The organism is Rhodococcus sp. 1R11, from assembly GCF_004563845.1.
In the GTDB taxonomy this organism is placed as follows: domain Bacteria; phylum Actinomycetota; class Actinomycetes; order Mycobacteriales; family Mycobacteriaceae; genus Rhodococcoides.
The window spans coordinates 1-57,290 of sequence record NZ_SPNG01000003.1 but is presented as its reverse complement, the minus strand read 5'-3'; the positions used below and the strand labels follow the sequence as shown (position 1 = coordinate 57,290).

Annotated in this window: 55 protein-coding genes (1 of these 55 running past the window's edge); 35 read left to right on the top strand and 20 right to left on the bottom strand. The window is 64.9% G+C overall.

Translation table 11 applies throughout. The annotated features are described in order from the left end of the window. Together E4P29_RS06210 and E4P29_RS06205 are read right to left on the bottom strand one after the other, a co-directional pair. Positions 1–582, bottom strand: partial view of an FAD-dependent monooxygenase gene (locus E4P29_RS06210; RefSeq protein WP_135042863.1) — the 5' portion only. 612 nt of this gene lie to the left of the window's left edge; only the first 582 of its 1,194 coding nucleotides appear in the window; the start codon lies at positions 580–582; its stop codon lies off the left edge, out of view. Positions 583–648: 66 nt separating this feature from the next. Further along, entirely contained in the window at positions 649–2,067 is a 1,419-nt protein-coding gene (locus tag E4P29_RS06205) for an MDR family MFS transporter (protein WP_135042861.1), read from the bottom strand. A 63-nt stretch (positions 2,068–2,130) separates the two neighbouring features. On the opposite strand from E4P29_RS06205, the gene E4P29_RS06200 reads away from it, so the two are divergent. Both E4P29_RS06200 and E4P29_RS06195 read left to right on the top strand, forming a co-directional pair. After that, positions 2,131–3,015 (top strand): phosphoribosylaminoimidazolesuccinocarboxamide synthase, encoded by an 885-nt coding sequence (locus tag E4P29_RS06200; protein ID WP_135042859.1) that lies wholly within the window; start codon positions 2,131–2,133, stop codon positions 3,013–3,015. Further along, positions 3,012–5,150 carry a S9 family peptidase gene (locus E4P29_RS06195; RefSeq protein WP_135042857.1) on the top strand — a complete coding sequence of 713 codons (2,139 nt, stop codon included), beginning with the start codon at positions 3,012–3,014 and terminating at the stop codon, positions 5,148–5,150. The genes E4P29_RS06200 and E4P29_RS06195 overlap by 4 nt, the downstream gene beginning before the upstream one ends. A gap of 38 nt (positions 5,151–5,188) precedes the next feature. Here E4P29_RS06195 and E4P29_RS06190 read toward each other — a convergent pair whose 3' ends face one another. Together E4P29_RS06190 and E4P29_RS06185 are read right to left on the bottom strand one after the other, a co-directional pair. Further along, complete coding sequence (locus E4P29_RS06190; RefSeq protein WP_135042855.1) at positions 5,189–5,863, bottom strand: response regulator; 675 nt, start codon at positions 5,861–5,863, stop codon at positions 5,189–5,191. After that, positions 5,860–7,353, bottom strand: a complete 1,494-nt coding sequence (locus E4P29_RS06185) for a sensor histidine kinase (RefSeq protein WP_245154211.1) — start codon at positions 7,351–7,353, stop codon at positions 5,860–5,862. The genes E4P29_RS06190 and E4P29_RS06185 overlap by 4 nt, the downstream gene beginning before the upstream one ends. 233 nt (positions 7,354–7,586) lie before the next feature. Here E4P29_RS06185 and E4P29_RS06180 point away from each other — a divergent pair, with 233 nt between their 5' ends. The 5 genes from E4P29_RS06180 (at position 7,587) to E4P29_RS06160 (ending at position 12,177) form a co-directional block, all read left to right on the top strand. After that, positions 7,587–8,987, top strand: a complete 1,401-nt coding sequence (locus E4P29_RS06180) for a cation:dicarboxylase symporter family transporter (protein ID WP_135042853.1) — start codon at positions 7,587–7,589, stop codon at positions 8,985–8,987. A 134-nt stretch (positions 8,988–9,121) separates the two neighbouring features. Then, a complete protein-coding gene (locus E4P29_RS06175) occupies positions 9,122–9,628 on the top strand; it encodes a glutathione peroxidase (protein ID WP_032367552.1) in 507 nt (168 codons plus the stop codon). 55 nt (positions 9,629–9,683) lie between these two features. Beyond that, entirely contained in the window at positions 9,684–10,385 is a 702-nt protein-coding gene (locus E4P29_RS06170; protein ID WP_135042851.1) for a DUF2334 domain-containing protein, read from the top strand. 166 nt (positions 10,386–10,551) lie between these two features. Further along, on the top strand, positions 10,552–11,355 hold the full coding sequence (thiM, locus tag E4P29_RS06165; protein WP_135042849.1) for a hydroxyethylthiazole kinase: 804 nt from the start codon (positions 10,552–10,554) through the stop codon (positions 11,353–11,355). A gap of 183 nt (positions 11,356–11,538) precedes the next feature. Further along, complete coding sequence (locus E4P29_RS06160) at positions 11,539–12,177, top strand: LppP/LprE family lipoprotein (RefSeq protein WP_135042847.1); 639 nt, start codon at positions 11,539–11,541, stop codon at positions 12,175–12,177. On the opposite strand, the gene E4P29_RS06155 is transcribed toward E4P29_RS06160, so the two are convergent. Further along, positions 12,174–12,812: an MBL fold metallo-hydrolase gene (locus tag E4P29_RS06155; RefSeq protein WP_135042845.1), complete on the bottom strand. Its 639-nt coding sequence runs from the start codon at positions 12,810–12,812 to the stop codon at positions 12,174–12,176. The two genes, E4P29_RS06160 and E4P29_RS06155, sit on opposite strands and share 4 nt — an antisense overlap. Before the next feature lie 100 nt (positions 12,813–12,912). Here E4P29_RS06155 and purS point away from each other — a divergent pair, with 100 nt between their 5' ends. From purS to E4P29_RS25880, 5 genes are read left to right on the top strand one after another with little or no spacing between them, the layout of a single operon-like run. After that, positions 12,913–13,149: a phosphoribosylformylglycinamidine synthase subunit PurS gene (gene purS, locus E4P29_RS06150; RefSeq protein WP_032371340.1), complete on the top strand. Its 237-nt coding sequence runs from the start codon at positions 12,913–12,915 to the stop codon at positions 13,147–13,149. Continuing rightward, complete coding sequence (purQ, locus tag E4P29_RS06145; protein WP_135042843.1) at positions 13,146–13,823, top strand: phosphoribosylformylglycinamidine synthase subunit PurQ; 678 nt, start codon at positions 13,146–13,148, stop codon at positions 13,821–13,823. Before purS ends, purQ begins: the two co-directional genes overlap by 4 nt. Before the next feature lie 34 nt (positions 13,824–13,857). Further along, positions 13,858–14,208 (top strand): VOC family protein, encoded by a 351-nt coding sequence (locus E4P29_RS06140; RefSeq protein WP_135042841.1) that lies wholly within the window; start codon positions 13,858–13,860, stop codon positions 14,206–14,208. A 7-nt stretch (positions 14,209–14,215) separates the two neighbouring features. After that, positions 14,216–14,545: a hypothetical protein gene (locus E4P29_RS06135; protein ID WP_135042839.1), complete on the top strand. Its 330-nt coding sequence runs from the start codon at positions 14,216–14,218 to the stop codon at positions 14,543–14,545. After that, positions 14,542–14,703 (top strand): hypothetical protein, encoded by a 162-nt coding sequence (locus E4P29_RS25880; protein ID WP_167735396.1) that lies wholly within the window; start codon positions 14,542–14,544, stop codon positions 14,701–14,703. Before E4P29_RS06135 ends, E4P29_RS25880 begins: the two co-directional genes overlap by 4 nt. A gap of 25 nt (positions 14,704–14,728) precedes the next feature. Here E4P29_RS25880 and E4P29_RS06130 read toward each other — a convergent pair whose 3' ends face one another. Continuing rightward, on the bottom strand, positions 14,729–15,619 hold the full coding sequence (locus E4P29_RS06130; RefSeq protein WP_209205319.1) for a hypothetical protein: 891 nt from the start codon (positions 15,617–15,619) through the stop codon (positions 14,729–14,731). 55 nt (positions 15,620–15,674) lie between these two features. Between E4P29_RS06130 and E4P29_RS06125 the strand changes: the two genes are divergently transcribed. Then, entirely contained in the window at positions 15,675–16,979 is a 1,305-nt protein-coding gene (locus E4P29_RS06125) for a M18 family aminopeptidase (protein WP_135042837.1), read from the top strand. A gap of 165 nt (positions 16,980–17,144) precedes the next feature. Here E4P29_RS06125 and E4P29_RS06120 read toward each other — a convergent pair whose 3' ends face one another. Beyond that, positions 17,145–17,963: a nucleoside phosphorylase gene (locus E4P29_RS06120; protein WP_245154185.1), complete on the bottom strand. Its 819-nt coding sequence runs from the start codon at positions 17,961–17,963 to the stop codon at positions 17,145–17,147. Positions 17,964–18,012: 49 nt separating this feature from the next. Between E4P29_RS06120 and purL the strand changes: the two genes are divergently transcribed. From purL to purM, 10 genes are all read left to right on the top strand, one after another. Continuing rightward, entirely contained in the window at positions 18,013–20,304 is a 2,292-nt protein-coding gene (gene purL / locus E4P29_RS06115; protein ID WP_032367486.1) for a phosphoribosylformylglycinamidine synthase subunit PurL, read from the top strand. 131 nt (positions 20,305–20,435) lie between these two features. Further along, positions 20,436–22,112: an alpha/beta hydrolase gene (locus tag E4P29_RS06110; RefSeq protein WP_245154210.1), complete on the top strand. Its 1,677-nt coding sequence runs from the start codon at positions 20,436–20,438 to the stop codon at positions 22,110–22,112. Then, complete coding sequence (locus tag E4P29_RS06105; RefSeq protein WP_245154184.1) at positions 22,109–22,735, top strand: CPBP family intramembrane glutamic endopeptidase; 627 nt, start codon at positions 22,109–22,111, stop codon at positions 22,733–22,735. The genes E4P29_RS06110 and E4P29_RS06105 overlap by 4 nt, the downstream gene beginning before the upstream one ends. Positions 22,736–22,741: 6 nt before the next feature. Then, complete coding sequence (locus tag E4P29_RS06100) at positions 22,742–23,128, top strand: sterol carrier family protein (RefSeq protein ID WP_135042833.1); 387 nt, start codon at positions 22,742–22,744, stop codon at positions 23,126–23,128. Positions 23,129–23,252: 124 nt separating this feature from the next. Next, positions 23,253–24,815 carry an amidophosphoribosyltransferase gene (gene purF / locus E4P29_RS06095; protein ID WP_135042831.1) on the top strand — a complete coding sequence of 521 codons (1,563 nt, stop codon included), beginning with the start codon at positions 23,253–23,255 and terminating at the stop codon, positions 24,813–24,815. A 139-nt stretch (positions 24,816–24,954) separates the two neighbouring features. Continuing rightward, complete coding sequence (locus tag E4P29_RS06090) at positions 24,955–26,598, top strand: ABC transporter substrate-binding protein (RefSeq protein ID WP_167735419.1); 1,644 nt, start codon at positions 24,955–24,957, stop codon at positions 26,596–26,598. Between the two features lie 96 nt (positions 26,599–26,694). Further along, a complete protein-coding gene (locus E4P29_RS06085) occupies positions 26,695–27,690 on the top strand; it encodes an ABC transporter permease (protein WP_167735418.1) in 996 nt (331 codons plus the stop codon). Then, positions 27,690–28,658, top strand: a complete 969-nt coding sequence (locus E4P29_RS06080) for an ABC transporter permease (RefSeq protein WP_135042825.1) — start codon at positions 27,690–27,692, stop codon at positions 28,656–28,658. Before E4P29_RS06085 ends, E4P29_RS06080 begins: the two co-directional genes overlap by 1 nt. Further along, positions 28,655–30,325, top strand: a complete 1,671-nt coding sequence (locus E4P29_RS06075; protein WP_135042823.1) for an ABC transporter ATP-binding protein — start codon at positions 28,655–28,657, stop codon at positions 30,323–30,325. The genes E4P29_RS06080 and E4P29_RS06075 overlap by 4 nt, the downstream gene beginning before the upstream one ends. A 92-nt stretch (positions 30,326–30,417) precedes the next feature. After that, a complete protein-coding gene (purM, locus tag E4P29_RS06070; RefSeq protein ID WP_027495851.1) occupies positions 30,418–31,518 on the top strand; it encodes a phosphoribosylformylglycinamidine cyclo-ligase in 1,101 nt (366 codons plus the stop codon). A 74-nt stretch (positions 31,519–31,592) separates the two neighbouring features. On the opposite strand, the gene E4P29_RS06065 is transcribed toward purM, so the two are convergent. The 3 genes from E4P29_RS06065 to E4P29_RS06055 all read right to left on the bottom strand — a co-directional run bounded on the left by E4P29_RS06065 (position 31,593) and on the right by E4P29_RS06055 (position 33,795). Continuing rightward, positions 31,593–31,790: a DUF3073 domain-containing protein gene (locus E4P29_RS06065; RefSeq protein WP_072692062.1), complete on the bottom strand. Its 198-nt coding sequence runs from the start codon at positions 31,788–31,790 to the stop codon at positions 31,593–31,595. Between the two features lie 248 nt (positions 31,791–32,038). Next, positions 32,039–32,677, bottom strand: a complete 639-nt coding sequence (locus tag E4P29_RS06060; RefSeq protein WP_135042821.1) for an MOSC domain-containing protein — start codon at positions 32,675–32,677, stop codon at positions 32,039–32,041. Further along, positions 32,674–33,795: a folate-binding protein YgfZ gene (locus tag E4P29_RS06055; protein ID WP_135042819.1), complete on the bottom strand. Its 1,122-nt coding sequence runs from the start codon at positions 33,793–33,795 to the stop codon at positions 32,674–32,676. Before E4P29_RS06055 ends, E4P29_RS06060 begins: the two co-directional genes overlap by 4 nt. Before the next feature lie 45 nt (positions 33,796–33,840). Here E4P29_RS06055 and E4P29_RS06050 point away from each other — a divergent pair, with 45 nt between their 5' ends. The 5 genes from E4P29_RS06050 (at position 33,841) to cydC (ending at position 40,745) form a co-directional block, all read left to right on the top strand. Beyond that, positions 33,841–34,707: an aminodeoxychorismate lyase gene (locus E4P29_RS06050; RefSeq protein WP_135042817.1), complete on the top strand. Its 867-nt coding sequence runs from the start codon at positions 33,841–33,843 to the stop codon at positions 34,705–34,707. A 131-nt stretch (positions 34,708–34,838) separates the two neighbouring features. Further along, positions 34,839–36,308 carry a cytochrome ubiquinol oxidase subunit I gene (locus E4P29_RS06045; RefSeq protein WP_135042815.1) on the top strand — a complete coding sequence of 490 codons (1,470 nt, stop codon included), beginning with the start codon at positions 34,839–34,841 and terminating at the stop codon, positions 36,306–36,308. 9 nt (positions 36,309–36,317) lie between these two features. Continuing rightward, entirely contained in the window at positions 36,318–37,355 is a 1,038-nt protein-coding gene (cydB, locus tag E4P29_RS06040) for a cytochrome d ubiquinol oxidase subunit II (protein WP_135042813.1), read from the top strand. Further along, positions 37,352–39,052: a thiol reductant ABC exporter subunit CydD gene (gene cydD, locus E4P29_RS06035; protein ID WP_135042811.1), complete on the top strand. Its 1,701-nt coding sequence runs from the start codon at positions 37,352–37,354 to the stop codon at positions 39,050–39,052. Before cydB ends, cydD begins: the two co-directional genes overlap by 4 nt. Then, positions 39,045–40,745 carry a thiol reductant ABC exporter subunit CydC gene (cydC, locus tag E4P29_RS06030; RefSeq protein ID WP_135042809.1) on the top strand — a complete coding sequence of 567 codons (1,701 nt, stop codon included), beginning with the start codon at positions 39,045–39,047 and terminating at the stop codon, positions 40,743–40,745. Before cydD ends, cydC begins: the two co-directional genes overlap by 8 nt. 193 nt (positions 40,746–40,938) lie before the next feature. Here cydC and E4P29_RS06025 read toward each other — a convergent pair whose 3' ends face one another. Further along, complete coding sequence (locus E4P29_RS06025) at positions 40,939–41,604, bottom strand: FABP family protein (RefSeq protein ID WP_135043488.1); 666 nt, start codon at positions 41,602–41,604, stop codon at positions 40,939–40,941. Between the two features lie 376 nt (positions 41,605–41,980). On the opposite strand from E4P29_RS06025, the gene E4P29_RS06020 reads away from it, so the two are divergent. Beyond that, positions 41,981–43,513: a cutinase family protein gene (locus E4P29_RS06020; RefSeq protein WP_135042807.1), complete on the top strand. Its 1,533-nt coding sequence runs from the start codon at positions 41,981–41,983 to the stop codon at positions 43,511–43,513. Between the two features lie 67 nt (positions 43,514–43,580). Here the strand turns inward: E4P29_RS06020 and E4P29_RS06015 are convergent, their stop codons facing one another. The 5 genes from E4P29_RS06015 to E4P29_RS05995 all read right to left on the bottom strand — a co-directional run bounded on the left by E4P29_RS06015 (position 43,581) and on the right by E4P29_RS05995 (position 46,688). Further along, positions 43,581–43,886: a DUF1416 domain-containing protein gene (locus tag E4P29_RS06015; RefSeq protein ID WP_008719402.1), complete on the bottom strand. Its 306-nt coding sequence runs from the start codon at positions 43,884–43,886 to the stop codon at positions 43,581–43,583. Between the two features lies 1 nt (position 43,887). Next, positions 43,888–44,724 carry a sulfurtransferase gene (locus E4P29_RS06010; protein ID WP_027495862.1) on the bottom strand — a complete coding sequence of 279 codons (837 nt, stop codon included), beginning with the start codon at positions 44,722–44,724 and terminating at the stop codon, positions 43,888–43,890. 43 nt (positions 44,725–44,767) lie between these two features. Continuing rightward, entirely contained in the window at positions 44,768–45,244 is a 477-nt protein-coding gene (locus tag E4P29_RS06005) for a DUF4395 domain-containing protein (protein ID WP_135042805.1), read from the bottom strand. 254 nt (positions 45,245–45,498) lie between these two features. Further along, a complete protein-coding gene (locus tag E4P29_RS06000; protein ID WP_135042803.1) occupies positions 45,499–45,912 on the bottom strand; it encodes a thioredoxin family protein in 414 nt (137 codons plus the stop codon). Continuing rightward, positions 45,909–46,688: an LmeA family phospholipid-binding protein gene (locus E4P29_RS05995; RefSeq protein ID WP_135042801.1), complete on the bottom strand. Its 780-nt coding sequence runs from the start codon at positions 46,686–46,688 to the stop codon at positions 45,909–45,911. Before E4P29_RS05995 ends, E4P29_RS06000 begins: the two co-directional genes overlap by 4 nt. A 130-nt stretch (positions 46,689–46,818) precedes the next feature. On the opposite strand from E4P29_RS05995, the gene E4P29_RS05990 reads away from it, so the two are divergent. The 6 genes from E4P29_RS05990 (at position 46,819) to pstB (ending at position 52,633) form a co-directional block, all read left to right on the top strand. Beyond that, positions 46,819–47,577 carry a response regulator transcription factor gene (locus E4P29_RS05990; protein WP_135042799.1) on the top strand — a complete coding sequence of 253 codons (759 nt, stop codon included), beginning with the start codon at positions 46,819–46,821 and terminating at the stop codon, positions 47,575–47,577. After that, positions 47,578–48,483, top strand: coding sequence for a mycothiol synthase (gene mshD / locus E4P29_RS05985; RefSeq protein WP_135042797.1), 906 nt, complete (start codon positions 47,578–47,580; stop codon positions 48,481–48,483). Between the two features lie 199 nt (positions 48,484–48,682). After that, positions 48,683–49,783 (top strand): phosphate ABC transporter substrate-binding protein PstS, encoded by a 1,101-nt coding sequence (gene pstS, locus E4P29_RS05980; protein ID WP_135042795.1) that lies wholly within the window; start codon positions 48,683–48,685, stop codon positions 49,781–49,783. Between the two features lie 87 nt (positions 49,784–49,870). Then, positions 49,871–50,908: a phosphate ABC transporter permease subunit PstC gene (gene pstC, locus E4P29_RS05975; protein WP_032381646.1), complete on the top strand. Its 1,038-nt coding sequence runs from the start codon at positions 49,871–49,873 to the stop codon at positions 50,906–50,908. Positions 50,909–50,911: 3 nt separating this feature from the next. Next, positions 50,912–51,820 (top strand): phosphate ABC transporter permease PstA, encoded by a 909-nt coding sequence (gene pstA, locus E4P29_RS05970; RefSeq protein ID WP_027495870.1) that lies wholly within the window; start codon positions 50,912–50,914, stop codon positions 51,818–51,820. 36 nt (positions 51,821–51,856) lie between these two features. Beyond that, the gene (gene pstB / locus E4P29_RS05965; protein WP_094679883.1) at positions 51,857–52,633 is read left to right on the top strand and encodes a phosphate ABC transporter ATP-binding protein PstB; all 777 of its coding nucleotides are present in this window, start codon (positions 51,857–51,859) and stop codon (positions 52,631–52,633) included. Positions 52,634–52,762: 129 nt separating this feature from the next. Here the strand turns inward: pstB and phoU are convergent, their stop codons facing one another. The 4 genes from phoU to E4P29_RS05945 all read right to left on the bottom strand — a co-directional run. Then, positions 52,763–53,437 (bottom strand): phosphate signaling complex protein PhoU, encoded by a 675-nt coding sequence (phoU, locus tag E4P29_RS05960; protein ID WP_135042793.1) that lies wholly within the window; start codon positions 53,435–53,437, stop codon positions 52,763–52,765. A gap of 66 nt (positions 53,438–53,503) precedes the next feature. After that, positions 53,504–55,480, bottom strand: a complete 1,977-nt coding sequence (locus E4P29_RS05955) for an LCP family protein (protein WP_135042791.1) — start codon at positions 55,478–55,480, stop codon at positions 53,504–53,506. 119 nt (positions 55,481–55,599) lie between these two features. After that, positions 55,600–56,739, bottom strand: a complete 1,140-nt coding sequence (gene dusB / locus E4P29_RS05950; protein WP_135042789.1) for a tRNA dihydrouridine synthase DusB — start codon at positions 56,737–56,739, stop codon at positions 55,600–55,602. A 94-nt stretch (positions 56,740–56,833) separates the two neighbouring features. Next, a partial coding sequence (locus E4P29_RS05945) for an acyl-ACP desaturase (protein ID WP_167735395.1) occupies positions 56,834–57,290 on the bottom strand: 457 nt, incomplete at its 5' end.

The following is a 57,290-nucleotide window of genomic DNA, read 5'->3' as shown; positions in this document are numbered from 1 at the left end:
CCAGCCGTCGTCACTCGGTTCCTTCGGCAAGACCCCGTAGGCGGTGTACAGGCCGACCGGAGTCGTCTCCGTCTCGCCGGGAAACGCCAATTCGCGGCTGCTGGAACGAATTCCGTCAGCGAACAGGACGAGGTCGAACCTCTCCGGTGCGTTCGACGCGAACGTGACATCGACGCCGTCGGCATCCTGAGCCACGTCGACGACACGATCGCCGTACCGGTAGTGCGTTCGCGGACCGGCAGATTCGACGAGAATTCGCGCGAACTCGCCGCGCAGAATCTCCATCTCCGCCGTCGGTCCGTCGTGTGATCCGTCTCCGGCCGGAAAGGCCGCGATGGTGGCGTCGGAGTCGTCGACGAATCTGGTGCCCTTCTCGGTGGTGCCGTTGGCCAGCAGGGTCTGCTCCAGGCCCATGCGTCGCAGCACCTCGCGTCCACTACCGCGGACGTCGATATTCTGGCCGCCCAGTCGCAGCTGCGGACTGCGCTCGACGACGACGACGTCGTATCCGGCTTTGTCGAGCCAGTAGGCGACGGTGGGGCCGGCGATGCTGGCACCGGTGACGAGCACGCGTTCGGTCATGGGTTCCGGAGTGCCCCCGCCCTCGGTTGTTCAACCCATCGGTCGTGCACGGAAACTCGACCTCTGCTACGAAGTTTCGCTCACCTGGGCCGCGCGCTTGGGCATGAACACCGCAGCGACGGTCATCAGGACGGCGGCGACCAGCACTCCGATGAAGACCAGATGGATGGCGTCGGACAGTTGTTCGGGCTCTGGATCCCCGGACACACGGGCGTTGACGATGGCACCGAACACCGCGACGCCGACGGCGCTACCGAGCGAGCGGGCGAACATGTTGGTGGAGGTGACGACACCGCGTTCGGCCCAATCGACGCTCGACTGCGCGGCGATCAATGTGGGGCTCGCGATCAACCCCATGCCGAGGCCGATGACGAAGCACATCGCCGCGACGTGCCAGATCTGCGAATCGGCGTCGAGCAGAGTCGTCAGTGCCGTACCCACGATCCCGATCGAACCGCCGACCACTGCCGTCGTGCGGAAGCCGAAGCGCAGGTACACCCGTCCGGACTGGGATGCCGCTATCGGCCAGCCGAGGGTCAGCGTGGACAGCGAGAAACCCGCGATGATGGCTCCGGTGCCGAACACGCCCTGTACGAAGGTCGGGACGTAGGACGTCAGTCCCAGGATCAATGCGCCGACGAGCAACGAGATGAAGCTGCTGACCACCAGCACCCGCCGGGTGAACACCCACAGCGGCAGGATCGGCTCCTCGGCGCGGGACTCGACCCATGCGAACACCGCCAGCAGCAGGAAGCCCACGACGAAGATCGCGATGCTGATCGGCGAACCCCAGGCCCAGGATCGGCCGCCTTCGAGCAGGCCGAGAAGCACCATCGTCGCGCCGACAGTGAGCAGAGCGGCACCGAGGTAGTCGATCTTCGGCTTGGCGCGTTCGACTGCGCCTTCCTCGAACTTGCGCAGCAACATGAACGCCGCCACCGCGCACAGCGGAATGTTGATGAAGAAGATCCACCGCCACGACAGATACTCGGAGAAGACGCCACCGAGGGCGGGGCCGAGCACCGACGAGATCGCCCACACGCTGGCCAGGTAGCCCTGCACCTTGGCGCGCTCGGGCAGCGTGTAGATGTCGCCTGCGATGGTGATGGACATCGGCTGTACGGCACCCGCGCCGAGTCCCTGAATCGCGCGGAATGCAATCAGAGCAGGCATGCTCCACGCCAGGCCGCACAGAATCGAGCCCAAGCAGAACACCGCGATGCCGAACACCATGATCTTCTTGCGCCCGAACAGATCGGACAATTTGCCGTAGAGCGGCACCGAGACAGCCTGTGCCAGCAGGTAGATCGAGAACAACCACGGGAACTGCGCAAACCCGCCGAGGTCGCCGACGATGGTGAGCACCGCAGTGGCGATGATCGTCGCGTCCAGCGCAACCAGCGACGAGCTGAGCATCAGCGCGATCAGGATGGGACCGCGTTCGGAGCGGAATCCGATGTCCGGGGTCGATTCGGTCGTTGCCATTGCTACTCATTGTGATCCCTGCCCGCCGACGTGGCGGCACCGGCCCAGATAGTGTTGAGCCTCGTGCGACCATCACTGAGTAGCTACGAGCATCTGGCCGGCGGCAAGGTCCGCGATCTGTACACGATCGACGACGCGCATCTGCTGCTCGTCGCGAGCGATCGAATCTCGGCCTACGACCACATCCTCGACACCCCGATCCCGGACAAGGGACGTGTGTTGACGGCGATGAGCGTGTTCTTCTTCACCGAGCTCGGCGGCGTCAACCACCTGGCCGGTGATCCGCTCGACGAACGCATCCCCGCCGAACTGCTCGGCCGCGCCCTGGTGGTGAAGAAGCTGAACATGGTGCCGATCGAGTGCGTGGCTCGCGGCTATCTCACCGGATCCGGGTTGGCCGACTACAACGCGACCGGAGCGGTGTGCGGCGTCGAACTGCCGCCCGGCCTGATCGAATCGAGCAAACTCGACGAGGTGATCTTCACTCCTGCCGCCAAGGCCGAACTGGGCGAGCACGACGAGAACATCACCTTCGACCAGGCCGTCGAACTGGTCGGTGCCGAGCTCGCCTTCAAACTTCGCGAAGACACCATCGAGATCTATTCGCGTGCAGCCAACTTCGCTCTGGAACGCGGAATCATTCTCGCGGACACCAAGTTCGAGTTCGGGACCGACGCCGACGGCAATCTCGTTCTCGCCGACGAGGTGCTCACTCCCGACTCGTCCCGTTACTGGCCTGCCGATTCGTACGAGGAAGGTCGCATCCAGCCGAGCTTCGACAAGCAGTTCGTCCGCGACTGGTTGACCGGTGAATCCGGGTGGGACCGCACATCCGACACCCCGCCACCACCGTTGCCGGACGACATCGTCGCCGCGACCCGCAGCCGCTACATCGAGGCCTACGAGCGCATCTCGGGCCTGAACTTCGACGATTGGGTCACGCCATGACGATCACCCCGCCCGTTGCCAGGAAGGTGCCGCTCGAGCGCACCCATCACGGCGATACGTTCATCGACAACTACGAGTGGTTGCGCGCCAAGGAAGACCCCGAGGTGATCGCCTACCTCGAGGCCGAGAACGCCTACACCGAGCAGCAGACGGCCGGACTGGAATCACTCCGCGGCAAGATCTTCGACGAGATCAAATCGCGAACCCAGGAGACCGACCTGTCCGTGCCGACGCGCATGGGCCAGTGGTGGTACTACTCGCGCACCGTCGAGGGAAAGTCGTACGGCCTCCAATGCCGTTGCCCCGTCGACTCTCCCGACGACTGGACACCGCCGACGCTGTCTTCCGACGTGGACGTTCCCGGTGAGCAGGTTCTGCTCGACGCCAACGTCGAGGCGGAGGGGCACGACTTCTTTTCCCTCGGTGCGTTCTCGATCAGCCTCGACGGCACGCTGCTGGCGTACTCGACCGACACCGAGGGCGACGAGCGGTACACACTGCGCTTCAAGAACCTCGAAACCGGAGAATTGCTGGCCGACACCATCGAGAACGTCGCGCCGGGTGCCACCTGGACCGCCGACGCCACGCATGTCTTCTACCTGACGGTCGACGAGTCCTGGCGTCCCGACACCGTCTGGCGGCACACGCTCGGTAAGGCCGAGGACGTCAAGGTCTTCCACGAGCCCGACGAGAGCTACTGGGTCGGATTCGGTTCCACCCGTAGCGAGAAGTACCTGATGATCTGGGTCGGCTCCAAGATCACCTCCGAATGCCTCGTCCTGGAATCCACCGATCCCGAGGGCGAATTCCGTGTCGTACTGCCGCGCACGGACGGCATCGAGTACAGCATCGAACACGCTGTCGTGGCCGGTGAGGATCGCTTCCTGATCACCCACAACGGCTCGGTCAACGGCTGGGGCACCGAGGGGGAGAAGGCCGAGAACTTCCTGCTCGCCGAGGCCCCGGTCAGCGATCCACTCGATCAGCGCATTCTGGTTCCACACCGCGACGACGTCCGAGTCGAGGACATCGATGCCTTCGCGAGCCACCTTATCTTCACCTATCGCCGAGAAGCGTTGACTCGCATGGCAATCTGGCCGTTGACCGACGAGGGATACGGCGAGTACCGCGAGCTCGAATTCGACGAGGAGCTCTACTCCGTCGGTGCGGGCTCGAACCCGGAATGGGACCAGCCGCTGCTGCGGATGGTCTACACCTCGTTCATCACCCCCGGTCAGGTGTACGACCTGGACATCGCCAGTGGTGAGCTCCTGCTCCGCAAATCGCAGCCGGTTCTCGGTGAGTTCAACGCCGGCGACTACGTGCAGCACCGGGAGTGGGCGACCGCGCCGGACGGAACACAGATTCCGCTGTCGGTCATCGCTCGCAAGGACGTCCCCGAGGGGCCTGCTCCCACGCTGCTGTACGGCTACGGATCGTACGAGGCATCGATGGACCCGTCGTTCTCGGTCGCGAGGTTGTCTCTGCTCGACCGCGGCATCGTCTTCGTCGTCGCACACGTGCGCGGCGGCGGCGAGATGGGTCGCCACTGGTACGACAACGGCAAGACGCTGAAGAAGAAGAACACCTTCACCGACTTCGTCGCTGCCGCACAGCATCTGATCGACACCGGCCGTACCTCACCGAAGCATCTGGTTGCCGACGGCGGTAGCGCAGGCGGACTGCTGATGGGTGCGGTGGCCAACCTCGCACCCGAGCTATTCAACGGCATCCTGGCCAACGTTCCGTTCGTCGACCCACTCACCTCCATCCTCGACCCGTCGCTGCCGCTGACGGTCATCGAATGGGACGAGTGGGGTAACCCGTTGGCGGACGAGGAGGTGTACGAATACATGAAGTCGTACAGCCCCTACGAGAACGTCGAGGCCAAGGACTACCCGTCGATCCTCGCGATCACGTCCATCAACGACACCCGAGTCCTGTACGTCGAGCCCGCGAAATGGGTTGCGGCCCTGCGTGCCACGAAGACGGGGGACTCGGATCTGCTGCTCAAGACCGAAATGAGCGCCGGACACGGCGGCGTGAGCGGACGCTACGAGAAATGGAAAGAAGCGGCATTCGAGTACGCCTGGATCGTCGAGAAGACCGGTGCCCATGTGAGTGGAAATTCGTAGCCTGCTACGAATTTCCACTCACATGCGGCGGAGCCGCTCTAACGCCACACATAGCGGACCTGCGGTCGCCCGGCTTTGCCGTATTCGGTGTGCCGGGTGACCAGGCCGTCGTCGGCCAGTCGTTCGAGGTAGCGCCAGGCCGTCACCCGGGACACTCCGACGACCTTCGCGGCCTCGGAGGCGTTGAGCCCGTCGACGGATTGCTTGACGCTGGCGGTGATGCCGTCCATCGTCTGTGGGGCAATGCCTTTGGGGGTAGAGACGCGTTCGTCGGCCGTGCGCAGATGTGCCATCGCACGGTCGATGTCTCGTTGACTCGACGCGTTCTCACCGGCGGGTAATGCATCGTGGAATTCGCGGTAGCGCTCGAGCTTGTCTCGAAACGCAGCGAACGTGAACGGCTTGAGCAGATACAGCACGATGCCGTGGGCCACGGCCGAACGCACTACCGACAGATCACGTTCGGAGGTAATGGCAATGACGTCGGGGCTCGGACGCAGGCCGCCGAGGGCCGCGGCCACGTCGATGCCACTGGCGTCGGGCAGCCCGATGTCGAGCAGCACCAGATCGACGGATTCGGTACTGGCGAATCGCATGGCAGCAGCGCCTGTGTGCGCCACCCCGGCAACCTCGAAGCCCTGGGTGCGCTCGACGTACGTCTTGTGGGCCTCGGCGATGAGCGGTTCGTCGTCGACGATCAGTACGCGGATCAAGACGTCGCTCCCGGGATGGTCCCAACCAACACCGACCCGTATGTCACTTCCGAGGTCAACGTGCCACCGTGCCGCGTGATCACCTGCGTCACCAACGCGAGGCCGAGTCCGCGAGATCCGGATTTGGTCGAGTATCCGCGCCGGAGAGCAGCTTTCAGAGTTTCCGGTGGCATGCCGGGACCGCTGTCGGCCACTCGGACGACGAGTTCACCGTCGGCGTCGCGAACCGTCACTTCGACCCACGGCTGGTCGGATTCTTTCGAGGCATCGATCGCATTGTCTATCAGATTGCCCACCAGCGTCACCAATTCGCGAGCAGTCAGAACCCCTTCGTGCTCCATCGCCGTGTCGTCGGTGATCGTCAGCTCGACGCCCTGTTCGGCAGCCTGGCTGACCTTGCCGAGCAACAGCGCCGCGAGCGCAGGCTCGCCGACCGCGTTCATCAACCGGTCGATGAGAGTCTGCGAGAGTTCGAGATCGGCCGTCGCGAATTCGACGGCTTCTTCGGGCCGACCGAGCTCGACCATCGTGATGACCGTGTGCAACCGATTCGCCGCCTCGTGCGCCTGCGAACGCAGCGACTCCGCGAAACTGCGCACCGAATCCAATTCGCCCATCAACGAACGCAGCTCGGTCTGATCGCGAATCGTCAGGACATTACCCAGGCGTTTGCCCTCCCACATGACCGGATCCTGGTTGACGACCAGCACGCGATCCTTCGTCAGATGCAGTTCACCGCGGACGATTCCGGTGTCCATCTGTTGCATCGACTCCGGCAACGACGTCATCGACACCGGCCCGTCCGGTAGGTCGAGAAGGCGTCGGGCCTCGTCGTTGACCAACTCCGCCTCGTCGCCGCGTCCGAACACCAACAGACCCTCGCCGATGGAATGCAGAACGGCGTCGTGATGCTCGTACATCGTCCGCAATTCGGCCGGTGCCATTCCCAATGTCTGACGCCGGAGCCGGCGGCTGAGCAGCGTCGAACCGGCCGCGGCCACGACGAAGGCCGCGAGCACGACGGCGAGTATCAACGGCAGGCCTTGTAAGAACTGGTCACTGATCTTCTGCCGGGTGACTCCAGCGGACACGAGGCCGACGATCTCGCCGTCGGTATCGGTGACCGGGGTGACCGCCCTGATCGACGGGCCGAGAGAGCCCACGTACGTCTCGGTGAACGTCTCGCCGAGCAGTGCACGATCGATGTTGCCGCTGAACGGTTTACCGATCAGGTCGACGGTGGTGTGCGTGAAGCGGGTGCGATCGGGAGCCATGACGACGATGAAGTCGACCCCGGTGACCTGCCTGATCTTCTCGGTTTCCGGTTGCAGACGAGACGTCGGGTCGTCGGATTGGATGGCCAGCGGCGTCGACGGTTCGTTGGCGATACTCACCGCGATCGCCGTCACTTCACGTCGGGTGGCGTCGTCGCTGTTGGACCTCTCATTGAGGATCGTCAGGATCCCGCCGGCGAGAACGACGACGGCCATGACGACCAGTTGCAGGACCAATACCTGGCCCGCCACGCTCAGCGGCCGCTTCGAGGACAACACATTCCTTTCAGACAAGAAACATCGATGTGAACAGAATGAACGTATAGGTGACTCCAGTCACTGCGTGCAGCAACATCATCTCTCAGCAGGGGTGACCCACCTCACTCCACTCCGGCGATCACGAAGCCACCAGCCACATTCACGCACCACCGGAACACTAAGGAACGTCCATGACTATCAGCACCGACGCTGAGCGGAACGACAATCCGTCGTCCGAGCCGAAGAAGAAGCGCGACAGAACGCACTGGCTCTACATTGCCGTGATCATCGCCGTCATCGCCGGCATCATCGTCGGACTCGTGTGGAAGGACTTCGCCTCCGACCTGTCGATCCTCGGCACGCTCTTCGTCAGCCTGATCAAGATGATGATCAGCCCGGTCATCTTCTGCACCATCGTCCTCGGCATCGGATCGGTGCGCGCCGCAGCCAGTGTCGGCCGAGTCGGCGGCCTGGCGCTCGCTTACTTCATCGGCATGTCGACTATTGCCCTCGGTATCGGCATGGTCGTCGGCAACCTGATCAAGCCAGGTGACGGCCTGAACATCTCGCCCAACGACGCCGGTCTCAAGCTCGCCGACACCGCCCACGAGGCCGGCGGGACGATGGACTTCATCGCCGGAATCATCCCCACGTCGCTGCTCTCGTCGCTGACGGCCGGTTCTGTTCTGCAGACGCTCTTCGTCGCCATCTTGGTCGGCTTCGCACTGCAGGCGATGGGCAAGCAGGGCGAAGGCATCCTCAAGGGCATCGGTGCAGTTCAGAAGCTCGTCTTCCGCATCCTGACGATGATCCTGTGGCTCGCCCCGATCGGTGCTTTCGGTGCCATCGCCGGTGTCGTCGGCAAGACCGGTTTCGACGCCGTCATCCAGCTCGGCACCTTGATGCTCGCCTTCTACATCACCTGCTTCATCTTCGTCTTCTTCTTCCTCGGCCTGATCCTCAAGTTCGTCTCCGGATTCTCGATCTTCAAGCTGGTCAAGTACTTGGCTCGTGAATACCTGCTCATCGTCGCCACGTCGTCCTCCGAATCGGCCCTGCCGCGTCTGATCGCCAAGATGGAGCACGTCGGCGTCGAGCGCACCACCGTCGGCATCGTTGTTCCGACCGGCTACTCGTTCAACCTCGACGGCACCGCGATCTACCTGACGATGGCCTCGATCTTCATCGCCGACGCCATGAACCTGCCGCTCTCCATCGGGGAGCAGTTCTCGCTGCTGCTGTTCATGATCATCGCCTCCAAGGGCGCAGCCGGAGTGTCCGGAGCAGGCCTGGCGACGCTCGCCGGCGGCCTGTCGAGCCACCGCCCGGAACTGCTCGACGGTGTGCAGCTCATCGTCGGAATCGACCGGTTCATGTCCGAGGCTCGCGCCGTCACCAACTTCTCCGGTAACGCCGTCGCGACCCTGCTGGTCGGCACCTGGACCAAGACGATCGATAAGGATCGGGTCAACACGGTGCTCGACGGCAACCTGCCGTTCGACGAGGAGACCATGGTCGACGACCACCTCCCCGAGGACGAGCGACCCGCCGACAAGCAGGTCATCATCGAGAAGAACGCCGCCAAGGCATAAGAACCTGCCGGGCGACGCGCATCCCCCCGTCGCCCGGTTCGGAAAAACGCAAGTACGGCCCTGCCACCAGCGGGGCCGTACTTGCTTGTGTGCGTCGGTTCCATTCTGTCGGTACTCACAGGTAAGTTCGGGTGATGACTGAAGTTCAGAACATCGGCATCAACACGCTGGGTGGTGCGCCCACCTCGCTCGACGAGTACGCCGGACGGGCCGTCCTCGTGGTCAATGTCGCGTCCAAGTGCGGACTGACTCCGCAGTACGAAAAGCTGGAGAAGCTCGCCAACGAGTACTCCGCCAGTGGCCTGTCGGTCGTCGGGGTGCCGTGTAACCAGTTCGGTGGCCAAGAGCCCGGCACCGCCGAAGAAATCGAAACTTTCTGCTCCACCACGTACGGCGTCACGTTCGCGATGACCGAGAAGGTCGACGTCAACGGTGACAACCGGCACCCGCTCTACGCCGAACTGACCAAGACCGAGGACGCCGACGGCACCGCCGGAGACGTTCAGTGGAACTTCGAGAAGTTCCTGATCTCCCCGGATGGCGTCGTCACCAACCGTTTCCGCCCGCGCACCGAGCCGGACGCACCCGAGGTGCTCGCCGCGATCGACAAGATCCTGCCGAAGGAAACGATCGCCGTTTAGCTTCTGTCTGCATCGACGTCGAGCCTCGTTCACGCTGGTGTGCGAGGCTCGAGTCATGTCTGGACGCCTGATCGTGTCGGTGAGCGGAATCAAGAACGACACCTACGAGCACGCCGCCGAATTCGCGCAGATCCTCGACGGACGTGGCGTCCCGCTCTCTCTCCTCGTCGCACCCCGGCTGAAAGACAAATACCGTCTCGCTGCGGACGTGCCCACCCAGGAATGGCTGCGGACGCGACGCGACGGCGGCGACGCCATCGTTCTGCACGGCTACGACCAGGCCGCAACGAAGCGTCGACGGTCCGAGTTCTCCGCACTGCCGCGTCACGAAGCCCGTCTGCGCCTGATGGCAGCCGACCGCGTGATGGAACAGACCGGCCTGCGTACCCGAGTGTTCGCCGCTCCGCGCTGGATCGCCTCACCCGGAGCCGTCGAGGCGCTCCCGGATGCAGGATTCCGAATGATTGCCTCGCTCAACGGTATTCACGACCTCGACCGCGACGGCACCATCCGCGCCCGGGTCTGGGGAATCGGCGAAGGCTTCAAAGCCGAACCCTGGTGGTTCAAAGCACTCGTGCTCGGGGCCGGCCGCACCGCCCGACGCGGGGGAGTGGTTCGCCTGGCCATCAGCGCCAAACAACTCGGACGCCCCGCGCCGCGACAGGCAATCCTCGATGCCATCGACCTCTCCCTGCACCACGATGCCGCAGCCGGAGTCTACGAATGGATCCCGCGCACCAAAGCCCGCGTGGCCTGACTCCTCGCTGCCTCACCCCCGCCCCGCCCCCGGCTTGCTCTGTACCTCCAATTGGGATCAATGTGGCTTTCAGTCACTCAGATTGCAAGAAAGGCGCATTGATCCGAAGGGGGTGGGGTGGTGCATTGACGCGAACGGGGTGGCAGCGGTCGTAGACTGGGTTGCGATGAATGCCTCGAGTGTGACCCTGGACGACATCGTTGCCGCGCGTCGACTGCTGCGTGATCGCAATCCGCTGGTGCAGTGTCTGACGAACACCGTTTCCGTGCAATTCGTCGCCAATGCCCTGCTCGCGGCAGGTGCGGCCCCAGCGATGGTCGACAATCCGGAGGAAGCGGCCGGCTTCGCCGAGATCGCCGACGCGGTGCTGGTCAATCTCGGAACTCCGACGGCCGCGCAGGTGGAAAGTTCTCGTTTGGCATCGGCTGCCGCGCGAGCCGCGGGGAAGCCGTGGGTACTCGATCCGGTGGGAGCGGGCGGGCTGCCGTGGCGAACCCAGGTCGCGGTGGAACTACTTGCCAACCGGCCCAGCGTGATTCGCGCAAATGCTTCCGAGGTGATGGGGCTCGCGGGTGCCGAGGGTGGATCGAGAGGCGTGGATTCGTCTGTGCACGTGGCAGATTCCGTTGACGCGGCTCGTTCTCTCCTCGACCGTGCCGAGGTCGTAGCGGCCTCGGGGGAGGTCGACCACATCTTCGCACAAGGATCGACGGTGAAGATCGGCGGTGGAAGCGCACTGCTGCAACGAGTTACGGCCACCGGATGCGCATTGGGTGCGCTGACGGCTGCGTACTGTTCCGTTTCTCCGTCTGCGTTGATCGGTGCCGCCGCCGCGCACGCGCACGTGGCGGTCGCGGCGGAGATTGCGGCTCGCTCGACGTCGCGTCCGGGTACCTTCGCTGCTGCATTCTTGGACGGACTCGACGCGGTGGACGAGTCGGCACTGCGGGAATTGGTTCGGCTCGACTGACGAGTGCAACTGGCGCTCCACTCTGTGACGGCTTCCGCTGAAATACTGCGGACCGGGCGGGCAGTGGAGCAAAAGTTGCCTGCGCCGGCAGGGTTCTGGGCCCCTTGATCGAAATGTGATGTAACGGAACGCGTTTGCGAGTGGACATACCTGGCGTCGGGCAAATCGAACCAGGTGGTCTTCATGAAACGACTTCTACTTCTCGTAGTCAGTGCAACAGCCCTTGTCGCCTGTGGCGGAACGGAGCAGGGAACGCCGTCGGCAGCACCGTCCTCGGCCGTTCCGCCAACCACCCAGGAAACCACCCAGGCAAGCTCGGTCCCGGTGACGCCCGACCCGGCCACCGTCACCGAGGGAGCGCAGCCGCAGCGAACGCCACCCGAGGAGGCCAGCGACCTGGTTCCCATGGGTCCGTCGGAAGCCGAGCCGCTGTGCCTGGATCTGACGCGGGGGCCGGTACCGCAGGCGGTGGACTCGCTGCCGCTCGTGTTCGCAGATTCACCGTGGGTCGCCACCGACATGGGCGATCCCTGTGCGTCGTTCACCTGGGTCGAAGCGCTCCCGTCCGGGGCAACGGTGAGCTCGCCGACACATCTGCTCTTCTTTCACGACGCCGAGTACCTCGGCACCGCGACGCTCGAGCCGTACGGGTTCACGTCGGTCGCGGCCCAGTCCGCCGACACGATCACAGTGAACTACCGCTGGCCACTCGCCGGTGACGCGAATGCGAACCCGACCGGCGGACCCGCCACGATCGACTACCAGTGGGACGGAACGCAAGTGACCATGATCGGCACCCTCCCGCCTGAGGTCACCGGCTAGATCGACACGGACGATTCCTCGGGAAGTTCGCGGATTTCGGAGTCGGACATGTCCTTGAAACGGCCGTAGTAGATGCCCCTCGCCTGTTCCGCTACGACGGCCTGGTGAATGGGGAACGCCATTCTCGGTGCCACCGCTCGCAGGAACTCGACCGTCTCGGACAGCTTCGACCACGGTGCTGCCGCGGGCAGTGCCAGTACCTCGACCTGTTGCTCGGGAACGAACAACGAGTCACCCGGATGGAACAGTTGCCCCGGGTTCTCGGGAGTGCCGAGAAGGTAACCGGTGTTGTCGATGTCCGGCAGTTCCGGATGGATGACGGCGTGCGTGCCGCCGACTCCGGTGACGGTGATGCCGCCCACGGAGAAGTCCTTACCAGCCGGAGCCGCGATCCATTTCCCTCCGAGCTGGCCTGCCGTCATGGGATCGGCATGCAGCTCGGCGCGGGGATTGGCGTCGAGAAGCGCGGGAAGGCGCTGCAGATCGACATGATCGGGGTGCTGGTGAGTGACCAGGATGGCGTCGAGCCCGGTGATTCCCTCGAATCCATGAGAGAACGTGCCGGGATCGAACAACACCGTGGTGCCGTTGAGTTCGACCAGAACGCAGGAATGTCCGAAGTGTGTCAGCTGCATGCACTCCACAGTAAGCGCGGTTTCGCTCCGCTGGCCAGGGCTGCGTAGACTCCCACCTGCCGGTAACTGTCTTGCTGTACGTATTTCAAGGAGCGCTTTCGTGGCCCGAGTCGTAGTCGATGTCATGCCCAAGGCCGAGATTCTCGATCCGCAGGGTCAGGCCATCGCAGGTGCGCTGGGCCGGCTGGGAATCTCCGGTGTGTCCGACGTTCGTCAGGGCAAGCGCTTCGAGCTGGAGATCGACGATTCCGTCGACGACGCAGAACTCGAGAAGATCGCCGAATCACTCCTCGCCAACACGGTGATCGAGGACTGGAAAGTGACCCGCATCTCATGAGCGCCCGCGTAGGAGTCATCACCTTCCCCGGAACTCTCGACGACGTCGACGCATCCCGCGCCGTGACTCTCGCCGGCGGCGAGGCCGTCAGCCTGTGGCATGCCGACGCCGATCTGAAGAACGTCGACGCCATCGTCGTCCCCGGCGGATTCTCGTACGGCGACTATCTGCGGGCCGGTGCGATTGCCCGCTTCGCTCCCGTGATGGAGTCCGTCGTCAAGGCGGCAGAGGGCGGGACGCCGATCCTGGGTATCTGCAACGGTTTTCAGGTGTTGTGCGAGGTCGGACTGCTTCCCGGTGCGTTGACGCGCAACGAGGGCCTGCATTTCGTGTGCCGCGACCAGTGGTTGAAGGTCGAGAATGCCGGCACGGCATGGTCGTCCCGATACGAGCAGGATGCCGAGATATTGATTCCGGTCAAGAACGCCGAGGGCCGATTCCAGGCATCGCAGAGCGTGCTCGACGAGCTCGAAGGTGAAGGCCGCGTCGTGTTCCGCTACAGCGGGAGCAACCCCAACGGGTCGCAGCGCGGTATTGCCGGAATCTCGTCGGCGAACGGTCGGATCGTCGGCCTGATGCCCCACCCCGAGCACGCCACCGAGCCGTTGACCGGTCCGAGCGACGACGGGCTCGGCATCTTCTACTCGGCATTGGACGCAATCGTCAACGCCTGATTTTCGTGTCGGTGGGTGGGTCTAATCTTCCGCCATGACGCTGACACTGGGCATGATCACGTTCGATTCCACGGACCCGGGCCCGCTCGCTCGCTGGTGGGCCTCGCAGGTCGACGGATCGATCGTCGAGGAGAACGACGGCTGGTTCTACGTCGTTGCACTTGCTTCGGCCCCGTATCGACTGGCCTTCCAGAAGGTCGGCGACCCGACGCCGGGTAAGAATCGCGTCCACCTCGACATGACGACCGAGAACCTCGACGACGAGGTCTCTCGGCTGATCGAGTCGGGTGCGACCGAGATCCAGCAGCACACCATGGGTGACTTTCGCTGGGTGACGCTGACCGATCCCGACGGCAACTCGTTCTGCGTGTCCGGGTCGCACTGAGCGTGGGATGCCTGCCCAAGCATGGGTGACCCTCGTCGTGGGAGTCCTCGCCGTCGTCGGAGTCGCTCTCACCATTCGTCAGCGCACCGTTGCCGACAAACGGGCCCAGGCCTGGCAGCGGATCGCCTGGTGCCTCGACCACACCGTCAGTGACAGTGATGACGAAGCGGAACTCGGCTGGGAAGTCTTTGCGACGGTCACCGACACCCCGCTCATCACCAGCACCGAACGCAAGGTGCCGCTGGCCGTTGCGGGCCGATCTGCACGTCGCGCACTGGCGCAACCGCGCGAAACCGAGGACACTCACGGCGAGAGCGAGCAGGAGGACCCGCGATGACCACCACCGACGAACGCAACATCAAAGCACCACGTCCAAAGGTCGCCGCTGCCGCTGCCCGCGCGTACATCACCATGGCCGAACGCGATCATCAACCCGTCCCCGACTGGATTCGCGACGCTGCAGCGGGACGACCGACCACCCCGCCGCCTGAATAGCGGGTCTGTCGGCACGTGATCTCGGTCAGGCCGCGCGTGCGCGTAGTTCGGTCAAAGCTGAGGTGAAACTACCCGTAGGCCCGTGCGTCACATCGCAGTACTCGCCGTCTCGCCAGAAGAACACCGAGCGCGACAGTGGGCTCGGTGTATCGCGAGAGAACACGTCGGCCAGCTCGGCGAGTGCGGTGGCTGCCGCGACTGCGTCGGCGGCGTCGCGGGGCCGGTGAAAGGCGAATTCGTACGCGTTGGGGACGGCGAAGAGTACGCCGTACAGGCATTCGCCCAGATGCGACGAAATCAACGTGGGCATATCGGCGATCTTCGACGCAAGATAGATCGAATCGCCGTCGAGCACCTCGATGCAGACCCCCTCGCGTTCGAGCAACTGTGCTCCCTCGAACTCGATCGCCGCAGTGTTCTTCCGACCCGCAGCCCACGCAGCGTCGAGGTCGCGACCCTCGAAGTGACTGTCGGACAACGTCAGAGCTCGATTCGGAGACGACAGATTCAACACCCGCCTCGGCGCATCGGGTGCCGCTAGAAGGGGAACCGAATAACTGTACGAACCCGCCGATTCCAACACGCACGGCGCGACGACGCGTTCACGCAGTTTCGAATGGAACTCGTCGTCGGACAGGCCTGCGATGAACGCCGGAGCGGACTCGCGCATCGCCTCGATCATGACCTGGACATGGCCGCCGATGATGCCGTCCCACACCGACCGGGGCGCACCCGAGCAGCGGGCGAACACGTTGTCGAGCGGGAAGCGTGCACCCGACTCCGCACCGAGCGTGGTCGCATCCTCACGGTGCACCACCACTCCGCGGGTACGAAATGCTTCGATCGTTTTCATTCGCACGATGGCGAGTGTGGTTGCGTGAGCGACGTGTTGGTTCGGCATCGGCTTGATCTTCATGTTTCTCCCCCGGTCGGTGTGTGCTCTCGGGGTGTTCGACGCGGCGGCTGACACAATGGTTCCCATGTCTGCCTCTGCTGCCGGTCTCTGCAACTTCGTCGACGTCTCACCGTCCCCGTTCCATGTGTGTCGGACGGTATCGGTGCAACTCGAGGACGCCGGGTTCGTGCGTCTGGACGAGACCGATGCTTGGCCGACGGAAGCGGGCCGCTACTACCTGATCCGCGGCGGCTCACTCGTTGCCTGGAGCACCGAGCACATCAAGTCGGGTCGTTCCGCAGGCTCCACTCCTGATGGTCCCTTCCGCATCGTCGGAGGACACACCGACAGCCCCAATCTCCGGGTGAAGCAGCATCCCGATCTGGAATCGGCGGGTTGGCAGATGGTCGGCCTGGAGCCGTACGGCGGTGCCTGGCTCAACTCCTGGCTCGATCGTGACCTGGGTATCTCCGGCCGGCTCAGCGTGCGTGACGGCAACACCGCCCGCGAGGTACTCGTGAAGGTGGACGAGCCGATCCTCCGCGTTCCGCAGCTCGCGATTCACCTGTCCGAGGACCGTAAAGGTGTCACGCTCGATCCGCAGCGACACGTCAATGCCATTTGGGGAGTGGGTAATTCGCCATGGTCCTTCGTCTCCTACGTCGCCGAGCGAGAAGGCGTCGATCCCGGTTCGGTGCTGGGCTGGGAACTGATGACACACGACCTTGCACCCAGCGCGGTGGTAGGCGTCGAATCCGAGTTGGTCAGTGCGCCGCGTCTGGACAATCAGGGCACCTGTTACGCCGGAACGCAGGCTTTGCTTGCGGCAGTGGAGAATCCGACCGACGTCACTCCCGTGTTGGCTTTGTTCGACCACGAGGAAGTCGGCAGCATGTCCGACCGCGGCGCGTTCTCGGACCTGCTCAACACAGTGCTCGAACGCATCGTGCTCGGGCGCGGCGGCGGCCGTGAGGAATTTTTGCGCACGATGGCCGGATCCATCTGCGCCTCAGGCGATATGGCGCACGCGACACACCCGAACTACCCGGATCGCCACGAGCCTGCACATCGCATCGAACTCGGCGGCGGACCGGTACTCAAGGTCAACCAAAACCTGCGCTACGCAACCGATTCCGCCGGTGCCGGTGCCTTCGCACTGGCCTGCGAGCAAGCCGACGTACCGTTGCAGCGTTACGTCCATCGCGCCGATCTACCGTGCGGATCGACCATCGGGCCGATCACCGCGTCGCGCACCGGCTTGTCGACGGTCGACGTCGGCGCAGCGCAACTCGCCATGCACTCGTCCCGAGAATTGATGGGGGCCGGCGACGTGAAGGCATACGCCGACGCGCTGGCAGCATTCCTGGCTCCGGTGCAGTAGCCGGTCGGCCATTGGCAAACGCGCGCGCATTTGCCAGGTGCGCGCGGATTCGTGCCCTATTCCGTGGCTATTTCGCTCGCGTTCGGCACACGCGCGCGCGTTTGCGAAATCCGGGGGGGTGAACCAGCGACCCCGACCAGCGACCCCGACCAGCGACCCGAGGACCTAGAGCGGATCGAGTTGCAGGCAGGCGTCGGCAGCGAGCCAGAACAATTGTTCGCGCACCGTCGTTGCCTTGGTCCAGCCGCGGTGATCCCAGTCGGCGGCCAGGGAGTCGCCCGCGTAGAGCAGTTGCGCGAATCGGACTCCACGGAATCGGGCGACGGCGCAGAAGGCCGACGCTTCCATGTCGACCGTTCGGCAGCCTTCCTCGACGCGGCGCGAGACTCGGCCGCGGGTCTCGCGGTAGAGTGCATCCGTCGTCCAGGAGCGGCCGGTGACGAAGTCGATTCCGGCATCGGTCAGCACCGACTGCAGTACGGCGACGCCTGCGGGATCGGCGTCGACCACCCGTCCGGGTGGCAGGTAGTGGAACGAGGTCCCCTCGTCGCGCATGGCGCTGTCGACCACCATGACGTGTCCCATGCCCAGGTCGTCGGACAGCGCCCCGGCACCGCCGACGGCGACGAACTGCGTGCAGCCCATGGCGATGGCCTCTTCGAGGAACAGTGCGGCCAGTGGTGCGCCGACGCCCGGATGGAAGACGGCGAGCTTCTGTCCGCCTCGTTCGATCTCGTAGACGGGGTGTTCGCCGTGCTCGGAGCGCATGACCGACACCACTCGGGCGTCGCCTTTCGCGCAGATGCTCTCGATCACTTCGGCGAAGAAACACACGACGGCTTTGGGCGGTACGTCGACTCCCTTGGCCACCATCGACGGGTCGATGACGCCCGTTTCGTCCAGATCGTCCTCGGTCAGCGCAATGTCCATCAGGTGATGTTCGCACGAGGCCGATACGTCCGATGCCGTAGATGTCGGCGGCACCTTATAGACTCTCCCTGGCATTTCGCTCCATCGAAGGGACCTATTCCTCGTGTCCGCTAGCTCTGTACCCACAGACACTGTCTCGAACGCCGTCGCCACCCCCGACGTTGCGCAGCCGTACAAGGAACTCGGACTCAAGGACGACGAATACGTCCGCATCAAGGAAATCCTCGGCCGCCGGCCCACGGATGCCGAACTGGCGATGTACTCCGTCATGTGGAGCGAGCACTGCTCGTACAAGTCTTCCAAGGTGCATCTGAAGTACTTCGGCGAGACCACCACCGACGAGATGCGCAAGCCGATGCTCGCCGGTATCGGTGAGAACGCGGGCGTCGTCGACGTCGGCGACGGCTGGGCCGTCACGTTCAAGGTCGAGAGCCACAATCACCCGTCGTACGTCGAGCCCTACCAGGGTGCGGCGACGGGCGTGGGCGGCATCGTCCGCGACATCATGGCCATGGGTGCCCGCCCGATCGCCGTCATGGACCAGCTGCGTTTCGGTGCTGCCGATGCACCCGACACGCGCCGTGTCCTGAGCGGCATCGTCGCAGGCGTCGGTGGGTACGGAAACTCCCTCGGCCTGCCCAACATCGGCGGCGAAACGGTGTTCGACGCCTCCTACGCCGGTAACCCTCTGCTCAACGCCCTGTGTGCCGGCGTCATGCGGGTCGAGGACATGCACCTGGCGTTCGCGTCGGGCCTGGGTAACAAGATCATTCTGTTCGGTGCCCGAACGGGTCTCGACGGCATCGGCGGTGTGTCCGTGCTCGCGTCGGAGACCTTCGACGGGGACGAGACCGGTGGGGGCCGCAAGAAGCTCCCCGCGGTGCAGGTGGGCGATCCGTTCACCGAGAAGGTGCTCATCGAAGCCTGCCTCGAGCTGTACTCCAACAAGCTCGTCGTCGGTATCCAGGATCTCGGTGGTGCCGGGTTGTCCTGCGCCACATCGGAACTCGCGTCCGCCGGCAGTGGTGGCATGCACATCGAGCTCGACAAGGTGCCGATGCGCGCCACCGGCATGACTCCGGCCGAGGTGCTCTCGAGCGAATCCCAGGAGCGCATGTGCGCCGTGGTGACCCCCGAGAACGTCGACGCATTCATGGCCGTCTGCAAGAAGTGGGACGTCCTGGCCACGGTCATCGGTGAGGTCACCGACGGCGAGCATCTCCAGATCACCTGGCACGGCGATACCGTCGTCGATGTGCCGCCGAAAACCGTTGCGCACGAAGGCCCGGTCTACAACCGTCCGGTGCAGCGTCCCGACACTCAGGATGCGTTGATCGCCAACAGCACGGCGTCGCTGAAGCGTCCGGAAACCGCGGACGAGCTGAAGGCCACTCTGCTGAAGATGATCGGCTCGCCGCAGCTGTGCAGTCGCCGATTCATCACCGAGCAGTACGACCGCTACGTCCGCGGCAACACCGTGCTGGCCGAGAACGCCGATGCAGGCGTCATCCGCATCGACGAGAAGACCGGTCGCGGAATCGCTTTGGCCACCGACGCGTCGGGCCGCTACACCGCACTCGACCCGTACCAGGGCGCGCAGCTGGCTCTGGCCGAGGCGTTCCGCAACGTCGCGGTGACCGGTGCGACCCCCAAGGCCGTCACCAACTGCCTGAACTTCGGTTCGCCGGAGGACCCGGGTGTCATGTGGCAGTTCCAGCAGGCCGTGCGCGGTTTGGCGGACGGGTGTGTCACGCTCGGCATCCCGGTCACCGGCGGAAACGTCAGCTTCTACAACCAGACCGGTGCCGAGCCGATCCTGCCGACCCCCGTGGTCGGAGTACTGGGCGTCATCGACGACGTCCATCGCCGCATCCCGACGGGGCTCGGCCTCGAGCCCGGCGAGACGCTCATCCTGCTGGGGGAGACCCACGACGAGTTCGACGGGTCCATCTGGGCGCAGGTCGAGCACGATCACCTCGGCGGCGTTCCGCCGAAGGTCGATCTCGCTCGGGAGCAGTTGTTGGCAGACATCCTGCTCGCATCCTCCCGCGACGGCCTGGTCTCGGCGGCACACGACCTGTCCGAGGGTGGTCTCGCGCAGGCCGTCGTCGAGGCAGCCTTGGCCGGCGAAACCGGTTGCCGCATCATCGTTCCCGAGGGCGCAGATCCGTTCGTGACCTTGTTCTCCGAATCCTCCGGCCGAGTACTGGTCGCTGTGCCGCGCACCGAGGAGACCCGGTTCACCGGCATGTGCACCGCACGCGGACTTCCGTGGGCGCGCGTCGGCGTCGTCGACGAGGGCTCGGATTCGATCGAGGTCCAGGGACAGTTCTCCGTGCCGATGACGGAACTGCGGGAGACTTTCGAGAGCACTCTTCCCAGACTCTTCGGCTGACCGAGGTGGGGGGACAGGTATCGGAGCGTCGGAGGGGGACCGAGCCCACACTCGAGCAGGACCAGCATCATCGGTATCACTTTCCGACGGTGGAGTTCTCGGCTCCGACGCCGGAAAAGCATCCGTTCGTCATGTGGTCGTGTGGCCTGCTGCGTCTGGACTTCACCGGAATCGCGTTCAGCGCGTTGTTCTTCTGCTGGTCGCTGACGCCGTCGCTGCTCCCTCGCGGTTGGCTGTTCCAAGGCATCATCGGCGGCATCAACTCGGCTATCGGGTACGCCTTCGGGGTGGCCGTGGGATGGGCGGTGACGCGATGGTGGCTGTCGTCGCGCTCGTGGTGGCCATTGCCGCGCAAGGTCGAACTTGCAGTCAAGGCGGTCGTACTCGTCGTCGCCGTCGCTGCGTCGTTGATCATGCTGGCGGTCTCGGCGCAGTGGCAGCGTGAACTCGCCGCGCTCATGGACGCGGAGGGCACCACCACGACGGGGTACTTCCGCACCGGGGCGTTGAGCATTGCCATTGCCGCACTGCTCATCTCGATCTCGCGGGTGCTACGCGACGTCGTCCGATTGCTCGCCCGTCAGATCAATCGCATCGTCAAGATGCCACGCGAAGTGGCCAACGCGCTCGGCGTGATCGTCCTCGTGGTTCTGGTCGTCGCCCTGGTTCAGGGTGTGCTGCTGCGTGCGGTCTCCGAGGTGACCAACTCGGTGTTCAGTCTGCAGAACAACGAAACGCGAGAGGGCACAGAACAACCCGTCGTCGACGAGAGGTCGGGTAGCCCGAATTCGTTGGCTCCGTGGGACACACTCGGATTCGAGGGTCGCAACTTCGTCGCCAGCGGCCTGCGAGCCGACGAGATGGAACGGGCCACCGGACGTCCGAGCCTCGAACCGATCCGGGCCTACGCCGGGCTGGAAACCGCTGAGACTCAGGACGAACGACTCGATATCGTCGTCGCCGAACTCGAACGCACCGGCGCGTTCCAGCGCAAAGCGCTCATCGTCGTGCCGACCACCGGCACCGGCTGGGTCAACCCCACCGCCGTCGAAGCCGAGGAGCTGATGTTCGACGGCGATGTCGCCACCGTCGCCTCCCAGTACTCGTATCTGCCGAGTTGGATCTCGTTCATCGCCGAGGGCGACAAGGCCGCTCAGGCAGGCAAGGCGCTGATCGACAAGGTGCACGACCGGTGGCTGCAGGAGCCGGAGGCCACCCGTCCCAAGTTCTACGTCTACGGCGAAAGTCTGGGGACGAAGTCCGGTGAAGGCGCGTTCGACGGTTTGGCGGACATCCGCGCCACCACCGACGGCGTCCTGTGGGTGGGCCCGCCGAACGACAACCGCATCTGGAGTCAGTTCGTCAGCAGGCGTGATCCGGGTAGCCCCGAGGTTCGGCCGGTGTACTCCGAGGGCCTGACGGTTCGCTTCGCCGACAATTCCTCGGGTATTCCACCGGAAGATCAGCCCTGGTACAACCCTCGCATCCTGTACGTCCAGCATGCGTCGGATCCGGTGGTCTGGTGGTCACCCGACCTGCTGTTCGAGCGTCCGGACTGGCTGTCCGAGCCGCCGGGGCCGGACCGATTGCCGAGCATGCGCTGGTTCCCGGTGGTGACGTTCTGGCAGGTGGCAGCCGACCTCACCAACGCAGCAGGCGTCCCCGACGGCCACGGGCACAACTACGGAACCCTCGTGCTCGACGGCTGGGTGGCCGTCGCCGCCCCCGAAGGCTGGACCGATCGCGACACCGAACGAGTGCGCGGCGTCATGGAGCAATTCGCCGGACGTGACGGTCCCGAGAAGTGAGAACCGCTCTGGCAACCGGAGTGGAGCCTGCGGAACGACCCATTCTGACCGGACTCGTGACAACGGCGTGGAGCACGTACGTGCTGCCTGCGGCCGGGCTCGGAGCCCGTGGGCGGGCAGTAGCCAACGCGTCGTTCGCAGTCGCAGTGGCTGCGGTGTGGGGATCGAATGCCGAACGGCTGGGCCTGCGTAACGCCGCATCCGGACTGAAATGGGGCGCTGCGGCGGCAGCGATACCCGTTCTCGGGTCTGCGGTGGTGGCCGCCGTACCCGCACTGCGTCGACGCGTCCGACCGTCCGAGGACGATCTCGTCGAATGGGTGCTGTTCCGAATTCCGGTGGGGACGGTGCTGACCGAGGAGTTGCTCTTCCGCGGTGTGCTCGATGCCGCATCGCCTGCCCTGTCGCCGATCTTCTTCGGACTGTGGCACATTCGTCCCGCCCGCGCCGCCGGTGATTCCGTGGTCGGGACCGTCGCCACGACGACCGTCGCCGGTGTGGTGTTCTCGTGGCTGCGGGCACACAGCGGCAGTGTGCTCGCTCCGGCTGCGCTGCACTACGCACTCAATGCGAGCGGTGCCGTGTTGGCGCATCTCGCGGCTACCGAACTCGAAAGGAGCTGACCGGAGATGCCACCGCACAAGGAGGTCGGTCCCGCCGAGGTTCGCGAGGCGGTCCTGGCCGTCGCGGACTGGATCCGAGGCGAGGCCGAGAAGCCGTCGCGCGCGCAGATCGCCGCCGCCGTCCGCACCACGGCCAGGACTCTCGGTCAGAACGCACCGGGGTCGTCGGTGGAGGTGCGGGTGCCGCCGTTCGTCGCGGTGCAGTGCATCGTCGGGCCCAGGCACACCAGAGGAACCCCGCCGAACGTCGTGGAAACCGATGCGCTGACCTGGCTTCAGGTGGCCACCGGGACCCGAGATTTCGCCGAGGCGCTCGGCGACGGCTCGATCGACGCGTCCGGCAGCCGGGCCGCCGAAGTGGGTCGGTGGTTGCCGTTGCTGACCATCGCGTGACCGTCGGAATTCAGCGGCCGTTGGGCCGTCGGGAATCTCCTGGACACACGATGCGTTGTGTCAGCCCGTGTGCCCGTAGACTGGGCACGGCCCCCCGCCCCGGACCCCCTAGGGAGCAATGCCTGTGACCAACGCCGATTTGTCGGTCGACAGTCCGAATCTTCTGGTAGGCAAACCCATCGACGAGCCGGAGAACGAGCCGCGCGAAGAGTGTGGAGTGTTCGGTGTGTGGGCACCGGGCGAGGACGTGGCCAAGCTCTCGTACTACGGCCTCTACGCACTGCAGCACCGTGGGCAGGAAGCCGCAGGCATCGCGGTGTCCGACGGCTCCCAGGTACTCGTGTTCAAGGATCTCGGCCTGGTCAGTCAGGTGTTCGACGAGCAGACGCTCGGCGCGATGCCCGGGCATGTGGCCATCGGTCACTGCCGCTACTCCACCAGCGGTTCGGTGACGTGGGAGAACGCGCAGCCGATCTTCCGTACCACCACTGCCGGTACCGGTATCGCACTCGGGCACAACGGCAATCTGGTGAACTTCGCCGAACTCGCCACCAAGGCTCGCGATGAGGGCCTGATCAGCGATCGGTTGCAGGGCAACGGCACGTCGGATTCCGATGTCGTGACGGCACTCCTGGCGCACAAGGCCGCCGACTGCACCATCGAGCAGGCGGCCATGGAATTGCTGCCGCTGCTCAAAGGCGCGTTCTGCCTGACGTTCATGGACGAGCACACCCTCTACGCCGCGCGTGATCCGCACGGCGTTCGGCCGCTGTGCCTCGGTCGCCTCGATCGCGGTTGGGTCGTCGCCAGCGAGACCGCAGCACTCGACATCGTCGGTGCGGCCTTCGTCCGCGACATCGAGCCCGGCGAACTGTTGGCGATCGACGCCGACGGCGTTCGGTCCTCGCGTTTCGCTGCACCCGAGCCCAAGGGCTGCGTGTTCGAGTACGTGTATCTCGCACGGCCCGACAGCGTCATCGGCGGGCGCTCGGTGCACTCGACGCGGGTGGAAATCGGACGTCGCCTCGCGAAAGAGCATCCGGCCGAGGGTGATCTGGTCATTCCGGTGCCCGAGAGCGGAACTCCGGCAGCGGTGGGCTTCGCTCAGGGCTCGGGAATCCCGTACGGCCAGGGGCTCATGAAGAACGCATACGTGGGTCGCACGTTCATTCAACCGTCGCAGACCATTCGGCAGCTCGGTATCCGGCTCAAGCTGAACCCTCTCAAAGAGGTCATTCGCGGCAAAAGGCTCGTGGTGGTGGATGATTCGATCGTTCGAGGCAACACGCAGCGGGCATTGATCAGAATGCTGCGCGAGGCCGGTGCCCTCGAGATCCACGTACGTATCGCGTCCCCGCCGGTGCGGTGGCCCTGCTTCTACGGCATCGACTTCGCTTCTCCCGCAGAGCTGATCGCCAACGGCGTCGATTCCGAGGACGGCATCCTCGAGGGCGTCCGGCAGGCCATCGGTGCCGACTCGCTCGGGTACATCTCCATCGACGGCATGATCGCGGCGTCGGAGCAGCCCGAATCGCGCTTGTGTGCAGCATGTTTCACCGGGAAGTACCCCATCGATCTGCCTGCGGACAATGCACTCGGCAAGCACGTGCTCGAGGGTCTGTTGGCGTCGGCTGCTGGGCAACCGGTGGACAACGACGCGAATGTGAGCGCTCTCAGTCGCCCTTGACCTGGGGTTTCCCGATAGGGAACAGCAGGGTTTTCTCAATGCCACATATTGGAAACAGTCCATCGGTACTGTCCCGAGTTACATAGGACACACCGATTGGATAGAGGCTCAGATGACCCTGTCGCCCGACGACGGACGCATGCAGCGCTACAGCGCCGCATCACGAACGGCTGTGCGTAAGCACGGCAAGAAGACCGCCGCAGTGGCCGCACTGTCGGTACTCGCACTGACCGCCGCAGCGTGCGGCTCGGGACGCACCGACGCCGGAGGATCCGGCGACGGCGGCGGCGGTGAGACCATCACGGTCGGCACCACGGATCAGGTCACCTCGCTCGACCCGGCCGGCTCGTACGACAACGGATCGTTCATGGTGATGAACCAGACGTATCCCTTCCTGATGAACTTCGCTCCCGGTAGCTCCGAGCTCGAGCCCGATGCGGCCGAGAGCTGCGATTTCGCGGAGCCGACCGTCTACAAGTGCACGCTGAAGGACGACCTGAAGTTCGCCAACGGCAATCCGTTGACGAGCGAGAGCGTCAAGTTCTCGTTCGACCGCATCGTCGCGATCAACGATCCGAACGGGCCCGCCTCGCTGCTGACCAATCTCGACAGCATCGCGACCCCGGACGAGAAGACGGTCGAATTCACTCTCAAAGCGGCCAACGACCAGACGTTCCCGCAGATCCTCGCGACACCAGCGGGCCCGATCGTCGACCAGACGGTGTTCCCGGCCGACAAGGTGCTCGACGACGACGCAGTGGTTGCCGGCAAGCCGTTCGCCGGCCCCTACTCCATCTCGAGCTACGGCAAGAACTCGCTCGTCAGCTTCGTGGCCAACGGTGACTACAACGGCATTCTCGGAACTCCGAAGACGTCGTCGGTCAACGTGAAGTACTACACCAGCTCGGACAACCTCAAGCTCGATGTGCAGAACAAGGCCATCGACGTCGCGTGGCGCTCTCTGACCCCGACCGACGTCGAATCGCTGGGAGCCGTCGACGGCCTGACGGTGCACGAAGGGCCCGGCGGCGAGTCCCGCTACATGGTCTTCAACATGAACACGATGCCCGGCAACACTCCCGAGCAGAAGTTGGCCGTGCGCAAGGCAATTGCGGCCTCGGTCGATCGCCAGGCGCTCTCCGACGGTGTCTACAAGGGCACGTACACCCCGCTGTACTCCGTGGTGCCGACCGGTCTGGAAGGTTCCAACAAGGCCTTCTCCGACGTCTACGGTGAGACCCCCAACAAAGACGAGGCTGCCGGCTTCCTCTCCGCTGCAGGCGTCGTCACCCCGATCCAACTCAACCTGCAGTACAACCCGGATCACTACGGCTCGAGTTCGAGCGAGGAGTACGCCGCGATCAAGAGCCAGCTCGACGCGACGGGCTTGTTCAACGTCAATCTGCAGTCCACCGAGTGGAGCACGTACACCAAGGAACGTGTCGCCGACGCGTACCCGGTCTACCAGCTGGGTTGGTTCCCCGACTACCCCGATGCGGACAATTACCTGACGCCGTTCTTCGGACCGGACAACTTCCTCCAGTCGCATTTCGAGAACCCGGAGATCACGTCACTGCTCGACCTCGAGCGCACGACGGCCGACGAGAACGCACGGATGCAGATCATCGGACAGATTCAGACCGAGCTCGCGACCAACTACCTGCCCACCCTTCCGCTGTTGGAGGGCAAGCAGATCGCCGTCGCCACCGATGAGATCAGCGGTGTGGACGAGACCCTCGACGCCTCGTTCAAGTTCCGCTTCGTCACTCTCGCCAAGAGCTGACCGGTGCCCGCTACCGCACAGACGCCGGTAGGGGAGAAGAAAGCGCAGCAGGCGAGCGCGCCGTCACGATACGGCGCGCTCGCCCGCTATCTCGGGATCAGGTTTCTGCTGATCATCCCGACTGCCTGGATTCTCGTCACCGTCGTCTTCTTTCTCATGCGCGTGATCGGTGACCCGATCACCGCCGCCCTCGGTGGTCGACTGCCCGCCGAACAGATCGCCCAGCGCAAGGCCGAGGCCGGATACGACCGGCCGATCCTGACGCAGTACTGGGAGTACCTGACCGGATTGTTGCGCGGCGACTTCGGCCGCTCCGCCACCGACAATCGCGCGATCAGTGACGTCCTGCTCGTCAACGGTGCTGCCACACTGGAATTGGCGTTCTGGGCGCTGCTCGTCGCGTTCGCGGTCGGCATCCCGCTCGGGTTCTACGCTGCCACCCATCGCGACCGGTTCGGTGACGCGTCGCTGCGAATCTTCGCGATCCTGGCGTACGCGGCCCCGGTGTTCTTCGTCGGCATGCTGCTCAAGCTGCTGTTCGCCGTCAAGCTCGGCTGGCTGCCGGTCGCCGGGCGGGCCAGTACCAATGTGGAACTGGCACTGCAGAACGTCTCCCCGAAGACGAACATTCTGATCATCGACTCGTTCCTGTACGGCGACACGGGCTACACCGTCGACGTGCTCGAACACGCAGTTCTGCCCGCTCTTGCGCTCGGCCTGCTGACGGCAGGTGTGTTCCTGCGATTGGTGCGGGTCAACCTGATTCAGACGTTGCAGTCGCCGTTCGTCGATGCCGCCCGCGCGCGCGGGTTGAGTGAGGGCACGGTGACGAGGCGACATGCGTTCCGCAACGCCATGATTCCCATCGTCACCGTCATCGGACTGCAGATCGCCGTCCTCCTCGGCGGTGCCGTACTCACCGAGACGACCTTCGAGTGGCAAGGACTGGGCTACGAACTCGCCCGCTATCTGCAGGCCCGCGATTTCGTTGCCGTGCAAGGCATCGTGACGTTCCTGGCCGTGGTGGTCGCTGTCGTCAGCTTCGTCACCGACGCGATCGTCGCCCTCATCGACCCGAGAGTGAGGTTCTGATGAGCACCGAAGTCGTGCTGTCCGACGTCCCTCCCACCCGTCCGCACCGCAGAGGGTTTCCCGGCGTCGCGTTCGTGAAGTCCACCTCGGGATTGCAGCGGGTCACGCTCGTCGTCGGGTTGGCGCTGATGGTGGGGTTCGTGATCGCGGCGTTGTTCGCGCCGATTCTCGCGCCGTACGGTTTCTCGCAGACCAGCGACGCCGGAGCGGATTTCGCCCGCCAGGCCGCGCCGTCCGCGGACCATTGGTTCGGTACCTCGGTTCGCGGCGAGGACGTGTTCTCGCGGGTGATCTACGGTGCCAGAACCGCATTGATGGTCATCGCCTCGTCGTTGGTGCTGTCCCTGATCATCGGCGTTCCCCTCGGTCTGGCCTCGGGCTACATCGGCCGCTGGTTCGACCGGGTGCTCGTATTGTTCATGGACGCGATGTACGCATTCCCGTCTCTGCTTCTCGCGGTGGTCATCTCGATCGTCGTGGCGGGTGGACAGTCGTCGAGCTTCGGTGGCATCGCGTCCGCAGCAATCGCCATCACGGCCATCTTCGTTCCGCAGTATTTCCGTGTGGTCCGCAACGCCACGGTGGCCGTCAAGACCGAACCGTACGTCGATGCCGCTCGGGTCACCGGTGCCGGGACACCGCGAATTCTGTTCCGGCACATCCTCGCCAACGTGGTGCAGACACTGCCGGTCATCATCACCCTCAACGGGGCCGAGGCCATCCTGACCCTGGCCGGACTCGGGTTCCTCGGGTTCGGCATCGAACCCACCTCCGCGTCGGAATGGGGCTACGACATCAACAAGGCCCTACCGGACATCTCCAACGGCATCTGGTGGACGTCGGTGTTCCCGGGCCTCGGCATTGTGCTGGTCGTACTCGGTTTGACCATGGTGGGTGAAAGTGCAAGCGAGACACTCAATCCGCTGCTGCGCACCCGCAAGAAGTTCAAGAAGGCGGTGAAGGTATGACATCGAGCGTTGTGACTCCACGCGAGTCCGCACTGTCGGTGAAGTCGTTGTCCGTCACGTTTGCGACCGATGCCGGCGAAGTCGACGCCGTCACCGAGGTGTCGTTCGAGGTGTATCCCGGCGAGGTACTGGCCGTGGTGGGGGAGTCCGGCTCGGGCAAATCCGTCAGCGTCCGATCCGCCATCGGGCTGCTGCCCGACACCGCACGCGTCGAAGGGCACGTGGTGCTCGGCGGCCAGGACGTGACGACGCTCAGCAACAAGGCGTGGGCGCAGTTGCGCGGCAACAAGATCTCGATGGTGTTCCAGGAACCGGGTAGTGCTCTCGATCCGCTGTTCACCATCGGATACCAGATCGTCGAGGCGCTGCGCGCGCACACCCGCGCCAGGAGTGGAGCCGGCGGAACGACCCGAAGTGCGGACGGTAAACGGATGGATAGCAAAGATGCCAAGGCGCGGGCCATCGAGCTGTTGACGATGGTGGGGTTGCCCAACCCCGAGCAGCGCTTCTCGTACTACCCACACGAGCTCTCCGGTGGCCAGAAGCAACGCGTCATGATCGCGATCGCCATCTCGTGCGAGGCGAAAGTCATCATCGCCGACGAGCCGACCACCGCCCTCGACGTCACGGTGCAGGCCGAGATCCTCGAGCTGCTCCGCGATCTGAAAGACCGGCTCGGGTGCGCCATCGTGCTGATCACTCACAGCATGGGCGTCGTGTCCGATCTGGCGGACCGCGTCGTCGTCATGCAGAACGGCCGCGTCGTCGAGGAAGCGCCGGTGGCACAGCTGTTCGACGCCCCCGAAGACGAGTACACCAAAAAGCTGCTGGCAGCCGTGCCGACCCTTGCTGCAGTGGAGTCGGACAAGACCGTCGACACGTCGGGCGAGCCGGTACTCGACGTCTCGCAGCTGGTGGTGCAGTTCTCCGGTGGGGTCGGCTCCTCGGCATTCCGAGCGGTCGACGACGTCTCGCTGACCATCCACCGCGGCGAAACCCTCGGTCTGGTGGGCGAATCCGGCTCCGGTAAGTCGACGATCGGCAGGTGCGTTGCAGCGCTCCAGAAGCCGACCAGCGGCAGCGTGACGGTGATGGGGCAGAACATCGCCGGAGTGAGCGAGCGCAAGCTCAAGCCCTTGCGCAAGCGATTCGGTTTCGTCTTCCAGGACCCGTCGGCGTCGCTGAATCCGCGGTTGACCGTCGGGCAATGTATCGCCGAGCCCATGATCGTGCACAAGTACGGCTCCAAGGACGCGATCGCGTCCAGGACCACCGAGCTGCTCGATGCCGTGCAGCTACCGTCCGGCACCGACAAGCGGTACCCGCACGAGCTGTCCGGCGGGCAACGGCAACGCGTCAGCCTGGCGCGGGCACTGGTGCTGGGACCGGATCTGGTGGTCGCGGACGAGCCGACCAGTGCACTCGACGTCTCGGTCCAGGCGGCCGTGCTCGACCTGTTCGAGGCGCTGCAGCAGGAGTTCGGTTTCGCCTGCCTGTTCATCAGCCACGATCTGGCGGTGGTCGATCGCGTCGCACATCGGGTGGTGGTGCTGCGGGGCGGCCGTGTCGTGGAGCAGGGCACGCCGTGGAAGATTCTGCGCTCGCCGGAGGAGGAGTACACGAAGAAGCTGTTGGCCGCCATCCCGGGCAAGCGGCTGCACACGTGAATTCTTCCCGCCAGCGGGCACTCCGGTACCGTTAGGGCGCTATCTGCGCCGCTACGAGCGCTGACATGAACGAGTACACAGGCTGGAGCCGAATGACCGAGGAATCCCAACCCACGAGCGCAACTCACTCGGGCGGTGCCTCCTACGCGGCGGCCGGGGTCGATATCGCCGCAGGAGACCGAGCAGTTCAACTGTTCGCGCCACTCGCCAAGAAGGCCAGCAGGCCCGAGGTCATGGGCGGTCTCGGTGGTTTCGCCGGTCTGTTCGCGCTCAAGGGCGACTACCGCGAGCCGGTCCTGGCTGCCTCGACCGACGGAGTCGGCACCAAGGTCGCCGTCGCCCAGGCCCTCGGCAAGCACGACACCCTGGGCCTCGACCTCGTGGCCATGGTCGTCGACGATCTGGTCGTGTGCGGAGCCGAGCCACTGTTCCTGCAGGACTACATCGCCGTCGGCCGTGTCGTTCCCGAGCAGGTCGCGGAACTGGTCAAGGGCATCGCCGAAGGCTGCATCATCGCCGGTTGTGCGTTGCTCGGCGGCGAGACGGCCGAACACCCGGGGCTGATGGCCGACGGTGACTACGACCTGTCCGCCACCGGCATCGGCGTCGTGGAGGCGGACTCGATCCTCGGACCCGAGCGCGTGCGTCCCGGCGACGTCGTCATCGGCATGGGATCGTCCGGTCTGCATTCCAACGGCTACTCGCTCGCTCGCAAGGTGCTGCTCGAGATCAACCACATGGATCTCGGCGGACACGTCGAGGAGTTCGGCCGAACACTCGGCGAGGAACTGCTCGAGCCGACGAAGATCTACGCCAAGGACTGCCTCGCACTCGCGGCCGAGACCGACGTGCGCACGTTCTGCCACGTGACGGGCGGCGGACTCGCCAACAATCTCTCGCGCGTCATGCCCGAGGGCCTCGTGGCCGAACTCGATCGGACCACGTGGAGCCCGGCCCCGATCTTCTCCCTCATCGCGCAGCGCGGACGCGTCGAGCGGGCCGAGATGGAGCAGACGTTCAACATGGGTGTCGGCATGGTCGCGATCGTCGCCCCCGAGGACGTCGATCGTGCTCTGGCGGTACTGACTGCACGCCACATCGACTGCTGGACTCTCGGCACGGTCAAGAAGGCTGCGGGCAAGGATGTCGCCGACGAGCGCGCGCTGCTGCTGGGTAACCACCCGAGGTTCTGACCGGCTGGTCACACGACGAACAAGTGAGGGGGAGCCGCGGTGCGGCTCCCCCTCAGTCGTTCAATGCACAGTTTCTAGCGTCGCCAGTCCTCGTACTCGTCTTCCTCGACTCGGGAATGCACATCCGAGTCAGAGTGGATGCCGCCACGATGGGAGTTGGACGAACCACCGGAGAGCTCTCTTTGCAGACTCTCCAAGTCCGTTGTCGGCGAGCTGTACTTGAGCTCACGAGCGACCTTTGTCTGCTTTGCCTTAGCCCTGCCTCGGCCCATGGCGGTGCCCCCTCGCGGACTTGCGGGGCGGCCTGGGGAAATTTGGCGGCCCCGTTAGAGTTGGTATTTCTTCCTGGCACACACTCTAGCGCGCGAATCGCCGCGATGCGCATACGGCACCACGTGTCGACGCCGGGCCCGGCGGCGCGACACGCCCGGGGCAGGGGCCCGCGCTGCCTGTACCTGCGCATATCCGTGCTCAGGCGAACTATCCTCGCGTTACGACACGAAAACAGTAGTGCTGCGCGTCATGACCTCCGAGACGATTTGAGCGCCGCCGCCGCGTCGCGGTACACCTTCGGTGCCAATCCGGGCTCGTCCAGAAGAGTCTGCATCGCCGCGGCGTCCCGCCCCTCGAAGAGCATCCGCACCGTCACCGCGTGCCGTGGAACCGATTCGACCGTCACCGAATCACCGGCGGCGAAGACCCCGGGCTCGAGCACTCGGAAGTAAGCACCCACATCTCCCTGGGCCGTGAATCGGCGAACCCACCCCGGCTCGCCCATCCACCGCGCGAACGTGCCGCAGGGCTTTCGGGCAATGGTTGCCTCCAGCATCACCGTGCCGATGCGCCACCGCGTCCCGATCACCGCGTCGGTCACCGGGACGCCGCTGGTCCGCAGATTCTCGCCGAACCGTCCTGGCTCGACGGGCATGCCCAGCTGATCGGCCCAGTACCGGGCTTCTGCCTCGTCGTAGGCGTACACGGCCTGATCGAGACCACCGTGGAACTTTGTGTCGCGACAGTGGTCACCGCCGATGCCGAGCTCGTGCACATCCACCGGGCCGTGCACGGGGCGCTTGTCGATGCCGCTGTCGACGACGCCGCGCCGACCGAACGGGACGTCGGCATGCACCACGCAGACCGCCGAGACGGTCCCGGTCACCGGCCGCGTAGGCGATCGACGGCCGCGCGGCCGGCCTGCACGTCGTCGTACGAGGGGATGGAATCCGGGTCGATCGACGCTGCACACGGACCCACCTCCAGGGCGGTGTCCACCGGAATCGTTCTCTTGACCAGCGCGAGGGCAACGGGCCCGAGCTCGAAGTGGTCGACAACGGTCCCCAGACGCCCCACCGCGCGGCCACCGGCGGTGACAGGGTCGCCGGTCTCGGGCCGTCCGTCGGCGGAACCGTCGAGATGCAGGAGTACCAGGTGACGCGGCGGTCGACCGAGGTTGTGCACCCGCGAGACGGTCTCCTGCCCGCGATAGCAGCCCTTCTCCAGATGAACCGCCCCGAACTCGGCTGCACTGCCGATCCATCGGACCTCGTGCGGAATGGTCTTCTCGTCGGTGTCCACGCCCACCCGCGGTCGCACCGATTCGACCCGCAACGCCTCGTACGCCCAGGTTCCGGCCGGGGCGGCACCGGCGTCGCGGAGGCGAAGGAACCAGTTGCTCAGACCTGCTCGGGGGACGACGACGTCGTACGAATTCGGATCCGGCCAGGGCATCCGCCGGACGAAGCCGCCGCCGTCCACTGCCGACGCGCCGTAGATCTCGCTCGGAACCGGGAGTCCCGCCTTGTCCAGAATCGACGCCGCGTCGGATCCGAGGACGGAGAGAACGGCGAGTTCGTCGGCCTCGCGGGGTTCGGCCTTGGCCCAGAAGACCATCTTCTTCAGGAACGACAGCAGATCCGGTCCCTGTGCATGTTCGGTATCGATGTAGGTGATCCCGCCCAGATCGGTCTGTACGAAGTGATGCTCGATCCGGCCGTTGACGTCCAGGCTCAGGTTTTCGGCCGAGCTGCCGTCGGGCAGATCCGAGACGAGCTGGCTCGAGATCGTGTTCAGCCAGCTCGAGCGCTCGTCGCCGCTGATGGCGAGCACGAATCGGTGGGATCGATCGATGACGGCGGCGGCGCTGACGGCACTGCGTTGTTCGCCGAACGGATTGCCGTAATGCCAGGCGACGCCGGCATCGACGCTGTCGTCGGGAGAGGGCACTGCGCCGGGGAGAGTGAGAAGAGGACTCGGGGTGATCGTCACAGGATCGGACACCACTCCATAGTAGGAGCACCCGGACACAGCCCTTAGGGTGGCGGCATGTCGGAGTCGGTAGTGGTGACGTTGGACGGCCGAGTGCACGACGCGGATCGGCCGTTGCTGTTCGCCGACGACCTGGCTGCCGTGCGTGGTGACGGCGCGTTCGAGACGCTGCTGGTGCGGGACGGTTCGGCCTGCGGCGTCGAGCTGCACCTGGCGCGTCTGGCCGCGTCGGCTGCGGCCCTGGATCTTCCGGTCCCCGAACTGGACGCCTGGCGCGCAGTGATCGAGCAATCGGTCGGCCTGTGGACGGAGAACTCCACCGACGAGGGCGTCCTGCGGTTGGTGCTCAGCCGTGGCCGTGAGCGCGGCGGCGATCCGACGGCGTTCGCGACACTCGGGCCACTGCCGGGAAGAGTACGTAACGCCCGGGAGAACGGGGTGTCGGTGATAACGCTCGATCGGGGCTATTCGGTCGATTTCTCCGCCGGTGCGCCGTGGCAGCTCGCCGGCGCGAAGACATTGTCGTACGCCACCAACATGGCCGCACTGCGCCACGCTGCCCGCCAGGGCGTGGACGACGTGATCTACCTCAGCAGTGAGGGCAGAGTGCTCGAGGGCCCCCGCTCGACCGTGGTGGTGGCGCGCGGTAAGACTCTCGTCACACCGTCGGTCGAGCAGGGCATCCTGGCGGGCACCACTGTTGCCGCCCTGTTCTCGGTGGCCGAGGCGGCCGGTTGGACGTGCGAGCACGGACATCTGTATCCAGCGGATCTCGTTGCAGCGGAAAGTGTTTGGCTGGTTTCGAGCGTCACGCTGGCGGCGCGGGTGACGTCGATGAACGGCGTCGTTCTGGGGCGGCCCAGCCGCGCGAGCGAGGTGCCCGAGATGGTCGATCTGGCGGTGGAGACCGTCCGGATGCTCTGAGGGCCCAATGGCCCTGTCGAAAGACTCTTCCCTACTACTACTCGTAGTAGTACATTCGAATCAGTCGCGGGCCAATGCCCTGACCTGCGGTGTTGCCCGTCACAGCTCGGGTGGAAGAGTTCGGAGTATCGATGGACGCGTTGGATGTCTCGCGGTGGCAGTTCGGTATCACCACCGTTTATCACTTCATTCTCGTACCCCTCACCATCGGCCTCGCGCCGATGGTGGCGGCCATGCAGACCATGTGGGTGATCACCGGCAAGGATTCCTGGTACCGGCTGACCAAGTTCTTCGGCAAGCTGTTCCTCATCAACTTCGCACTCGGCGTCGCAACGGGAATCGTGCAGGAGTTCCAGTTCGGAATGAACTGGAGCGAATACTCGCGATTCGTCGGTGACGTCTTCGGAGCGCCCCTCGCACTCGAAGGGCTGGTCGCGTTCTTCCTCGAGTCCACGTTCCTCGGTCTGTGGATCTTCGGATGGAGCAGACTACCCAAACTCGTTCACCTGGCGACCATCTGGCTCGTCGCCATCGGCGTCAACGCCTCGGCCTTCTTCATCATCGCGGCCAACTCCTGGATGCAGCATCCCGTCGGCGCGATCTACAACGAAGAAACCGGCCGCGCCGAGCTGACCGACATCTGGGCGCTGCTCACCAACAACACTGCGCTGGCAGCCTTTCCGCACGCGGTCGCAGGCGCATTCCTCACCGCCGCGACATTCGTTGCAGGCATCTCCGGATGGTGGATGGTTCGCGAGGCTCGAAAAAAGAAGATGGATGAACAAGCCACCGACTCACGCACGATGTTCAGGTCGGCAGCGCGCATGTCCTTCATCGTCATGATCGTTGCGGGTGGGGCGCTCGCCATTACCGGAGACATTCAGGGCAAGCTCATGTTCGAGCAGCAGCCGATGAAGATGGCCTCCGCAGAATCGTTGTGCGACACAGAAACCGGAGCCAGCTTCTCGCTCCTGACCGTGGGTACCCACAACAACTGCGAATCCGTGGAGCACCTCATCTCGATCCCCGGCCTCACGTCGTTCCTGGCGGAGAACGACTTCGGTGCCACCGTGCAGGGCGTCAACCAGCTACAGGATCAATACGAGCAGCAGTTCGGACCGGGCAACTACAAGCCGAACCTGTTCGTCACCTACTGGGCATTCCGAATGATGATCGGCCTCGCCGCGGGCTCCGCTCTGCTCGCTGTTGCGGGACTGTGGGTCACCCGAGGTGGTCGGATTCCCGACCAGAAGTGGTTCTCGTGGCTGTCGCTGCTGGCGATTCCGACGCCGTTTCTGGCCAACAGTGCAGGCTGGATCTTCACCGAAATGGGGCGTCAGCCATGGGTTGTCGCGCCCAACCTCTCGGGAGTCGATCAGATCCGGCTCACCGTAGACCAGGGCGTCTCCGACCATCCCGTCGGCCTCGTCGTCGCCTCGCTGGTGACGTTCACACTGCTGTACGCCGCTCTCGGAGGGGTCTGGTTCTACCTGCTCCGGCGCTACGTCATCGAAGGACCTCTCGACCACGACGCGCACCCGCACGTCGACCCACCGGAATCGGAAGACGATGAGCCCAAGCAGCTCTCGTTCGCGTACTAGGGGATAGCAATGTCACTGCCCGAATTCTGGTTTCTCGTCATCGCTTTCTTCTTCGTCGGCTACTTCGTGCTCGAAGGCTTCGACTTCGGCGTCGGCATGCTCATGCCCATTCTGGGTAGGCACCCCGACCCCGCGACGGGAGAAAAGCGCAGGCGTGCCGTTCTGAACACGATCGGTCCGGTGTGGGACGGCAACGAAGTCTGGCTCATCACCGCAGGCGGTGCCCTGTTCGCGGCTTTTCCCGAGTGGTACGCCACGTTGTTCTCGGGCTTCTACTTACCGTTGCTGTTGATCCTGGTGGCGCTCATCCTGCGCATCTGCGCCATCGAATGGCGCGGCAAGATCGACGACCCGGTGTGGCGTCGTCGCTGCGACATCGGCATCGGCATCGGCTCGTGGGTTCCGGCTGTGCTGTGGGGCGTCGCGTTCGCCAACATCGTCCGTGGAGTCGCGATCGACGAGAACAAGAAGGTCACCGCGGGGTTCTTCGACCTCCTCAACCCGTACGCACTGCTCGGCGGAGTAACGATGGCCGTGGTGTTCGCCCTGCACGGTGCCGTGTTCATCGCGCTGAAGACCTCCGGCGACGTCCACGAGGAATCGGTGAAAATGGCCGCGTGGCTGTCGGTTCCGGCAGTGCTCGTCGGTGGAGCCTTCGCGCTGTGGACACAACTCGCGTACGGAAAAACCTGGACCTGGGTACTCGTCGCGGTGGCAGCAGTGGCACTGCTGCTCGTCGTCGCGCTGACGGCGAAAGTACGTGAAGGCTGGGCCTTCGTCTTCACCTGCATTGCCATCGTCGCCGTCGTCGTGCTGCTGTTCGCGTCGCTGTTCCCCAACGTGATGCCGTCCAGCACCGATGCCGCCTTCGATCTCACCATCGCCAACGCGTCGTCCAGCCCGTACACGTTGAAGGTGATGACGTGGGCTGCGGCCTTCGCTGCACCCGTCGTCATCGGCTACCAGGCGTGGACGTACTGGGTCTTCCGGCAACGTATTTCGAGCGCCCAGATCCCCGACTCGATCGGGCTGTCGGTGAAGTCGTGACCGCACCCACCACCCCGCGGACACGATCGAAGGGCCCGGTCGATCCGCGACTGTGGAAATACTCGCGCTCCGCCCGTGGCTACGTGCTCGTGACGGTCGCGTTGTCGACCGTGGTGACCCTGTGCATCATCGTGAGCGCGCTGGCAATCGGACGCGTGCTGGCCGGCGTCATCACCGATCCGTCGGCCAGATCGTTGTCCGTATGGACGACGGAACTGATCGTCCTGGCAGGTGCAACAGTGGTTCGTGTGCTGGCGACCGGAGCCCAGTCACGTTACGCACACCGGTCGGCGTCGCGGGTCGTCGCCGAGCTGGAGGTCGAAGTACTCACGACGGCAACGCGTTTCGATCCTCGTGAGCTCGACGCCGAGCGCGAAGAACTGGCCGTCGTCGTGACCCGCGCCATCGGCGGACTACGGGCGTACCTGACCGGCTATCTGCCGGCGCTGGTGCTGGCCGTCATCGTCACCCCGTTGGTCCTGATCGTCATCCTCACACAGGATCTGACGTCGGCCGCCATCATCGCCGTGACTCTGCCGCTCATCCCCGTCTTCATGATCCTGATCGGCTTGCTGACCAAGGGCCGGGCGGCCGCCACGCTCACCACGATGACCAGGTTGTCTGCGCAACTGCTCGATCTGTTGGCCGGCCTACCGACCCTGCGCGCGCTCGGGCGCGAGCACGGACCGGCCGCTCGCGTTCGTGAATTGGGCGACGCCCATCGTCGAACGACCATGCGCGCACTGAAGATTGCGTTCCTGTCGTCGATGGTGCTCGAGTTGCTCGCGACGCTGTGTGTGGCGCTGGTTGCCGTCGGCATCGGGCTGCGTCTGGTGTTCGGCGAGATGACACTCGAAGCCGGCATCATCGCGCTCGTCCTCGCGCCCGAGGTGTATTTTCCACTGCGCGCGGTCGGTACCCAGTTTCACGCGGCCGAGGACGGCGTCGAGGCAGCCGATCGTGCATTCCGGGTGTTGGACCGGCGAACGGCGCGGCCGGGCGGTGGCCGCATCATCGACGCGAGCGCCGTCGACATCGAACTCGACGGGCTCGGCGTTGCGAGTCGGGACGGAGCGGCACCAGCGGAGCTGAATGCGCTGTGCCGGGCGGGCACCGTCACGGTCCTGACCGGACCGAACGGCGCAGGTAAAACGACTGCGCTGCACGCGATTCTGGGCTTGACTCCGCCGTCGACCGGCGCGGTGAGTGTCGGGGGAGTGCCGATCGCCGAACTCGATCTCGAACAGTGGTGGGCGCAGGTGGCCTGGCTCCCGCAGCGGCCGGTCTTGGTGCCGGGCACCCTCTACGACAACGTGACCCTGCATGGAATCCCCGACTCGGCTGCACTGGAACTCGCTTGCCGCGCAGCCGGATTCGACGAGGTGCTTCGAGAACACCCCGAGGGCTGGGACACCCGCGTCGGGCAGGGTGGGGTAGGGCTTTCACTCGGCGAGCTGCAGCGCCTAGCACTGACGCGTACCTTCGTGTCCGATGCTCCGGTGATGCTGTTGGACGAGCCGACGGCACACCTGGATCCGGTGAGTGAAGCGGCTGTGCTGCAGGCGGTTCGCGATGCCGCCGACCGCGGCGTCACTGTGGTGATGGTCGGTCATCGGCGTTCGGTACTGCATGCCGCCGACCGCATCGTCGAGGTGCGCAGTGACTCGACCACGAAGCGGGAGTTCGAGCATGTCTGATCTGCGACGAGCGCTGGCGCTGTTGGAGCTGTCTCCGCGCAGAGTCGTACTGGCCGTGTTGGCCGGAGTGGCGACGCTGGGCAGTGCACTCGCCCTGGCGGCACTGTCGGCGTGGTTGATCACCCGGGCGTGGCAGATGCCACCGGTGCTGGACCTGTCGGTTGCCGTCGTAGCCGTTCGGGCACTGGGTATCTCGCGCGGGGTGTTTCGGTATCTCGAACGCTTGACCACCCATGATGTGGCGCTACGTGGAACGACGGCAGCCCGCACGAGGATCTACGAGAGACTGGCGAACGGGAACGGCGCGGTCGCTCTGCGACGGGGTGACGTTCTGGCGCGCACCGGTGCGGACGTGGACGTTCTCGGCGACGTCGTCATCCGGGCCGTCGTTCCCATCTGTGTGAGCGTGGTGATGATGCTCGCGGCCGTGGGCCTGCTCGCGGGAATCGCACCTGCCGCCGCATCGATTCTCGCGGTGGCGTTGCTGATCGCCGGCGTGGGTGCACCGATGCTCGCGGCCCGATCGGCGAGGATCGCCGAGGAAGCCGGTGCCGATGCCGACGTGCGCTTCGCCGAGACAGCCGTCCGCGCACTCGACCATGCGGCGGAACTGCGAGTCGCCCGTCGTCTGGACGCGACACTCGCCGAAGCCCGAGGCGCAGCACAGGACTCGGTGACAGCCCGAGATCGCGCGGCGCGTCCGTCGGCACTGGCCGATGCCGCACAGCCACTGTCGATCGGAGCGTCGGTGATCGGGTCGATGTTCATCGGCATCGGGCTGTACGGCCCGGGCGGAGGCACGGCGGGCGGCATGACGCCGATGGCGCTCGCGATCATCGTGTTGGTTCCACTGGCCGCGTTCGAGGCGACCGCAGCTCTGCCCGCAGCAGCGATCGCACTGATGCGTGGCCGAATCGCGGCCACCCGAATCATGACCATGCTCGATGCGGCTCCGCCCCATGTGCCCGGCAGCCTGGACGGGTCGTTCCGCGGGCTCCACTCCTGCCTGGACGGGTCGTTCCGCGGGCTCCACTCCTGCCTGGACGGGTCGTTCCGCGGGCTCCACTCCTGCCCGACCCCTGCTACGAACTTCCGCGCACATGCGCGGAGCGCGATCATCGGGCCCAGCGGATCGGGGAAGACGACGATGCTGCGCGCACTTGCCGTCGAATTCGGTTCGGATGCAGCGCTGTTCGCCGAAGACGCGCACCTGTTCGACACCTCGATACTGGAGAACCTGCGAGTGGTGCGGGGCGACGTGGACGAAGACCAGGCAACGCAGGCATTGCGACGAGTGGGTCTCGGACCGTGGCTCGACGCGTTGCCCCAGGGCGTTCACACGACACTGATCGGCGGGGCGCAGGCGGTGTCGGGTGGCGAGCGTCGTCGACTCCTTCTCGCACGCGCACTGCTGAGTACCGCGCCCGTCGTGCTGTTGGACGAGCCGACCGAACATCTCGACCGAATCTCCGGCGAACGGGTTCTGCGCGAGCTGCTCACCACCGACGGCGGGCTGTTCGGTGCCGAGCGAACGGTGGTCGTCGTCACTCACCAATTGCCCGAGAACACCGACGCCGACCAGGTGATCGACCTCGGAGACCGGACTGCGAAAAAACCCTTTGCCGACTCCCGATCGCGGGCGTACGTTGGGAGTACACGAGAGAGGAGGTGGTCTGAAGTTGATGAACTCTAGGACGCGTGAGGTGGCTGTCAGCTAGCCGCAATCGCTGACGGATTCACTGCGAAGACCGCGCGAGCGGCAGGCGAATCCCAGGCAGCTACCCGGGCCCCGAGCCCCCGACCTGTCCGGTCGGGACCTGACATCAGGTATGGCTCGGGGGCCGTTCGCATTCGAACGGCCCCCGAGTTCCGAAGAAGATTCTGCGTCAGCCGATGTAGCGGGTGAGGCGGGCCGACAGACGCGGTGCGAGCGGGCCGTCGGCGACGATACGTTCTTCGACGTACGCCAGATCCCCGCCCTCGACGATTCCGTACAGGCGGCGAGCTCCGCCCACCAGTGCACCCGAGGTGCTGCGGATGACGACGTCGGTAGCAAGTTCCCACGACGACTGGGTCAGGGCGTGACCGTAATACAGTTCGACGACGCCGGTGCTGTGCGTCAGCAGCAGTTCGACGACTTCTTCGTCCTTGGACCCCTTGACTCCGTCGCCGCCGCTGATGCGCCAGAACCCGGTCTCCCGAAGGTCGGGGTGCGCGTAATTGCCGTCGGAATCGAGTCTCCAGGAGCGCGATTCCCAGCTGAGGTAGCTGCCGCCGTCATGGGAGACGACGATTTGCTGACCGAAGGGATAGTCGGTGTCCGTTTCGGGATCGTGCCCCTCGCCCTGACCGCGCCAGACGCCGACGAGTGGCAGCAGTGCCAACATCGACGGGTGCAGATCGGGGCCGAGCCGCAGATTCGCCGTGTCGTCCGGATGGGGGATGTCGGGCAGCACCGGGATGTTGCGAGCCGACGCCTCGGCGAACTTCTGCTCGGCAGCCGAAATGGCTTGGTCACCGCTGGTGATAGGGGTGCCCAGTCCGTCGTCGATGCTGTCGGGGTTGCCCGCGCCCGGTTCCGTCACGACTCGTCGTTGACCAGTCGGTAGACGACATAGAGCGAGAACGCGATGATGGCTACTGCCGCAAGCGCCAGCAATACCTCGAAGAAGATGACCACGGAACCGAGTTTAACCCCCGGCGAGACCGGTCGATGACAACGGTCCGTTTCCGCGCTGTGGCATTGGTGACACACCACCAATTTTGCGGCCCGCAGTGCCCTGGATCACTCGGAGTGATGGCGAATCCGACCCGAGCAGGTACCTTCTTCCCGGGGGCGTCGGGCTCTCGATCTCGACAGCGCCGACGAATTCACCATGTGTGTCGTAAAGGCTGCTGTCTTGTAAGGCTGGGGAGGTCTCTGCAGAAATGCTGCGTCATAAGCGTGCTCGGACATCGTCGTTCGGTTCCGTGTTGGTTCGATCGGCGGTAGTCGCACTGGCGTTGGCGCTCGCAGCTCCCGCTGCTGCGCTGGCCGCGCCCGACTCGGGTTCGGCAGATTCGGGTTCGGCCGACTTCGGTTCTTCCCAGGGCCCGAACATCGATCCGAACAACTACGCGCAGGACTGCCCGGACGTACTGCTGTTGGCGGTATCCGGAGCCACCGACTCGGACTCGGATCGCAATCCGCTCAACGAAGAAGCGCAGACGATCGCGTCGAACTGGGTCGGCAACGTCACCGTTCCGGTCGGTGAGGCGAACGCGGACAGCCCCGGCACCGTCGGCTGGCTCTACGTCCCGTATTCCTCCACCTACGGTTTCGACGTACTCGACAACGTGCCGACCTACCAGGAATCGATCGCCGACGGCATCGCGTCGACCAATCGGTTGATGGACGAGTACAAGACCAAGTGCGGTGAGAAGACCAAGTTCGCGCTGCTCGGGTACAGCGTCGGCGGCGAAATTCTCGATCGCGTGACGAGGGAACTCGGCCACCGTGACCCCAACGCTCTCGTCACGTCCGACGACGTCGTCGGTGTCGTCATGGTGGGGTCGCCCTACCGCCCGGCCGGCGTGCCGAACTTCGGTGACGAGGTGGGCCCGTCGCTCGGCGGCTTCATGGACCAGTCGCCGCGGGACTACGGGTCGATGACGGACAAGGTCACCTGGTCGTGTCGTCCCTACGATCTCGCCTGCGATTCGCCGGACAAGATCGAACTGCTGCAGCTGGCGCTCGGTGTATTCGGTCAGATGCGGTTGACGCTGCTCAACCCGGTGCAGACCGTCTCCGACTTCGGTCGGACGGTGGCCTCCATTGCCACCCGCGCGATCATCGATATCGCCACGAACAAGTCGTGGCTCGAGTCGGACGAGACGCTACTGCAGGTTCTGGTCAAAGTCTCCGACCGGCAGTATCAGGTGGACGACGCGAAGGCTGCAGCCGCGCTGTCTCCCGACCAGCTGCTCGCCGATCTCGACTGGGCTCTCGGTCCGGGTGCCGAGACGGTGAAGGCGAAGTTGCGCGCCGAGGGCGAGGGCCTGGTGGAGAACAATAAGGGCATCGTCGACGTCGTGCTCGGCCCCTACTTGGCCATCGGCTTTCTGCAACACCTGTCCTACTGGTACAACGACCCCAACGACGGGGTCGAGTGGGAAAGCGAAAAGATGGTCGCCTGGGTGACCGATCTCGCGCGCACCGAACGCGAGAAGAAGAACGCGCCTCCCGCGGTCGACCCGGCCACCCCCGAGACCCAGGCACCCGAGACCCAGGAACCCGAGACCCAGGCACCCCAGACCCAGGTGCCCGAGACCCAGCAACCCCGAGTGCTACCGGAGCCGGGGACGCAGACTCGTGTCAGCGACCTCGGTGCCTTCCTCGAATCCCAGGGCATTGCGCTACCTCCCGGCATGTTCCCGCCGCAGTACTCCACGGTCCCCGAGCCGGCGCGCGCGGCCGGCTAGAACGACGAAAAGAACCCCGCACCTGATTGCCAGGTGCGGGGTTCTTCTGCGTGATCGGTTCGGTGACTCAGACTCCGACGGTGACGTCGGCCGAGTGCACGCCTGCGCCCTCGGGCGTGATGACGGTGTCGCCGTTGCCCGATGCGGACAATGCCCGCAGCGTCCACTGTCCGGGGGCAGCGAAGAAACGGAAATCGCCGGTTCCCGACGCGACGACCTCGGCGGTGAATTCGCCGGTGCCGTCGAGGAGACGGACGAATGCGCCCGCTACCGGCTCACCGTCGCCGGCGAGGACACGGCCGGTGATGACCGTTTCCTTCTCGACGTCGACGCCTGCGGGGATGGTCTGACCCTGCACGGGTGCTCCACACATATCAGTGAACCTCCAATTCGATGGGTGCTCCGACGAGGGAGCCGTATTCGACCCAACTGCCGTCGTAGTTCTTGACGTCTTCCTTGCCGAGGAGCTCCTTGAGCACGAACCAGGTGTGGCTCGAGCGCTCACCGATGCGGCAGTAGGCGATGGTGGCCTTGCTGTCGTCGTAGCCCTTGGTCTTGTACAGCTCTTCGAGCGCCTCGTCGGACTTGAACGTGCCGTCCTCGTTCGCGGTGGTGCTCCACGGGATGTTGATCGCGGACGGGACGTGGCCACGCTGCTGAGCCTGCTCCTGCGGGAGATGTGCCGGCGCGAGGATCTTGCCGGAGAACTCGTCGGGGGAGCGCACGTCGATCAGGTTCTTGTTGCCGATGGCGTCGATGACCTCGTCGCGGAACGCGCGGATCGACAGATCCGGGGCCTCGGCGCGGTACTGGGTGTTCTCCCGGCTGACGACGTCCTTCGAGAGCGGGCGGCCGTCGAGTTCCCACTTCTTGCGTCCGCCGTCGATCAGCTTGACGTCCTTGTGGCCGTACAGCTTGAAGTACCAGTAGGCGTACGCGGCGAACCAGTTGTTGTTTCCGCCGTAGAGCACGACGGTGTCGTCGTTGCTGATGCCCTTGGCCGAGAGCAAGCCGGAGAACTGCTCCTGATCGAGGAAGTCGCGGCGAACCGGGTCCTGCAGGTCCTTGCGCCAGTCGAGCTTGACCGCACCTTCGATGTGTCCGCCGTCGTAGGCGCTGGCGTCTTCGTCGACCTCGACGAAGACGATCTTCGGTGCGTTCAGGTTCTGCTCGGCCCAGTCGGCAGAGACCAGGACGTCGGAGCGAGCCATGGTGTTCCTTTCGGTCTTTCTATGTCGGATCAGGGGGTACTTGTCACGCTGCGGAGCGCGAGTTGCTGCGCAGTCGAGCCGCGAGGGGGTAGATCATGCAGCCCAGGCACACCGCGAACGCTGCGTTGAGAAACGCTGCGAAGAGCGCGAAGCCTGTCGCTACGGTGCCGACGACGGGAGCGTCGAGAGCAAATCCGAGGACTCCGACGGCGGCGAACACGAAGCCCACCAGTTGAGCGAACTTCAACGGGGCCACCGGCTCACGTTCTGTGGTCGGTGACAACCGCGGCGCGACGAATGTCGCGTAGATCGTGCCGTACGGACTGTGCTTGGGTCCGCGGACGGCTCCGATTCCGAACACGATCGCCTGGAGCCCGAGCAGGATTGCTGCTGCGGGGATCGAGACCGTGCTCGCGAGGAGAACGATGACCAGGACTGCGGTGGTGATCCACGCGGCAAAACGCGGACCACGGATATCGACCTGGTCGATCGCGGTGGTGTGAGTGTCGGATGTCGACATCGAGAGGTACTCCTGTGCGAGGCCGGGGCACGGCTTTTCGCCGGTGCTCGGATGTGGATTTCGACTATCGGGCCGGCATCACGCATGGGCGTGGCGGCAGACGGAAATCAGCAGCAGCGACAGCAACAACCGCCCAGTCGGCACAGATCAACCGTGCGTCGACTGGTGAGCATGAGCTCGCGGCGGGAGAACACGAAGTGCATCCTACCCGCTACCAGGGGTGGGTCGTACCGCCCACCCGAGTGGGTTCAGCGCTACAGGGCGTCGAGTGCTTCGCGCAGAGCTGCGGCCGACGGCACGCCGGCAATTCTCGAACGTCGACGCAGGTCTCCGTCGAGGACGAATGTCGTCGGCAGCGACAGCACACCGAGCTCGCGGGCGAGAACGGGATGAGCATCGATGTCGAGCTCGACTTCGCGTGTTTCGGTGCGATCGGCGAGAACCTGGTGCACCACACGACGCACGGCAGCGCACGGCCCACACCAGTCCGCCGAGAAATGCAGGATCGTTGCGGACCCCGAGGTGACACCCGCATCGATGAGCAGTGGGAGAAGGGCATCGGAATCGGCGGACGCGATGGTGCGTATGGCACCGGAACGACGACGAAGAATCAAACCGACAGCAACGGCAAGGACCGCCACGACGATGAGAACTGTGATCCCTGTCACGGCTTTTCGATCTCGTTCAGGTCGATGTTCACGTTCTCTCCCGACCCTTCGACGACGATCTGCGAACCCTCCGCGTAGACGTCCGTCGGCAGCAGCCCGAACGGCAGGCTCTGACGTTCGATGGTCTTGGTGAACAGGCCGAGCACTGTGGGCTTGGCGAAATCGGGGATCGTGAAGTCGGCTTGGCCCTCCGGTCCGAAGTAGAAGTCCGATGCCACGACGGCGACACTGTCACCTTCGAGCAGTAGGTCGGCCTGCACGCTGACGGTGGTCTGCAACGGTCCCACCGGAACCGTTCCCGTCAGTACGACACCACCGGCGGTGGTCTTGCCCGACCCGCCGGAGCCGCCCGTGCCGTCGGACTTGTCGGCCGGAGGTGCGGAAACCTGCAGGTCGACGATGCCGAGGAACCGTCCGAGGTCGGTTGCCTCGATGCGGACGCGGCCGTCGAGCTCGTCCACCGGGATGTCGCGGACGTTGTTGTCGATCAGGTCGGACAGCGCGATGTGCACGCCGCGCAGATTGGCTTCGATGGTCGTCGAGCCGACGTATTCGGTCGGTACGTCCTGGGCTCGGATCTCGATGTTCTGATAGCGCCCGTCGGCCGCCTGGGTGAGGAACGGAAATCCGTGCACGATCACCTGGGGGTCCGAGGTGAGTTCGCCGCCGTCCCGGATGGCGCGCGAGACCCGATATTCGGAGTAGGCCGCGGCCCCGAAATCGACGACGAGCGCGAGGGCCAACAGGCTGATGAGTCCGATGAGAAGTGTGCGCACCGGTCCATTGTGACCGAAGCATCGCGTACTGCCCGCTTCGCCTGGTTGTACGGACAAGCTAGTCTGTGTCCTTGACGATCACTCGATTCCAGCGTCGGCTGGACCGGCCAGCGGTAAGAACGGAGACGCAGTGGAGCTCCTGTTACTGACCTCCGATCCCAATCCGGAGGGCGTACTTCCGTCTCTCGCGTTGTTGGCCCACCACATCCGGCCGGTACCGACCGAGGTGTCTTCTCTCCTCGAAGCAGGTTCCGCGGATATCGCGCTGGTGGATGCACGTACCGATCTGGCTGCTGCTCGTGGTCTGTGTCGGCTGCTCGGCAGTACCGGATCGGCCATCCCCGTGGTGGCGGTCCTGACCGAAGGCGGCTTGGTCGCGGTGAACTCCGACTGGGGGCTCGACGACATCCTGCTGCCCGGCACCGGCCCCGCGGAACTGGACGCTCGGCTACGTCTGTTGGTCGGCCGGAGCGGCGGGGTCGCGAGTCCCGAGACATCGGGCAAGATCACACTCGGTGAGTTGGTCATCGACGAGGGCACGTACACCGCACGGCTGCGCGGTCGTCCACTCGATCTGACCTACAAGGAATTCGAGCTGCTGAAGTATCTGGCTCAACATGCGGGCCGCGTGTTCACGCGCGCCCAGTTGTTGCAGGAAGTGTGGGGCTACGACTTCTTCGGTGGCACTCGCACCGTCGACGTCCATGTTCGACGCCTCCGCGCCAAGCTCGGTACCGAGTACGAGTCGCTGATCGGAACGGTGCGGAACGTGGGCTACAAGGCGGTGCGTCCGTCGCGTAACGCCAAGGGCGGTACGGCTCCGGACGCCATGGCCGGCGATTCCGACGATGCGGATTTCGAGTTCGAGCAAGAGAGTACGCTCTCGTAGATGAATTCGGATACTGCGTTCGACGTCCACCCCATCGACGGCGACGCACCGTCCTCGCGCGTCAGCGACGAGATTCACCGGATTCTTTCGCGTGCAACCGAAGTCGACGGTACGGCACCGCTTTCCGAGCAGGCCGTCAAGGCCGTCGACGAGGGTGAGAACGTCCTTCGATTCGTTGCCGCCGACGCAGATCGAGTCGTCGGGTATGTCGGCGTTGCCGACGGTATGGCCGAAGCGGTGGTCGATCCGGAGTATCGCGGTCGCGGCATCGGTCGGCGATTGGTCACCGGCGCACTCGATCTCGGCTCCGGCACGCGGATCTGGGCGCACGGAAATCTGCCCGCAGCGCAGTCCGTGGCGCGTGCGCTCGGGCTGACGGTGGTACGGGAACTGCTGCAGATGCGACGGGTCGCGGCCGAGCCCGACCTGCCCGATGTCGTTGTCCCGCAAGGTATTTCGCTGCGGACCTATCGTGGGCACCAGGACGATGCCGAGTTGCTGAGGGTCAACAACGCGGCATTCTCCTGGCATCCAGAGCAGGGCGGCTGGACCGACCGCGACATCGCGTCACGGCGAGACGAGCCGTGGTTCGATCCGGCGGGTCTGTTCCTGGCCTTCGAGGAAGGCAGCGACCACCTGCTCGGGTTTCACTGGACGAAAGTTCATGCGGCTGAGGGCAACGACCCGGCCATCGGTGAGGTGTACGTGGTCGGTATCGATCCGCAGTCGCAGGGTCGCGGTCTCGGACGGGTACTGACCCTGGCTGGGCTGCACTATCTGCGCGGTCGCGAGCTGGACCAGATCATGCTGTACGTCGAGGCGGACAACACCGCGGCGGTGCACACGTACACCAAGCTCGGGTTCACGAATTACCACGTCGACGCCGCGTACGCGCGGACCGCGTAATCGGACATTTCCAGCACGGTGTTCATCTTCCGTTCACCCACGCGGGGGTAAACGTCTACCACCTGCCTTTACCTTTCTCTCTGGGCGGCAACCTACGCTGCCTGGTGCGAGGGTTCTTCTGAGCCGGCACCTTCACAGTCGCAGCGCGAACCTCGAGTTCGCGCCGCGACCACGGCCCAAGATTCCTCGGAGGAAACAGGTGAACCTCAAGCGCAACGGTGCTCTCATGAGTGCAGTGGCAGTCAGTGCCATGTTGCTGGCCGCATGCGGTAGCGACGCGAACGTCGCCACCACGGACGGTGCATCGCAGTCCTCGGCTTCGTGCGAAGGCAAGTCCCCGTTGACCGGTGAAGGCTCGTCCGCACAGCAGAACGCCATGTCCAACTTCACCTCGATCTACTCCGGCGTCTGCGCAGGCAAGGCCGTCGAGTACACCACCAGTGGTTCGGGTAACGGCCGCACGCAGTTCGTCGCGGGCCTCGTCGACTTCGCCGGCTCCGACTCGTCCATCAAGGACGACCAGGCCGCACAGGCCGCGGTGCGCTGCGCCAACAACCCGGCGTGGAACCTGCCGTTGGTCTTCGGTCCGGTCGCAGTGGCCTACAACGTCGACGGTGTCGACAACCTGGTGCTGAACCCCGACGTCATCGCGCAGATCTTCACCGGCAAGATCACCACCTGGAACGACCCGGCCATCGCCGCACTCAACGAGGGCGCAACGCTCCCGTCGACCGCGATCACCCCGGTCTACCGCTCCGACTCGTCGGGCACCAGCGACAACTTCCAGCGCTTCCTCGCCGCATCCGCTCCCGAGGCGTGGACGCTGGACCACAGCTCCGATTGGGCCGGCGGCGTCGGCGAAGGTGCCAACGGATCCTCGGGCGTCGCCCAGGCCGTGGCCGCCACCCCCGGTGCCATCACCTACGTCGAGAAGGGCTTCGCCGACCAGGAGTCGCTGGGCAAGGCCGCCGTCGACTTCGGTAACGGACCGGTCGAGCTGAGCAGCGAGACCGCAGGCAAGGCAATCGACGCCGCGAAGTTCAAGGGCGAGGGCAACGACCTCGTCATCGACATCGACGGCCTCTACGCCAGCGACGCAGCGGACACCTACCCGCTGGTGCTCGCGACCTACGAGATCGTGTGCTCGAAGGGCTACGACGCCGACACCACGGCAGCAGTCAAGTCCTTCCTGCTCAGTGCAGCCAACGAGGGACAGCAGGGCCTCGAAGAAGCCGGTTACGTGCCGCTGCCCGACGCATTCAAGGAACGCCTGGTCACCGCCATCGAAGCGATCGCCTGATCCTCGATAAACCCGGTTTCGCCTTCGGCTCGCGGTGACGCGGGCCGAAGGCGGACCACCCTGCATCGACACGAGACAGTGAGCGGTATGAGCGACACCCACTCGATCACCGGCATCCCCTCGGCGGCTACCGTGCCTACCACAGGTGCCGCCCACGAACCGGAAGAACCACAATTGTCAGACTCGAAAACATCGGGGACGGTCACCCGTCCCGGTGACAGGATCTTCTCCGGCCTGGCCAAGGGCTCGGGCATCTTCATCATCGCCCTGATCGCTGCGGTCGGAATCTTCCTGCTCTGGCGAGCGATTCCCTCACTGTCCAACAACACGGTCAACTTTCTGACCTACAACGGCGCGTGGGACACCTCGAACACCTCGGCAATGGTGTTCGGTGTACTCGATCTGTTCCTGGTCACCGTCACCGTGTCGTTGTTCGCTCTGATCCTGGCGATGCCCGTCGCGCTCGGTATCGCGATCTACCTGACGAACTACGCGCCCAAGCGTGTCGCCGGACCACTCGGCTACGTCATCGACCTGCTCGCTGCCGTCCCGTCGATCGTCTTCGGCCTCTGGGGCCTGTACGTCCTGGCCCCGGCGATCAGCCCGTTCGCCGAATGGCTGAACTCGTCGCTGAGCTGGTTCCCGTTGTTCAGTACCGGCTCGGTATCGATCGCAGGCGGCGGCACCATCTTCACCGGTGGCATCGTGCTCGCCGTGATGATCCTGCCGATCATTGCCGCCGTCACCCGTGAGGTGTTCATCCAGACGCCCAAGGGCCAGGTCGAGGCGGCTCTCGCGCTCGGAGCCACTCGCTGGGAAGTTGTGCGCACCACGGTCATTCCGTTCGGCAAGTCCGGCTTCGTCAGCGGTTCGATGCTCGGTCTCGGCCGCGCGCTCGGCGAGACCATCGCGCTCTACATCATCATCCGCAGCACCCAGGCGACCTTCGGCGGAACGTTGTTCGACGGCGGTTCGACATTCGCGACCAAGATCGCGCTGGCAGCAGGCGAGTTCAACAACCCGCTGCAGGCCGGTGCCTACATCGCCGCCGGTCTGGTGCTGTTCGTCCTGACCTTCGTCGTCAACGCCGGTGCCCGCGCCGCCATCGCCGGAAAGAAGGACTGACCCATGACCGCAACCATGGACAAGCCCGTCAAAGAGCCCACGTTCCAGGGCGTCAGCGCCCGGCGCAAGGCGTCGAACCTCGCGGCGACGATTCTCGTCAGCCTGTCGGTGCTCGTCGCCCTCGTACCGCTGATCTGGGTGCTCTACACGGTGATCTCGCGTGGACTGTCCGCTGTGGTCGCGCCGGCGTGGTGGCAGAACTCGCAGGCCGGAATCACCCAGTTCATCGCCGGCGGTGGTGCTTACCACGCGATCGTGGGAACCCTTCTGCAAGGGCTGTTCTGCGCCGTCATCTCCATCCCGATCGGCATCTTCGTCGCCATCTACCTCGTCGAGTACGGCGCAGGTACCAAATTGGCCAAGGTCACGACGTTCATGGTCGACATCCTCACCGGTGTTCCGTCGATCGTCGCGGCCCTGTTCATCTACGCGCTGTGGATCGCCACCTTCGGGTTCCAGCGCTCCGGTGTCGCCGTTGCCTTCGCCCTCGTGCTGCTGATGATCCCGGTCATCGTCCGGTCCGCCGAGGAGATGCTGCGCATCGTTCCGCAGGACCTGCGCGAGGCGTCCTACGCACTGGGCGTACCGAAGTGGAAGACCATCGCCAAGATCGTCATCCCCACCGCGCTCTCCGGCATCGTCACCGGCATCATGCTGGCGCTGGCCCGCGTCATGGGTGAGACGGCTCCGGTGCTGATCCTGGTCGGCTCGGCCACCGCTATCAACTTCAACATTTTCGAGGGGCCGCAGACGTCACTGCCGCTCATGATGGTCGACCTGCAGAAAGCAGGAACCGGCGTGCTCACCGCGGAGCGCATGTGGGGAGCAGCCCTGACGCTGATCCTGATCGTCGCAATACTCAACATCGGCGCGAAGTTGGTCTCGAAGTTCTTCTCGCCCAAGAACTTCTGACCCACCCGACTCCAGAGAATCCTAAGGAATCAGAACATGGCAAAGCGTCTCGATCTCAAGGACGTCAACATCTACTACGGCAAGTTCCATGCCGTCTCCGACGTCACTCTGGCAGTCCCGCCGCGCAGCGTCACCGCGTTCATCGGACCGTCCGGCTGCGGTAAGTCGACCGTCCTGCGTTCGCTCAACCGTATGCACGAGGTCACGCCCGGCGCTCGCGTCGAAGGTTCGGTGCTGCTCGACGGCGAGGACATCTACGGCAGCGGCGTCGACCCCGTCGGTGTGCGACGCACCATCGGCATGGTCTTCCAGCGACCCAACCCGTTCCCGACCATGTCCATCAAGGACAACGTCGTCGCCGGGCTGAAGTTGCAGGGTGGCCGCGGCAAGAAGGAGCTCGACGAGATCGCCGAGCGCTCGCTCAAGGGTGCCAACCTGTGGAACGAGGTCAAGGATCGCCTCGACAAGCCCGGCGGCGGACTTTCCGGTGGTCAGCAGCAGCGTCTGTGCATCGCCCGCGCCATTGCCGTCTCTCCCGACGTGCTGCTGATGGACGAGCCGTGCTCGGCCCTCGACCCCATCTCGACCCTGGCGATCGAGGACCTGATTCAGGAACTCAAGCAGGACTTCACGATCGTGATCGTCACGCACAACATGCAGCAGGCCGCGCGCGTGAGCGATCAGACCGGCTTCTTCAACCTCGAGGCAACGGGCAAGCCCGGCAAGCTGATCGAGATCGACGACACCGAGAAGATCTTCTCCAATCCGACGCAGAAGGCCACCGAGGACTACATCTCCGGTCGCTTCGGATAGCCGCACACCGCACAGAGAACCCCCGCCGAGCGAAAGCTCGACGGGGGTTCTTCTCGTTGTGCGCCTGCCCTGGAGGCGAGGGCGAGTAGCGTTGTCGCGCAGCGCTACTCGCCCTCAACGGAGTGGGTGCTACGAGCTGGGAATGTTCTGCTGGTGGAGGTCGACCGGAAGCTGGCCGGTGACGAGGAAGATGACTCGGCGGCCCACCTCGACGGCGTGATCGGCGAAGCGCTCGTAGAAGCGGCCCAGCAGGGTCACGTCCACTGCGGCGGCGACGCCGTGGCTCCACTCACGGTCCATCAGCACCGTGAAGAGGTGACGGTGCAGATCGTCCATTGCCTCGTCCTCTTCCTGCAGCTTCGCAGCGCGCTCGGGATCGCGGGTCTCGAGCACCTCACGGGCCGAGGCACCGATCTGCACGGCGAGACGTCCCATCTCGGCGAAGTAGCCGTTGACGACCTCGGGGAGGGCGTGGTTCGGGTGCCGGCGACGGGTGATCTTGGCGACGTGGAGTGCGAGTGCGCCCATCCGGTCGATATCGGCGACGATCTGGATGCCGGCCACCACCGAACGGAGATCGCCCGCGACCGGAGCCTGCAGCGCAAGAAGTGTGAATGCCTTCTCCTCGCAGATCGCGCTGAGCTCGGTGATCTTGTCGTGCTCGGAAATGACCTGCTCGGCGAGAACCAGGTCTGCTTGGAGGAGAGACTGCGTGGCCTTTTCCATGGCCGCACCAGCCAGGCTCGCCATTTCTCCGAGGAGATCGGCGAGCTCGTTCATCTGTTCGTTGTAGGCGACGCGCATGTGCGCAGTTTAGTAGGTCACACCGACCAGTTCTCTGTCCCGAGGGTTAACGGGGAATGAATGGAGTCAGGCGCACGTGTCGTCGGCCGCGTTGGTGAACGACAGATCCTCGGGTAGCGGAGCACTTTCGGTCGTTCCCTCCACCTGGGTGGGGTCGATCTGTGCACCGACGCCGGCCGGGTACTGGGTGTAGCCCGGGTAGTTGGAACCGAGAACCACCTCCACGACGTTGTTCAGGCTCGGAGCCAGTTCGATCGCAGCGCCGGGTATCGCCGACGCCACCGTCGCCGCAGCAGCTTCCTGATCCTGGGAATATCGAACGACGGTCTGAGCGGCGGAGCCGGAGAAGTTACCGACCGTGAGGATCTGGAATCCGTACGTCGCCAGCTGATCGGACGCGGTCTGTGCCATTCCCGCGATGTCCGACGCGTTGGACACCTGCAGCGACACGGTGCCCGGATCCACGGCCAGCAGCGGGGCCTCGGGAGCGGCGGGCGGCGGGGTCGGTTCCGGTGTCACCGGTTCCGCCCGTTCTTCGCCTGGCAACGGTAGATCGTCGATGATGGCCTGGAAGATGGCACCGATGGCGTCGTCGTTGGGGATCTCGTTGCCGTAGTCGTTCGTCCCGGTGGTGGGAATGGTCAGGAAGGTCACCGCGCCGGCGTCGACGTTCTGCAGCGATCGGCCGAGCGTCACCAGATCCTGGGTCTTGACGTTCTCGACGAAGGTGTCGGAGGTGAACGCGTTGACGAATCCGTTCAGCTTGCCCGGATCGAGAAGCACCTTGTTCGACAACGCAGACCGCAACAGTGACGACAGGAAGCGCTGCTGGCGCTTGATGCGGCCGTAGTCGCCGTTGCCCTCCGATTCGATGTTGCGGGCCCGGACGTAGTTCAGTGCGGTACGGCCGTCGATGCGTTGGGTACCGGGATTGGGCAGCACGTCTCCGAGTTCGTAATCGACGAGAGGCTGAGCGGTACACACCTCGACACCGCCGACCTCGTCGACCATGGACTCGAACCCGGCGAAGTCCATGCCGACGAAGTGTCCGATCCGCAGTCCTGAGATCTTCTGAATGGTCTTGACCAGGCATTTGGGGCCGCCGAGGGCGTAGGTGGCGTTCAGCTTGTCGCCGTACGCCTCCGGGAACATCTCGCCGGTGTAGGTATTGGTGACGTTGTCGAACTGCTCGCACTCGGGCCGGGTCACGTCCAGGTCGCGCGGGAACGACACGGCGACGACGCGGCTGCGGTCGGCCGGAATGTTGACGAGCATGACGGTGTCCGAGCGCGATCCCTCGGCATCGGCGACGGTTCCTGCGCCGACCTGCCCACTGGCACCGGCGCGCGTATCGGTGCCGACGATCAGATAGGTCTCGTCGCCGTACTGGCCTGCGGCGTCGACGACGTCGGTCGAGTCGGGGTCGAGCGCGGCGACTTGAAGGAATCCCTGATCGGTGTTGCGTAGGTAGCCCCACACCACTCCGGTGAGAGCCACGGCGAGGATCGCAACGATCGAGACCAAGCTTCGGCCGATCATGCGAATACGTCGTCGTCGCCGTACCCGGCTCATCGCCAGACGCGTCAGCGCCGGACGGTCGGCGGCGGGTGCTCCTACGGGTTCGGGTGCAGCGTGCGGCGGTGGGTTGGGCATCGGACGGTTCGCCCGAGCCGGCGGGGGAGTGGAGTCGGTGATCGGTGAGATGACCTCGGTGGGCTCTTCGACGTCCGGCCGTTCGGGGGGATCACGTCGGGTCGCTCCCGACCGAGACATTTTGTCGACCAGCTCGGCGACCGACACCGTGTCCGCGTTGCGTGGGGAGCGTTTGCCGAGTCGGCCGCTGTCACCCGGCTTGGGCGGAGAATCGGAGTCGGATGCGTCGGATTCCGAACCAGCGGGGTCGGGTGTGACCTGGCCGTCGGACCGAGGGGGACGTTGTCCGGAACGTCCGCCTGCGCCGGTTCGTCCGATTGAGGACAGCGGGCGCTCCCATGGGGCGCGACCCTCGGGCACAGACGGGCCCGACTCTCGATCGTCTCCCACGAATTCGAACCTGGCCTTCCATCACACGCATGTGCCGTCTACTCGGCAATCCAAGCCATAGTACTGACTCGAGCGGCGCGGTCCACTTCGTGCGAGACGGGCCCTGGTGAGGGGGTCGATCAGCCGCCGGAATGCATCAGATCTGCGCCGGCGGGGACACACAGGTCCTCCGGATCGTCGAGCCATCCGTCGGGCAACGCCACCGCACCGGGCGAGCCCTGCCTGCCGCGGGGGCCTTCGGCATCCTTGGGAAACGGAACGGTCGGATCCAGTTGCGCCAGAAGATCGTCCAGTTCGGCGAGCGTGGACACCAACGCCATCGACACCCGAAGATCCGAGCCGGCGGGGAAGCCGCGCAGGTACCACGACACGTGCTTGCGCAACTCTCGCAGGCCTTTGTCTTCACCGTGGTGTTGCGCGAGCAACTCGGCATGGCGCGCGATGATCGTGGCGACCTCACCCAGGGTGGGTGGCGTCGGCTCGGGCCGCCCGTTCAGGCGGGCGCTGAGCTCGGCGAACAGCCATGGACGACCCAGGCAGCCACGCCCGACGACGACGCCGTCGCATCCGGTTTCGGCCATCATGCGGACGGCGTCGGACGCCGAGAAGATATCGCCGTTGCCCAGGACGGGGATCCCGGTGACGTGCTCCTTGAGTCGAGCGATCTCGTTCCAATCGGCGGTGCCGGAGTAACGCTGGGAGGCTGTGCGGGCGTGCAACGCCACTGCCGCTGCACCCTCGTCGGCGGCGATTCGGCCGGCGTCGAGATGGGTGTGATGGTTCTCGTCGATTCCGACGCGGAACTTGACCGTGACGGGGATGTCGGTGCCCTCGGTTGCCTTGACCGCCGCAGCGACGATGCGGCCGAACAGGTTTCGCTTGTACGGCAATGCGGCACCGCCGCCCTTGCGGGTGACCTTCGGTACGGGGCAGCCGAAGTTCATGTCGATGTGGTCGGCCAGGTTGTCGTCGACGATCATTTTCGCCGCGGCGTACGTGGTGTCCGGATCGACCGTGTAGAGCTGCAGAGACCGGGGAGTTTCGGTGGGCCCGAACGTCGTCATGTGCATCGTGGCGGGTTGCCGTTCGACGAGAGCACGTGCGGTGACCATCTCGCAGACGTACAGACCGGACGTGCTGCCTGCTCGTTCGAGTTCCTGCTCGCGGCACAGCGTGCGGAACGCCACATTGGTGACGCCGGCCATCGGTGCGAGGACGACGGGGCTGCGCAACTCCAGGGAGCCGATCTGCAATGTCATGGAAAACAGGCCTTTGGAACGAAGGGAGAACATTCAGGAGAAAAGGCGGTGCCCGGCACCGAAGTCGGTACCGGGCACACCAGTCGATCGAAACTCAGGACGCGCGTGCTTCGGCCTTGGCGCGTTCGCGGGCCAGCGAGCGATCTCGCATCTCCTCGAACTTGGTGGCCTGACGTTCGAGGTCTTCGAGGAACGCGGCGAGTTCTTCGCGCTTGTTCTCGCCGCGTGCGGTGAAGTCGTTGCGCTCGAACACGCTCCACTTGCGGAGCACGGGCCAGACGACGTCTTCGAGGTGCTGACGCAGGTCGTAGATGCCGTGCTTGGCCATCAGCACACCGTTGCGGCGGAAGTTCGGCATGCCGGCACCGGGCATGACGAAGTTCGTCACGATGTCGGAGACGGCATCGAGCGTCTGGTCGGGTGCGATGTCCATCGCTGCGCCGGTGATGTTGCGGTAGAAGATCATGTGCAGGTTCTCGTCGGCGGCGATGCGTTGGAGCATGCGGTCGGCGATCGGGTCGTCGCAGACCTTGCCGGTGTTGCGGTGCGAG

What these genes read in the sequence shown, in the direction of transcription:
- E4P29_RS06080 (WP_135042825.1), top strand. Translation starts at nt 27,690, where the DNA reads ATGAGCACCGAAGTCGTGCTGTCCGACGTCCCTCCCACCCGTCCGCAC.
- E4P29_RS06010 (WP_027495862.1), bottom strand. Translation starts at nt 44,724, where the DNA reads ATGGCTCGCTCCGACGTCCTGGTCTCTGCCGACTGGGCCGAGCAGAAC.
- E4P29_RS06160 (WP_135042847.1), top strand. Translation starts at nt 11,539, where the DNA reads ATGAAACGACTTCTACTTCTCGTAGTCAGTGCAACAGCCCTTGTCGCC.
- dusB (WP_135042789.1), bottom strand. Translation starts at nt 56,739, where the DNA reads ATGACATTGCAGATCGGCTCCCTGGAGTTGCGCAGCCCCGTCGTCCTC.
- pstA (WP_027495870.1), top strand. Translation starts at nt 50,912, where the DNA reads ATGACCGCAACCATGGACAAGCCCGTCAAAGAGCCCACGTTCCAGGGC.
- E4P29_RS06205 (WP_135042861.1), bottom strand. Translation starts at nt 2,067, where the DNA reads ATGGCAACGACCGAATCGACCCCGGACATCGGATTCCGCTCCGAACGC.
- E4P29_RS06015 (WP_008719402.1), bottom strand. Translation starts at nt 43,886, where the DNA reads ATGTGTGGAGCACCCGTGCAGGGTCAGACCATCCCCGCAGGCGTCGAC.
- E4P29_RS06155 (WP_135042845.1), bottom strand. Translation starts at nt 12,812, where the DNA reads ATGCAGCTGACACACTTCGGACATTCCTGCGTTCTGGTCGAACTCAAC.
- E4P29_RS25880 (WP_167735396.1), top strand. Translation starts at nt 14,542, where the DNA reads ATGACCACCACCGACGAACGCAACATCAAAGCACCACGTCCAAAGGTC.
- E4P29_RS06020 (WP_135042807.1), top strand. Translation starts at nt 41,981, where the DNA reads ATGCTGCGTCATAAGCGTGCTCGGACATCGTCGTTCGGTTCCGTGTTG.
- mshD (WP_135042797.1), top strand. Translation starts at nt 47,578, where the DNA reads ATGAATTCGGATACTGCGTTCGACGTCCACCCCATCGACGGCGACGCA.
- E4P29_RS06110 (WP_245154210.1), top strand. Translation starts at nt 20,436, where the DNA reads ATGTGGTCGTGTGGCCTGCTGCGTCTGGACTTCACCGGAATCGCGTTC.
- E4P29_RS06005 (WP_135042805.1), bottom strand. Translation starts at nt 45,244, where the DNA reads ATGTCGACATCCGACACTCACACCACCGCGATCGACCAGGTCGATATC.
- E4P29_RS06195 (WP_135042857.1), top strand. Translation starts at nt 3,012, where the DNA reads ATGACGATCACCCCGCCCGTTGCCAGGAAGGTGCCGCTCGAGCGCACC.
- E4P29_RS06065 (WP_072692062.1), bottom strand. Translation starts at nt 31,790, where the DNA reads ATGGGCCGAGGCAGGGCTAAGGCAAAGCAGACAAAGGTCGCTCGTGAG.
- pstB (WP_094679883.1), top strand. Translation starts at nt 51,857, where the DNA reads ATGGCAAAGCGTCTCGATCTCAAGGACGTCAACATCTACTACGGCAAG.
- purQ (WP_135042843.1), top strand. Translation starts at nt 13,146, where the DNA reads ATGAGCGCCCGCGTAGGAGTCATCACCTTCCCCGGAACTCTCGACGAC.
- E4P29_RS06045 (WP_135042815.1), top strand. Translation starts at nt 34,839, where the DNA reads ATGGACGCGTTGGATGTCTCGCGGTGGCAGTTCGGTATCACCACCGTT.
- thiM (WP_135042849.1), top strand. Translation starts at nt 10,552, where the DNA reads ATGAATGCCTCGAGTGTGACCCTGGACGACATCGTTGCCGCGCGTCGA.
- E4P29_RS06175 (WP_032367552.1), top strand. Translation starts at nt 9,122, where the DNA reads ATGACTGAAGTTCAGAACATCGGCATCAACACGCTGGGTGGTGCGCCC.
- E4P29_RS06050 (WP_135042817.1), top strand. Translation starts at nt 33,841, where the DNA reads ATGTCGGAGTCGGTAGTGGTGACGTTGGACGGCCGAGTGCACGACGCG.
- pstC (WP_032381646.1), top strand. Translation starts at nt 49,871, where the DNA reads ATGAGCGACACCCACTCGATCACCGGCATCCCCTCGGCGGCTACCGTG.
- cydB (WP_135042813.1), top strand. Translation starts at nt 36,318, where the DNA reads ATGTCACTGCCCGAATTCTGGTTTCTCGTCATCGCTTTCTTCTTCGTC.
- phoU (WP_135042793.1), bottom strand. Translation starts at nt 53,437, where the DNA reads ATGCGCGTCGCCTACAACGAACAGATGAACGAGCTCGCCGATCTCCTC.
- E4P29_RS06185 (WP_245154211.1), bottom strand. Translation starts at nt 7,353, where the DNA reads ATGGCCGTCGTCGTTCTCGCCGGCGGGATCCTGACGATCCTCAATGAG.
- E4P29_RS06170 (WP_135042851.1), top strand. Translation starts at nt 9,684, where the DNA reads ATGTCTGGACGCCTGATCGTGTCGGTGAGCGGAATCAAGAACGACACC.
- E4P29_RS06100 (WP_135042833.1), top strand. Translation starts at nt 22,742, where the DNA reads ATGCCACCGCACAAGGAGGTCGGTCCCGCCGAGGTTCGCGAGGCGGTC.
- E4P29_RS06130 (WP_209205319.1), bottom strand. Translation starts at nt 15,619, where the DNA reads ATGAAGATCAAGCCGATGCCGAACCAACACGTCGCTCACGCAACCACA.
- E4P29_RS06125 (WP_135042837.1), top strand. Translation starts at nt 15,675, where the DNA reads ATGGTTCCCATGTCTGCCTCTGCTGCCGGTCTCTGCAACTTCGTCGAC.
- purM (WP_027495851.1), top strand. Translation starts at nt 30,418, where the DNA reads ATGACCGAGGAATCCCAACCCACGAGCGCAACTCACTCGGGCGGTGCC.
- E4P29_RS06090 (WP_167735419.1), top strand. Translation starts at nt 24,955, where the DNA reads ATGCAGCGCTACAGCGCCGCATCACGAACGGCTGTGCGTAAGCACGGC.
- E4P29_RS06075 (WP_135042823.1), top strand. Translation starts at nt 28,655, where the DNA reads ATGACATCGAGCGTTGTGACTCCACGCGAGTCCGCACTGTCGGTGAAG.
- cydC (WP_135042809.1), top strand. Translation starts at nt 39,045, where the DNA reads ATGTCTGATCTGCGACGAGCGCTGGCGCTGTTGGAGCTGTCTCCGCGC.
- E4P29_RS06135 (WP_135042839.1), top strand. Translation starts at nt 14,216, where the DNA reads ATGCCTGCCCAAGCATGGGTGACCCTCGTCGTGGGAGTCCTCGCCGTC.
- E4P29_RS06180 (WP_135042853.1), top strand. Translation starts at nt 7,587, where the DNA reads ATGACTATCAGCACCGACGCTGAGCGGAACGACAATCCGTCGTCCGAG.
- E4P29_RS06140 (WP_135042841.1), top strand. Translation starts at nt 13,858, where the DNA reads ATGACGCTGACACTGGGCATGATCACGTTCGATTCCACGGACCCGGGC.